At 38.7% G+C, this 57,671-nt stretch carries 48 protein-coding genes and 2 tRNA genes (1 of these 50 only partly in view); 25 read left to right on the top strand and 25 right to left on the bottom strand.

Translation table 11 applies throughout. From position 1 onward, the window contains the following. Positions 1-17, top strand: partial view of a universal stress protein gene (locus PL_RS18280; RefSeq protein WP_041882833.1) — the final stretch only. Its footprint begins 805 nt before the window's first position; only the last 17 of its 822 coding nucleotides appear in the window; its start codon lies off the left edge, out of view; its stop codon occupies positions 15-17. A 55-nt stretch (positions 18-72) separates the two neighbouring features. Here the strand turns inward: PL_RS18280 and PL_RS18275 are convergent, their stop codons facing one another. From PL_RS18275 to PL_RS18265, 3 genes are all read right to left on the bottom strand, one after another. After that, positions 73-471 carry a nuclease A inhibitor family protein gene (locus PL_RS18275; RefSeq protein WP_041882831.1) on the bottom strand — a complete coding sequence of 133 codons (399 nt, stop codon included), beginning with the start codon at positions 469-471 and terminating at the stop codon, positions 73-75. Positions 472-626: 155 nt separating this feature from the next. Next, entirely contained in the window at positions 627-1,523 is an 897-nt protein-coding gene (locus PL_RS18270; RefSeq protein WP_052496354.1) for a M57 family metalloprotease, read from the bottom strand. A 311-nt stretch (positions 1,524-1,834) separates the two neighbouring features. Beyond that, entirely contained in the window at positions 1,835-2,584 is a 750-nt protein-coding gene (locus PL_RS18265; RefSeq protein ID WP_041882830.1) for a hypothetical protein, read from the bottom strand. A 264-nt stretch (positions 2,585-2,848) separates the two neighbouring features. Here PL_RS18265 and PL_RS18260 point away from each other — a divergent pair, with 264 nt between their 5' ends. Next, positions 2,849-3,211 carry a DUF4870 domain-containing protein gene (locus PL_RS18260; protein WP_041882829.1) on the top strand — a complete coding sequence of 121 codons (363 nt, stop codon included), beginning with the start codon at positions 2,849-2,851 and terminating at the stop codon, positions 3,209-3,211. A 276-nt stretch (positions 3,212-3,487) separates the two neighbouring features. Further along, positions 3,488-4,036, top strand: a complete 549-nt coding sequence (locus PL_RS18255; RefSeq protein ID WP_052496353.1) for a CAP domain-containing protein — start codon at positions 3,488-3,490, stop codon at positions 4,034-4,036. Here PL_RS18255 and PL_RS18250 read toward each other — a convergent pair whose 3' ends face one another. From PL_RS18250 to PL_RS18240, 3 genes are read right to left on the bottom strand one after another with little or no spacing between them, the layout of a single operon-like run. Further along, positions 4,037-4,723 carry a type 1 glutamine amidotransferase gene (locus tag PL_RS18250; protein ID WP_041882828.1) on the bottom strand — a complete coding sequence of 229 codons (687 nt, stop codon included), beginning with the start codon at positions 4,721-4,723 and terminating at the stop codon, positions 4,037-4,039. It lies immediately after the preceding gene. Between the two features lie 11 nt (positions 4,724-4,734). Then, positions 4,735-5,460: a YggS family pyridoxal phosphate-dependent enzyme gene (locus PL_RS18245; RefSeq protein ID WP_041882827.1), complete on the bottom strand. Its 726-nt coding sequence runs from the start codon at positions 5,458-5,460 to the stop codon at positions 4,735-4,737. A 12-nt stretch (positions 5,461-5,472) separates the two neighbouring features. Then, positions 5,473-5,739 carry a DUF2024 family protein gene (locus tag PL_RS18240; RefSeq protein WP_041882850.1) on the bottom strand — a complete coding sequence of 89 codons (267 nt, stop codon included), beginning with the start codon at positions 5,737-5,739 and terminating at the stop codon, positions 5,473-5,475. Between the two features lie 186 nt (positions 5,740-5,925). On the opposite strand from PL_RS18240, the gene PL_RS18235 reads away from it, so the two are divergent. Continuing rightward, entirely contained in the window at positions 5,926-6,849 is a 924-nt protein-coding gene (locus PL_RS18235; RefSeq protein ID WP_200890747.1) for a DUF5996 family protein, read from the top strand. Between the two features lie 3 nt (positions 6,850-6,852). On the opposite strand, the gene PL_RS18230 is transcribed toward PL_RS18235, so the two are convergent. The 4 genes from PL_RS18230 to PL_RS18215 form a co-directional block, all read right to left on the bottom strand. Then, positions 6,853-7,200, bottom strand: a complete 348-nt coding sequence (locus PL_RS18230) for a hypothetical protein (protein WP_052496352.1) — start codon at positions 7,198-7,200, stop codon at positions 6,853-6,855. Next, positions 7,178-8,821 (bottom strand): PAS domain-containing protein, encoded by a 1,644-nt coding sequence (locus PL_RS18225; protein WP_041882826.1) that lies wholly within the window; start codon positions 8,819-8,821, stop codon positions 7,178-7,180. The genes PL_RS18230 and PL_RS18225 overlap by 23 nt, the downstream gene beginning before the upstream one ends. 213 nt (positions 8,822-9,034) lie before the next feature. Beyond that, positions 9,035-15,418 (bottom strand): alpha-2-macroglobulin family protein, encoded by a 6,384-nt coding sequence (locus tag PL_RS18220; protein WP_052496351.1) that lies wholly within the window; start codon positions 15,416-15,418, stop codon positions 9,035-9,037. Positions 15,419-15,518: 100 nt separating this feature from the next. Beyond that, positions 15,519-16,079, bottom strand: a complete 561-nt coding sequence (locus PL_RS18215; protein WP_041882825.1) for a GNAT family N-acetyltransferase — start codon at positions 16,077-16,079, stop codon at positions 15,519-15,521. A gap of 102 nt (positions 16,080-16,181) precedes the next feature. Here PL_RS18215 and PL_RS18210 point away from each other — a divergent pair, with 102 nt between their 5' ends. The 6 genes from PL_RS18210 to PL_RS18185 all read left to right on the top strand — a co-directional run bounded on the left by PL_RS18210 (position 16,182) and on the right by PL_RS18185 (position 23,760). Next, entirely contained in the window at positions 16,182-16,790 is a 609-nt protein-coding gene (locus PL_RS18210; RefSeq protein ID WP_348620055.1) for an RNA polymerase sigma factor, read from the top strand. 68 nt (positions 16,791-16,858) lie between these two features. Beyond that, on the top strand, positions 16,859-17,848 hold the full coding sequence (locus tag PL_RS18205) for a FecR family protein (protein WP_041882824.1): 990 nt from the start codon (positions 16,859-16,861) through the stop codon (positions 17,846-17,848). Positions 17,849-17,976: 128 nt separating this feature from the next. Further along, positions 17,977-20,622 carry a TonB-dependent receptor gene (locus tag PL_RS18200; protein ID WP_041882823.1) on the top strand — a complete coding sequence of 882 codons (2,646 nt, stop codon included), beginning with the start codon at positions 17,977-17,979 and terminating at the stop codon, positions 20,620-20,622. Position 20,623: 1 nt separating this feature from the next. Beyond that, on the top strand, positions 20,624-21,418 hold the full coding sequence (locus tag PL_RS18195) for a DUF4249 domain-containing protein (RefSeq protein ID WP_160292112.1): 795 nt from the start codon (positions 20,624-20,626) through the stop codon (positions 21,416-21,418). Positions 21,419-21,517: 99 nt separating this feature from the next. Further along, entirely contained in the window at positions 21,518-22,117 is a 600-nt protein-coding gene (locus tag PL_RS18190) for a hypothetical protein (RefSeq protein ID WP_052496348.1), read from the top strand. Positions 22,118-22,260: 143 nt separating this feature from the next. Next, entirely contained in the window at positions 22,261-23,760 is a 1,500-nt protein-coding gene (locus PL_RS18185; RefSeq protein ID WP_041882821.1) for an acyl-CoA dehydrogenase family protein, read from the top strand. Positions 23,761-23,872: 112 nt separating this feature from the next. On the opposite strand, the gene PL_RS18180 is transcribed toward PL_RS18185, so the two are convergent. Together PL_RS18180 and PL_RS18175 are read right to left on the bottom strand one after the other, a co-directional pair. Further along, positions 23,873-26,332, bottom strand: a complete 2,460-nt coding sequence (locus PL_RS18180; RefSeq protein WP_160292111.1) for a DUF5686 family protein — start codon at positions 26,330-26,332, stop codon at positions 23,873-23,875. Positions 26,333-26,489: 157 nt separating this feature from the next. Further along, positions 26,490-27,053, bottom strand: a complete 564-nt coding sequence (locus tag PL_RS18175) for a porin family protein (RefSeq protein ID WP_041882843.1) — start codon at positions 27,051-27,053, stop codon at positions 26,490-26,492. A gap of 486 nt (positions 27,054-27,539) precedes the next feature. On the opposite strand from PL_RS18175, the gene PL_RS18170 reads away from it, so the two are divergent. The 5 genes from PL_RS18170 to PL_RS18150 all read left to right on the top strand — a co-directional run bounded on the left by PL_RS18170 (position 27,540) and on the right by PL_RS18150 (position 32,444). Beyond that, positions 27,540-28,154 (top strand): DUF6134 family protein, encoded by a 615-nt coding sequence (locus PL_RS18170; protein WP_041882818.1) that lies wholly within the window; start codon positions 27,540-27,542, stop codon positions 28,152-28,154. Between the two features lie 27 nt (positions 28,155-28,181). Then, a complete protein-coding gene (locus PL_RS18165; protein ID WP_052496346.1) occupies positions 28,182-29,126 on the top strand; it encodes a sterol desaturase family protein in 945 nt (314 codons plus the stop codon). A 75-nt stretch (positions 29,127-29,201) separates the two neighbouring features. Continuing rightward, positions 29,202-29,783 carry an RNA polymerase sigma-70 factor gene (locus PL_RS18160; protein WP_041882817.1) on the top strand — a complete coding sequence of 194 codons (582 nt, stop codon included), beginning with the start codon at positions 29,202-29,204 and terminating at the stop codon, positions 29,781-29,783. Beyond that, on the top strand, positions 29,780-30,751 hold the full coding sequence (locus PL_RS18155; RefSeq protein WP_041882816.1) for a FecR family protein: 972 nt from the start codon (positions 29,780-29,782) through the stop codon (positions 30,749-30,751). Before PL_RS18160 ends, PL_RS18155 begins: the two co-directional genes overlap by 4 nt. A 10-nt stretch (positions 30,752-30,761) precedes the next feature. Further along, a complete protein-coding gene (locus PL_RS18150; RefSeq protein ID WP_041882815.1) occupies positions 30,762-32,444 on the top strand; it encodes a hypothetical protein in 1,683 nt (560 codons plus the stop codon). Between the two features lie 40 nt (positions 32,445-32,484). On the opposite strand, the gene PL_RS18145 is transcribed toward PL_RS18150, so the two are convergent. The 4 genes from PL_RS18145 to PL_RS18130 all read right to left on the bottom strand — a co-directional run bounded on the left by PL_RS18145 (position 32,485) and on the right by PL_RS18130 (position 35,202). Continuing rightward, positions 32,485-33,462 carry a hypothetical protein gene (locus PL_RS18145; protein ID WP_052496345.1) on the bottom strand — a complete coding sequence of 326 codons (978 nt, stop codon included), beginning with the start codon at positions 33,460-33,462 and terminating at the stop codon, positions 32,485-32,487. A 117-nt stretch (positions 33,463-33,579) separates the two neighbouring features. Further along, positions 33,580-34,395, bottom strand: coding sequence for a hypothetical protein (locus PL_RS18140; RefSeq protein WP_041882814.1), 816 nt, complete (start codon positions 34,393-34,395; stop codon positions 33,580-33,582). A 540-nt stretch (positions 34,396-34,935) separates the two neighbouring features. Further along, positions 34,936-35,009 (bottom strand) — tRNA-Asn (locus tag PL_RS18135). A gap of 119 nt (positions 35,010-35,128) precedes the next feature. Beyond that, a tRNA-Asn gene (locus PL_RS18130) sits at positions 35,129-35,202 on the bottom strand. Positions 35,203-35,346: 144 nt separating this feature from the next. Here PL_RS18130 and PL_RS18125 point away from each other — a divergent pair. Next, positions 35,347-36,270: a PfkB family carbohydrate kinase gene (locus PL_RS18125; RefSeq protein WP_041882813.1), complete on the top strand. Its 924-nt coding sequence runs from the start codon at positions 35,347-35,349 to the stop codon at positions 36,268-36,270. A 71-nt stretch (positions 36,271-36,341) separates the two neighbouring features. On the opposite strand, the gene PL_RS18120 is transcribed toward PL_RS18125, so the two are convergent. The 4 genes from PL_RS18120 to murB all read right to left on the bottom strand — a co-directional run bounded on the left by PL_RS18120 (position 36,342) and on the right by murB (position 39,130). Next, positions 36,342-36,581 (bottom strand): cytochrome b5 domain-containing protein, encoded by a 240-nt coding sequence (locus PL_RS18120; protein WP_041882812.1) that lies wholly within the window; start codon positions 36,579-36,581, stop codon positions 36,342-36,344. Next, positions 36,581-37,258, bottom strand: coding sequence for a lycopene cyclase domain-containing protein (locus PL_RS18115; RefSeq protein ID WP_041882811.1), 678 nt, complete (start codon positions 37,256-37,258; stop codon positions 36,581-36,583). The genes PL_RS18120 and PL_RS18115 overlap by 1 nt, the downstream gene beginning before the upstream one ends. Positions 37,259-37,391: 133 nt before the next feature. Continuing rightward, positions 37,392-37,922, bottom strand: coding sequence for an RNA polymerase sigma factor (locus PL_RS18110; RefSeq protein WP_041882810.1), 531 nt, complete (start codon positions 37,920-37,922; stop codon positions 37,392-37,394). A 191-nt stretch (positions 37,923-38,113) separates the two neighbouring features. Further along, positions 38,114-39,130: a UDP-N-acetylmuramate dehydrogenase gene (murB, locus tag PL_RS18105; RefSeq protein WP_041882809.1), complete on the bottom strand. Its 1,017-nt coding sequence runs from the start codon at positions 39,128-39,130 to the stop codon at positions 38,114-38,116. Positions 39,131-39,284: 154 nt separating this feature from the next. Between murB and PL_RS18100 the strand changes: the two genes are divergently transcribed. The 6 genes from PL_RS18100 (at position 39,285) to PL_RS18075 (ending at position 47,263) form a co-directional block, all read left to right on the top strand. Further along, a complete protein-coding gene (locus PL_RS18100; RefSeq protein WP_041882807.1) occupies positions 39,285-39,893 on the top strand; it encodes a TetR/AcrR family transcriptional regulator in 609 nt (202 codons plus the stop codon). A 202-nt stretch (positions 39,894-40,095) separates the two neighbouring features. Beyond that, positions 40,096-40,707 carry a TetR/AcrR family transcriptional regulator gene (locus PL_RS18095; RefSeq protein ID WP_041882806.1) on the top strand — a complete coding sequence of 204 codons (612 nt, stop codon included), beginning with the start codon at positions 40,096-40,098 and terminating at the stop codon, positions 40,705-40,707. A gap of 30 nt (positions 40,708-40,737) precedes the next feature. Continuing rightward, on the top strand, positions 40,738-42,060 hold the full coding sequence (locus PL_RS18090; protein WP_348620047.1) for a TolC family protein: 1,323 nt from the start codon (positions 40,738-40,740) through the stop codon (positions 42,058-42,060). Next, on the top strand, positions 42,057-43,121 hold the full coding sequence (locus PL_RS18085) for an efflux RND transporter periplasmic adaptor subunit (RefSeq protein WP_041882804.1): 1,065 nt from the start codon (positions 42,057-42,059) through the stop codon (positions 43,119-43,121). Before PL_RS18090 ends, PL_RS18085 begins: the two co-directional genes overlap by 4 nt. A gap of 29 nt (positions 43,122-43,150) precedes the next feature. Then, positions 43,151-46,342 (top strand): efflux RND transporter permease subunit, encoded by a 3,192-nt coding sequence (locus PL_RS18080; RefSeq protein WP_041882803.1) that lies wholly within the window; start codon positions 43,151-43,153, stop codon positions 46,340-46,342. Between the two features lie 78 nt (positions 46,343-46,420). Further along, a complete protein-coding gene (locus PL_RS18075) occupies positions 46,421-47,263 on the top strand; it encodes a hypothetical protein (RefSeq protein WP_235324543.1) in 843 nt (280 codons plus the stop codon). Positions 47,264-47,278: 15 nt separating this feature from the next. On the opposite strand, the gene lpdA is transcribed toward PL_RS18075, so the two are convergent. The 3 genes from lpdA to PL_RS18060 form a co-directional block, all read right to left on the bottom strand. Then, a complete protein-coding gene (lpdA, locus tag PL_RS18070; protein ID WP_041882801.1) occupies positions 47,279-48,685 on the bottom strand; it encodes a dihydrolipoyl dehydrogenase in 1,407 nt (468 codons plus the stop codon). A gap of 79 nt (positions 48,686-48,764) precedes the next feature. Then, positions 48,765-50,432, bottom strand: coding sequence for an ArnT family glycosyltransferase (locus PL_RS18065; protein WP_348620044.1), 1,668 nt, complete (start codon positions 50,430-50,432; stop codon positions 48,765-48,767). Positions 50,433-50,440: 8 nt separating this feature from the next. Next, complete coding sequence (locus tag PL_RS18060) at positions 50,441-50,887, bottom strand: GtrA family protein (RefSeq protein WP_082035942.1); 447 nt, start codon at positions 50,885-50,887, stop codon at positions 50,441-50,443. 148 nt (positions 50,888-51,035) lie between these two features. Here PL_RS18060 and PL_RS18055 point away from each other — a divergent pair, with 148 nt between their 5' ends. The 3 genes from PL_RS18055 to PL_RS18045 all read left to right on the top strand — a co-directional run bounded on the left by PL_RS18055 (position 51,036) and on the right by PL_RS18045 (position 55,426). Next, positions 51,036-52,916: a CocE/NonD family hydrolase gene (locus tag PL_RS18055; RefSeq protein ID WP_041882799.1), complete on the top strand. Its 1,881-nt coding sequence runs from the start codon at positions 51,036-51,038 to the stop codon at positions 52,914-52,916. Positions 52,917-52,984: 68 nt separating this feature from the next. Continuing rightward, positions 52,985-54,640 carry a M1 family metallopeptidase gene (locus tag PL_RS18050; RefSeq protein ID WP_041882798.1) on the top strand — a complete coding sequence of 552 codons (1,656 nt, stop codon included), beginning with the start codon at positions 52,985-52,987 and terminating at the stop codon, positions 54,638-54,640. A 60-nt stretch (positions 54,641-54,700) separates the two neighbouring features. Then, entirely contained in the window at positions 54,701-55,426 is a 726-nt protein-coding gene (locus tag PL_RS18045; RefSeq protein WP_041882797.1) for a head GIN domain-containing protein, read from the top strand. Positions 55,427-55,531: 105 nt separating this feature from the next. On the opposite strand, the gene PL_RS18040 is transcribed toward PL_RS18045, so the two are convergent. Both PL_RS18040 and PL_RS18035 read right to left on the bottom strand, forming a co-directional pair. Then, complete coding sequence (locus tag PL_RS18040; protein ID WP_152620324.1) at positions 55,532-56,527, bottom strand: hypothetical protein; 996 nt, start codon at positions 56,525-56,527, stop codon at positions 55,532-55,534. A 172-nt stretch (positions 56,528-56,699) separates the two neighbouring features. Further along, on the bottom strand, positions 56,700-57,590 hold the full coding sequence (locus PL_RS18035) for a hypothetical protein (protein WP_041882838.1): 891 nt from the start codon (positions 57,588-57,590) through the stop codon (positions 56,700-56,702). Between the last annotated feature and the right edge of the window lie 81 nt (positions 57,591-57,671).

Here is a 57,671-nt window from a genome sequence, read left to right as displayed (position 1 = left end):
TTTCTATTCCTTTATAATAAAAAAAGGCCATTCTTCCTGGTAAAAGAACGGCCTTTTCAGATTTTATATCGCTTAGGTTTCGATAGCATAAGTAGATAAAGCAACACAACTGCTATCCGGACGATATGCCGTAATGATAATCGGCACTGTAGTCCCTCCTTCAATTCTGCTCACCTGTATAGCTGAAAAGTTATCTTTCAGATAGGTATGGAGCGCTGTAAATTTATTCGCATTATCTACCATATAACTATCTCCGGGATCTGCTCTTTTAACCAGATAATCAAAGAATTCATTATGATCGATTGTTTTCAGCGTACCGGGATTTTCACTGTTTAATTCAATGAGTTTAGCATTCAGCTGATCTTTTGGGAGCTGCCCAAGGTCTGCAACAACCACCGGTGCTTCAGATTCACTGAAATAAAGCAGATCCTTTGTTTTTTCTGATAAATCAGATAAGATTTGGTTTTCCATTCTGGTATGATTATAATTCTAAAATAACGTATTCGCAGCAATTAAAATATATACGCAGCTAAAGGGTAACAATAACTTCATCCCTTATTAACAGCAAAAAGCCGTCTCATAACTCGTTATGAGACGGCTTTCCGGGCCAATTAATCACATTTTAATTATTTTTTAACTACTGGATAAAGTGCTTTTAATGCAATGATATCATTTGCAGTGAACGGACGGCTTGAAGAACCGGCACAAGCCAGCATCCATGAATCCGGATCAGCGCCTTTTGGAGTGCCTGGAATAAGAACAGCGCCATCAAGACCTTTTTTCTCAGCCCACACATCACCATTATCATATGCATCTTTATCACAGCTATAATTTCTGTTTGCATAATCAGTATGTCTGAATCCTATTGCATGCCCGATTTCATGAGCAATTACAGTAGCCAGCAATGCATTTTCTTTATAATCTTTGTTATAATAAGTATTGCTCAATTTAATCGGAGTAGCTGGTTTACCATTTTTAGGGAATCCGGCAGATTGCCCCAGTACATCATATACTTTGCCACCTTGTGTAATAGTACCCAGATCTTCACCGTTGATTACAATATCCGCAGTTGCTGTAGATTGTGCATCCAAAAGCTTAAAGGTAAGCTGTAGTCCAAGATCATTATAACGCTTAACTGCTTCTGTAGTCGCATCAGTAAAGACAGTCTGAGACTCTCCTGCGTCAACTTTCACATTAATAACCTTAGGTAAACCGGTTACAATATTAGTAGAACGGTACTGTTCAGTTTTTAAGCCCGTTTTCAATTCATTAATATAATTCTGCTGTGCAGTAAGATCTTCCTGAGTCAGAAAAATATCACCTTCAATCAGATAACCGCCATTTCTCTTAACGGCTCCTACTGGCGATAAACCAGCTTTAACTATAGCACTCTGCTCTTCCTTAGTTAAATTAGATGATTGCTCAGTTGATGGAGCATCTGACTTGCTATTTTTTTTACAGCTAATAAATACAGTAATCCCTAAAAGTAGGGCTACAAGACTTAGACAAAATTTAGTTTTCATGGGTAAATGGTTTTAGTTTAGGGTTAATTGGCCTCGCTACTTGAATTGGTTAGTAATAAATTTTTATTGCTTTCTGTTTGGTAGAACAGAATTGAGGCGCGTTAAAATCATCAGTCCAAAAATAGAATAACCACATATATGTGTAATACTCCAAAGAATTATTTTACGTGAAAAAATCACATAATCTACCTAAACCATATTTTAAGGAGGATAAAATAAAAAAAACTTACACTAACAGCCTCTGCAAAAGCGCTACTATTGTAAAAAAAGAAGTATCAGGAAGATATTACAGATCTGTCAGTAAGGGTTTATCATCTGATTTTCAGATAGACACCCCGCAGAGTTGCGTTCGCGCCTGTAAATCCGCAGCTGTCAGCATCTTTATTCAATGAAGCAATTTTCAGAAATCCATCATAGAAAGTCACGCTGAACCGGCATGATGGATTAACCTCAATCATCAGCTGATTGTTCTGCAATGCAAGACCGCTTCCGCTGGCATTGGCCAGATCTCTGGTTTTATCTCCGGTAACTGTACCAATAGCATAGGCATAAGTCCCGTTTTTTTCTCTGGTAATTTTAATTACACCATCATATCCGGTCTCGCCATAATGATAAGCATATTCTCCTTCTATATGCTGAGACGCAGGAACCTGTGGCTTAATGCTATGATGAGCTTTGAAAGTCAGGCTCAAAGGATAACTGGCATCCGATTTAGTGGAGCCCCATTCTCCCTCTATAAGCAGATTTTTAAGTGTAGCGCGGATAAGACCACTTATATTTCCGCTTTTTTCATACTCGGCTAAAGTAAAAACACTTTCGCTCTGATTATAGGTGCCAATAATACTGATAGGTAAGGCTGGTTTTGTATTCAGATAGCTGATCTTTCCGGTCACCGTATAATCCCCCAGGATAGTCAGGTCCAGCGTTACCGGGATCTTTTGATTAATGAATCCAGTATAGCTGAACTGATCATTTTCTAAAACACCTGCTGTTTTCTCCTGTCCATAACAAATTCCGGTCAGGAAGAATAACAGGACTAACAAATTCTTTCTGATTGACATCTTTTAGGGTTATATTAAAATATTTTTGATCAGTACCTGCCTGAATTTATTGCTTTTACGAAAACGAAAATAGGTATTTATCATCAATAGAGTCTAAAAATACGGAGAACATTCACAATCAATAATATTAAATGCAATTATGAGGCATAGTTTTTGTCATTAAATTGTCTGAACGCTTACTCAATCAAAAAAATATCTGAAAATTCAATAACAGATAGATTTTCCTTGTATAGGCTATTCTAAATAAAATAACAAATACAACATATGGAAAACAACTTTAACGTAACAAAAACAGATGATGGAAAAACGGTAGCAATTATCAGCTATCTTACAATTATTGGTTGGCTGATTGCCTATTTCGCTATGCATAAAGATAAAAAAACCGAACTGGGCAGTTTCCATTTAAGACAAACACTATTGCTTTATATTGCTGGCTTTGTCCTGCAGGTTGTACAACGTATAATCCTTCAGATAACTCCTTCAGAAATTATTTATACAATATTTAATATTGTATCCTTAGTGCTGTTTATTTTATGGATTATCGGTCTGATTGGTGCAATTCAGGGAACTAAAAAAGAAATCCCTCTGATTGGTGAAAAAGCACAATCAATGTTCCCGAATATCTAATCTGTTTCCCTCTTAAAACAGATAAATTAAGGCTGTATTTACTCCGGACGGATCAGATACAGCCTTCATCTTTTTATCCCTCCCCTATACCGTCTCTGATCACGCATAAAAGATAAACCGGTAAAACCTTCTTGTATAAGAATCAATTGTATACAAAACAAATCACCAAAAAAACCGTTCTGTTAGTTTGGAGAAACGCCGGAAGAAAATCAGCTCCATAACGGTCTCCATTTACCTGTATACCAGTTTTAAACAGGACAGAAAACAAATACCAAAATGAGAAACATCCTTTTTATAATTTTAATTTGCTGCGTTACTTCCGTATCCTGTACAAAATCAAAAGAAACTCCCGGTGATGTTCCAGCGCTGTCACCTGCAGAAAAAAACAACACTGCAACCAATCTGGACAATAATCTTTTATTAAAACTGGTCAATGACGTCAGGACCAAAGGCTGCGACTGCAAAGAACAGGGAGGCGGAATAACCAGCATGCCGCCTGTCCCGCTGGTCAGCTGGAATAATGAACTGGCAATGATCGCTAAAGCACATGCTGATGACATGGAAAGCAAAAACTATTTTGATCATGTGGACAAGGAAGGTAAAAATCCGGGAGACAGAATGACTGCAGCAGGGTATCTCTGGTCGGGCTATGCTGAAAATATTGCCAAAGGTCAGCGTACAGAAACTGATGTATTCAATTCATGGATAAACAGTACACAGGGACATTGCAAAGCTATCATGAGTGCCGGTGTTAAAGAAATGGGCGCAGCACGTACTGCGGGAAACAATTATTACTGGACCCAGTTATTTGGTACAAGGAAATAATTATATAAAATTTCTCAAAATAGCGTACATCAGTTCATTTGCCTGATCCAGGTGTTCAAAACCATCCAGAATTTCTAGTTCAGCCTGCACGAATGGCACAGGTATCAGCTCTTCAGTGCCATGTGTAAGCATAGCGGTTACCGCAGCAGCAGTAACTTCAGCGTGAAACTGTAAAGCCAGGACATGATCCTGATAAGAAAAGGCCTGGTTCTGATTTCCTTCAGACCGGAGTAGATTTAAACCTCCATAGGGTACTTCAAACTGATCACCATGCCAGTGAAAAACGACTGGCCTGTCTGTAAAAAGATCAGCTATCCACGAAATACCTTCTCTGACCGGATAAACCGGGTACCAGCCGATTTCTTTCCGGGGTGCAGTATTAACAAAGGTGCCCATAGCTATAGCAATCAGCTGGGCACCCAGACAAATTCCCAGTACTTTTTTCTTCTCTGTTATTGCATCCTCAATAAAGGCTTTCTCGGTCTGAAGCCAGGGGTATTTATAATCGTCATAAACACACATTGGCCCTCCTAAAATGATCAGGGCATCAATTTGGTTCAGATCAGGCAAAACAGGATCCTCCTGATAGAACCGGGTAACAGTTATTGTATGGCCATGTTCAAGCAACCAGGTTTCTATACAACCCAGTCCTTCAAATGCTACATGTTGAAAATAGTGTACTCTCATATTTTTTGTTTTCAGCTTTCGTTCCAGTAATAACTATCAGGATACATTCTGGCCCCGAAAACAGCTGTTCCTATCCGTACAATGGTCGCACCTTCTTCAATGGCTGTTTCCAGGTCTCCACTCATCCCCATCGAGAGTTCCGGTTTTTCTTCATGCAGGATATTTTCCTGTCTGATCTGTTCCAGCAAGGTACGTAATAACCGGAAAGATGGTCTTACCTTTTCTGCCTCAGCATCAAACAAACCAATGGTCATCAGCCCTTTAATCCGCAGGGTATCATATCTGGCTGTTTCTTTGATAAAAGCCATAGCCTGATCAGGAGATAAGCCAAACTTACTCTCTTCATAAGATGTATTTACCTGTACCAGGATATCCAGTGTCCTGCCTTCTGCGAGTAACCGTTTATCGAGCTGTTGTACCAGCTCTATGCGGTCTACCGACTGTATACAAGAGACATATTTCAGCACGTCTTTAATTTTATTCGTCTGCAGGTGGCCAATAAAATGGGCCTGATGAGGTATATCCTTTAAATCTTCATATTTTTCTTTCAGCTCCTGAACCTTGTTCTCTGCAATCAATATTTCTCCGGCCTGCAAAGCGACTCTGATCCGGTCTGCAGGTACGGTTTTAGTAGCCAGCAGCAGTTTAACTTCTGCAGGATTTCTTCCGGCCTTTAAACAGGCCCTTTCTATTCTGTGATGAATGATTTTAAGATTATTTTCAATGATTTCCTGCATAGCTGTATTTTTTTAAGGGTTGCAGCCTTCCATTTCAATAATGAAAAAGCCATCTCTTTTAATCAGTTCTTCCTGTGCCGGAGCTAAATTTTCTATATGACAGAACTTACATTCTTTTGTTGATAGTTCCTGTCCCCGCTCACCTTTGGTTTCCAGGTAATCTTTTCCATACCGGAAAATTAAGGCTGTATCGTTAATATGGTCTGGTGCAATAATATCAAAGTGCATGATCTCACCATTTTTCTTTTTTACATAGGTATCCCAAACTGCTGCTTTCATCTGTTCTGATTTAATTTTCAATCCCGTCCGGCGGAATTATATCCGGCAAAATTTGTTTATTTCCGGCTGGTTTTAATCCTCCAGTTTTTACGAATATGGATGGTCCAGTCCTCAAACCGGTAATTTGGTTACCACAAATTGCGCAGAGTTGTGTACCTTTAATAAGGTGCTGATTTAAAACTGATCATGATGAATAACTGGCCGGAATTGAAATTTGAACAGATGAAAGCTACTCTTGTAACTGTACAATTGTGGACGCAGATAGTTGGAAAAATCAGATTGGTTAATACTCCCTGGTTAAATCATTCCTGGCATGTGACTTTATATGTTTCGGCTATGGGGCTGACAACAGGAAGTATCCCCTATAAAAATGGTCTTTTCCAGATAGATTTTGACTTTATCTCTCACCGGTTAATCATTACTTCCAGCGCTAACGGACAGCAGGAACTCAAACTGTATCCACGTACAGTAGCCAGTTTTTACGGGGAGCTTTTTCAGAAACTGCATCTTTTAGAGATTGAGGCAGAAATATATGCCAAACCTAATGAAATAGATGTGGCCATTCCATTCAATGAAGATCATGTCCATGCTGATTATGACGAAAGGCAAATGTTCTCCTTCTGGCAGGCACTGATCAGTATTGAAGGTGTTTTTACCAGGTTCAGAGCAAAATTCAGTGGAAAGTGCAGTCCTGTACATTTCTTTTGGGGAGGCTTTGATCTTGCCGTAACCCGTTTTTCGGGTCGCAGTGCGCCTAAACATGCCGGTGGTGTACCCCATATGCCCTTAGATGTGATGCAGGAAGCCTATTCACATGAAGTAAGCAGCTGTGGTTTCTGGCCGGGCAACGATAATTTTCCTCACCCGGTCTTTTATGCCTACTGCTATCCTACTCCTGATGCTTTTAAAGATCAGGCTGTCCGGCCGGAAGCCGCATTTTTCAGTGAGGATCTCGGAGAATTCATTCTTCATTATGACGCAGTCAGAAACGCAACAGATCCCGAAAAATATCTGCTGGAGTTTTTACAGTCTTCTTATGAGGCCGCAGCAATTACCGGAAACTGGGACAGATCTGCGCTGGAGTGTGACTTTTCTGCGCTGGAGCACTAAGTATTAATCTTCCTCTTGCTCATAGTCCAGGCTGTCTGTCAAAAGACGATTTTCATAAAGCTCTCTCCAGTCAGTGTAAAGCTCCGTATAAGGAAAAACACCTGATGAATGATCATTTGATGTCCAGGTCAGATGAACTACGGCATATTCAAAAGCTGTATTCATGACCTGAAACAAAACATCATCATTATCTTCCCGTTTTGCAATTGACCGGACCTCTTTTCCATAAAGTACATGGCTGGAACTTATTTCCAGAGACAGCTGTCTGGTAAAATCAGACTTTGTCCGGAACCAGGGTAATGGCAGCACTGCTGTATTTTCCATATCCCTATTCATTAATGGTTTCTTCATTTCCCTCTTCTTTACCCATCAGCTCATTTACTTTTGCAGAGGTCTGATGTATAATTTCATCCATCTCTTTTACACAACTATCAATCCGGCTATAGAACTCTTCTTTCTCCTGTATATTGTCGGTAATTTTTGCCAGAGCTGTTAAGCCCAGAATAGAGGCAACCGGTTTTCTGATTTCATGTGAATTGATCCAGGCAATCTCTTTTAAAGTCTGATTCTGCTCATTAATCCGTTCTTCACGTTTTTTCCGCTCTGTAATTTCAGTTACGATATCTATATAACCGGAATGTTGTTCCTGCGAATCAAAGATTGAGGTACTGTTAACTTCTACCCAGTAAGGCAGCCCGCTTTTAGCGTAATTTACAATTTCAATATTAAAAAAATCATTGACTTTAAGCGATGCGGCAATGAAATCTTTAGTAGCCTGACTGGTTTCCGGGCCATGTAATATTTCACGGGGCAGCTTTCCTTTCAGCTCCGCTAAAGTGTATCCCGAAAGTTTTTCAAAAGAAGAGTTAACCCAGCTTATTCTGCCATCTGTATCTTTGATCACCACCCCGCTTTTAACTTTGCTCACTACTTCTGCCAGCTGCCGGTTTTCTTCATCTTTCTGTTTGAGTTCATCAATATCCTTAACGGCTCCGATAATCCTTTTGGGTGTCCCGTCATCGTCAGTAAGTAAATAAGCCTGATCGAAAACATACTTATAACTTCCGTCTGCACAAAGAACCCTGTAGGTAGCTTCCCAGCGTTTATTAGCCTGTTTAACAAATGAATTGATACTGTTCATTACCCTTTTCCTGTCGGTAGGATGCATTTTTTCTATCCACCACTCCGGTATAAAACATCCCTGATGATGATCATAGCCAAACAGCTGCTTTAAACCGGAATTCCAGGTCACCTGATTGGCAGACAACTCCCAGTCCCAGATTGCATCATGAGTAGCTTTGTTAACCAGTTCATGTCTTTCCAGCGCATTGTTGAGCAATAATTCGCGGTTGAATGTGTCATTAATATCTTTCATTACCCCGCTTATCTTATAGGGTCTCCCATCCTGATAAACGACTACTCCGGCATGACGCACATAATGCCAGTCATTATCTATTTTCAAACGGTGTATATAATCCATCTCACCTTCAGCTACTACTTTATCATGCTGGGCAAGAAACCCGGCCAGATCGTCCGGATGGATCTGTTCCAGAAAAAAGGCTGCGGGTGTAATTGCAGCATTCGGCTCCAGGCCAAACAGGGCATACAAATTGTCTGACCAGCACACTTCGTCTGTCTGCAAAAAATACTCCCAGCCCGCTATTTTTGCCATCTTCTGGGCATAATACCATTGCTGCTGTTGTTTCTGGCTATTTTCAAGATTCTGCTGAAGATAATCCAGCTCCCTTTTTTTTCCTTTGTTATAAAGATTCACCAGGTAGTGTAACAGCAATGCACTAAAGGCAATAAAAATAAAACCTTTCAGGCTATTGATCAGGGCACGATCTTCTACAGGCATCCCGTCTATCAGGAAAGCAATCACCTGATCGCTTAAAACAACCCATATACAACCTATAGTGATGTACAGCAGTACGATATTATTCTTATTTTTCATCGGATTGTTTTTTTTCATAGTGCCCGTATTTGAAACGGCATTTAAAAGCACTACGCATTTTTCCGGGAATGAAGCAATCAAGTGCTACCTGATTTTCCTGCATTTCGGCATGTACGCTGCTGCACATAATGGTTTCAGTTAAAGAGCCTTAAATAATAAAAGAGCTTGTCCAAATCTGATCATTCAAATCTAAACAAGCTCTTAAAAATAGCTATTAATATTGATTTCCCGCTATAATCCGGGTTTCACTTTAACTCTGATGCCTGCTGAATGTGTCGTAAATTCTGGTGCATACATGCATTGCATAGAGGTAATTCCGTTAGAGAAATCTCCAGCATGGGTTACTCTCAGCGGATATTCAAACACATAAACACCTTTACGCAGATAACCGATAAAGAAATTTGTTGAAGCATCTTTAGTACTTTCATAATAACCCAGCCCATCCTGATATTTATATCCTGAAATCACATTCACGGGTTCAAATCCTGATGACCGCATGTCCTTTAAATGTACATACTCCATATCCCGGTCTGTATAAATCTCAATCCTGACTTTTAACAGATCGCCTGTTTTAAGCACATCGGCTGAATTAACCGGGGTAAGCACATCTCCATTTTTTGTCTGCTTTTGTATAAATAACTGCTTTTTGATTTTAACTCCTGTTTGCGAAGAAGTAATTTGATCAAGCTGTTCAAAATATTGCCAGTATACACCACCCCAGGCAACTGTTTTATTGTTGTTTTTAATTTGAACAACAGCCATCTCAGGTCTAACATCCGCACCTGCAATAGTAATCTTCTGATAACCTGTACCGGCTTCTTTCGCGGTATCGGCAATGCCCAGTTGTGCAAAAGTCTGCTTACCCAGTAAAACTTCAGGTGCTGCAGATTCTTCCAGTAAATTATAGCCTTTCATCAATAAAGCATAGCAGGCTGCTGCAGTAGCTTTAGTCGTTTTCCAGTCGTTGGTTTGTTTATGCTTTAACAACCAGATTTTTATTTCTTCTACCGACCTGGCATCGCCTGCAACTTCATCAAAAGCTTCAATCAGCAAAGACTGTGTCTCTACCGGATTCTCATACCACCACCAGCCATTACGGTTGTTAGTCCAGTACATACCCATTTCATCATTTTGCTGAGCTCTTTCCTTTAACAGGTTAATGATTCTCAAAGCTTCTGCTTTGTTCCCGCTCCTGCTCAAAACCAAAGCCGCCTGTCCCTGCTGATAAGGCTCCATAAGTTTCCAGTTCTCGGTTACTTTTTTCAGATAATAGGCAAAGGCCTTCTGAAACTCCGGATCTGTATTTTTCTGATTAATATAACTTCGTCCGTATAAATAATGTAAAGGTAGATAAGCAACGCCTTTACCGCTTTTTTCTCTTTTAAAATCATCCTTTAATTGCTTATCAAGATAGATAACAGCCTTATTTAGTGTAGAATTAAAAGTAGGGTATGCTTTTTCATCAACCAGCTTCAGATGTTTAAGCTGCCCCATACCTGATACGATATGCTGGGTGATATAACGGTCATCACTCATGCCGGTAAACCAGGCAAAAGAACCATTGGGTTTCTGCATTTTTTCCAGCTTCTCGAAATTGCTTTTCAGCTCATAGGTCATCCTGTTCAGATCAAATAAAACTGCCAGTCTTTTCTTCTGCTCAGTTTCTGATGCTGCTGCTCTGACCCAGGGAGTTTCTTCGAGCAGAATTGACTTGAGTTCAGGATTCTTCTCTAAATTGGAGAGTAAGGCTTCTCCGCTTTTAGTCTGCTGCCACTGATTAAATACCTGCTTTATTTTTGGAGAACTATTGATAATTCCGGTTGCAAAACTATTGGCATAGAAACGGCTGAAAGTTTGTTCAGCACATTCATAGGGATATTCCATCAGATAAGGTAGTGATTGCACTGCATACCAGACCGGATTAGCCGTTAACTCCAGCGTTAATGCCTGATTTTTTAATGTCTTTGAAGAACCTGAATGCAGCAGTTTTTCCAGGGTGAAAGTTTTGGTCGTATTTCCTCTGACATTCATGGACATAGTCTCGGTAACCAGCATTGAATTCGGTAAAACAGGAACTGTATTCTCCTCTCCATCGCTGTATTTTCCAGACTGTGCGATCACTTTATAGGTTATCGCACTGATACCGGATGGAATAACCAATGGCCATTTTAATACTTCATTACCCTTATCTGTAACTTCAAATTTTTGTTGAGCTTTCCCTTCTTTTGACAGCAACTGGATAATTTTACCAGTTAAAGCATCTCTCAATTCCAGTGATGCTTCTCCGTTAAGGTTTTTCCCAGACAGGTTATTCAGCTTTGCACTCAGCAGGATCGTATCTCCTTCACGGAAGAAACGAGGCGCATTAGCAGCAATAGCGAGTTGTTTCTGGGTAATCAGTTCACGTTCAACAATACCGGTTTTAAGATCTTTGGTATGGGCGAAACCCATCATTCTATAGCGGGTTAAAGACTCAGGAATCGTAAACTCTATATTAATTTCGCCAGCTTCATTGGTTTTCAGTTGCGGATAAAAGAAAGCTGTTTCATTAAAATTTGTTCTTGGGATCACTTTAGGAGAATCACCTGCTGATTTTTCATTATTCAGCTTATTTTCCGGAGCCTCGGCCGCAGCAGGCTGCACGGCTTCCATAGCTATTAAATTGTCCTCAGATACTTTCACCCCCGCTACCCGGCCATTGAGCGCTGGAGTTGCATTCCCCCTCAGCACTACAGATGCTTCTGACTTATAAGCTTTTTTCTGGACACCAAGACCCGTTACCACAACTTCACTTAACCTGCTTCCATCTTCTTCCAATATAATATCCAGTCTTTTTGCCTGAGTAGCCTTCAGCTGGGTTGTCTTATAACCAATGGCAAGAATGCTTAACTGATCTCCTGGTTTAACGTTAATAACATAGATACCATTATCGTCAGCAGAGACTTTAACCTTACCAGAGGTCACTATCGCACCCGGAACAATATAACCCTGGCTGTCTGTGATCAGCCCGTAATGTGCTGTACCTTTCTGCAGCTGCGCCAGTCTTTTAACTGCCATGGCTGAAACATCTCGTCTGTTCTTTTCTTCCAGTCGCTGCAAATATTGATTAAATGCATATCTGGAGCCTATCTGGAGTGGAAAACCTACTGCATTCAGTGTTTCATAATTACGTTCCGCAGTCTGGAAATAGAAATTGCTATTGCCTAAAAACCAAAGTCCGTTTCCGTTATTCATATTATTTAAATGAGATGTCCACTGATAAACGTAATAGCCATAATAAGGTGAAGCAACCTGATCCCATTCCAGTTTCTTCAGTCCATCCAATGAAGCATCATACAATGTGGCAACCATTTCGGCCATCTGTTTTTCACCCTTTTTGCTGGTGATCTTTAACTTCCAGCTTTCTTTTTCTCCTGGTTGTAATTTATTACGGAAGGTTAAGAAATTAATATCCAGCTCTTTGGACAGATCAACAATATTTACAGTCTGCATCACATTATTAATCACCCCGTTTTGTATCATGGTAAACTGAACTGCAAATGCTTGTTCATATCCGGGTTGTACTGGGATTTTCAGGATGGTTTGCTCCAGAGAAATTTTCACCCATACCTTTTCTGCAATTTTCCCCTTATAATAGACTTCGTAATAGGCTTTTGCATCAGGCAAAGCACCTGCAATCCTGAAAACAGCACTCTCTGATGGAGTAACTGCAGTTTTCTCAGCAACCAGCCATTCTTTTGTACTTTGTATAACAGCCGGACTGCTATGATAAATGCGGATTATTCTGGTTGTGGAAACGGTATCACCAGCATTATTTTTTGCTGTCAGTTTAACCCTGTAATAGCCAGGGGACAGATTCTTTTCATTTAAGGTCAGGGCTCCTATTCCATTGCTGAAAGTTAGATCCTGATGGAACGCGGTTGTTAAAGCAGTCCAGTTTGCGGGATCATAATCGCCCTTATATTCTTCAAAAGGAAATGCTTTGATAAATTCTTCTTTGCTTAAAGTATAGTTTTCAGCTATAACAGGAAATATATTTTTATTCACCAGTCTGCCCGGATATTGAAGAGCAGTCCATTCCGCATTTAATTTAGCCGGAATAGGTTCTCCATTCAGATTCTGCACACTCAAAGACAGGCTATCTGTTTTAGGGGTTAAAAACAATTGCTCAGGCAAAGCGGCATTTAAGACCATATCTGTTTTACCGGCATTGATACTTTTTGAAGCGGTTCTGGTTTCGCCATTAAGATCTGTAATATCAGCCGTAATTTTGAAAGTATAGTTCTCATTGGTATTCAGATCGGCAGCTGCAAAAAAAGTGAGGTTAAAACTGCCACCTTCTTTAGTCTGGGTTGTCCCGATTGCAATTTGCTGAAGCGATTCGCGCTGATAAGGCCGGCGACCGTAACCATAGAAGACCGGGATTACACTTCTGTAAACCTTATAGCTTACTTTAGCCCCGGTTACTGAATAACCGGAAAAAGCTATGGCCTTTCCCTGTACTTTGATACTGTCATTCAGTTTGTATTTTTGAGTAGATGCATCAAAATTCACCTCGAAAGTTGGTCTTTTATATTCTTCTACCTGTACTTCAACAGTACCGTATATAGTAGCCAGCTGCATCGTTCCGTTTAATTTACCGGTTGGAATAGTAAAGGACCCCTGAAAAGTTCCGTAATCATTAGTCTTTACAGTTACTTTTTCTATGTCTTTATAATTGGCATCTTTGAAGGAAAGTTCAAGACTCTCCTCTGGAATAATACTATTTTTATCATTCTTATTTTCCATCAGCAACCCTTTATAATACAGGGTCTGTCCCGGCCGGTAAATGGCCCGGTCTGTAAAAAGAACTACCTGTTTACGATCTGTCTCCTGATGATTATTTCCATAGCTGTTAACCGGTATATAAAGGCTATCGGTACCGTTTATAATCCGCGCTGTTCTGACATTTAAACTTTCCTGAGAGGCTAATATGGCATAACCTGTCCCATCTGTTTTAAACAAAGGGCTTTTTTCATTAATCTGCTGATTTTCTTTAAAATCAGATAGAATTTCCTGAATAGCTACCCCTTTTAAAGGTGCACCAGTCAGGCTGTTTGCTACAAAATATTCTTTTTTATCATTGAAGTGCCGCTGTGTCACAGCCATGGAGGTCACCCTGAAATTACTGTGCTGAACTATACGCTGCGCCTGATTGGTATCTATAGTATTTTGCGCAATGATAATATAGTTGCCGTAAGGAAGAGCATCCATTTTTGCGATCAGAGTATGCGACTGATAATCAACAGCCTTAGGTAAAACTTCGTTCCAGCTTCTTACTGGTTTATGTTTTTTAAGGAACTGCACATATTTTTCCTTACTATCAAAATTGAAGTAAAAATCACTAAAGCCGGCTGGTACTTTATAGAGCTGCAGGTTGATCGTATCCAGATTTCTATAGGTAAAGTAAAGCTGAGATGGCAACCCCGGCTGGCTGAACTGTTTTAATTGGATAGCCAGTGTTTTACTTTTAAGTTCCTGAATCAGGTTAGCTGCATTTTTAGCACCATTACTTTTAGGAAAGGCCCTGATAGCTTTACCGGCAAGTTCTGCTGCTTTAATGAGATCCTGCTTTTTACCAGCGGATAATGTTTCCCCATTTTTAATAAGCAACGCCTGCTCGTATAATATATCGGCATATATTTCTGTAGAACTGACCTGTGTTGCCAATAGCTCAAGAGCTTTGAAATACTGCTCTCCCTTGTTCAGTACTGTACTTTTCTGATAAACAAATTTCAGCCTCCGGAGATCTGCATCGGCCAATGCCGCTGTCTGATGATATTTATCATGATACTGAAGCAACTGCTGAAAAATCTTAAGTTGTTCTGCTGCCAGAGAAGTGCTGTCATTCTCTGCTATTTTCAGTCCTGCAAATGTTTTGTATTCGCTAAAAAAACGGGGATCATTAAAATCTGCCTGATCATCCCTGATATCTGCCAGACCAAGCTGTGAATTGGAAAGGATTTTCAGTGCACGATGGGCTAATAAGTCATAAAGTGCAGGTCTTAAATATCTCGTAGTAGTATCTCCCAGAAGGATCTCATTTAAAACACCAACTTTTGTGTTCTGCAATAGTTCTTTCTCTGCCATTGAAAACAGCAGCTGTCTGACCACTTCACCGGTTATTTTTTTGATTGACCAGGTTTGAATATCATCGCCTATATTACCTTCTACCTGTGTACGCTGATATATTTTATAGCGGTTTTGCTGAAAGTATTCCCAATAAGTCTCTGCCAGCAGAGATTGCAGTACGCTCTTTTCAGGTTGTCTGGCTAAACGGATATCTTCTTTTAAATCTTTCAGTATGCTGGTAAAGGCAGCTTCTTCCAGATAACCCTGAAACATAATCCGGTACATTGCAGATTTAATAAGCAGAGTGGTGTTTCCATCTTTCCTGGCCCGTTCATTAATACTGTTAATCAGGGATAATGCTTCTCTGGGTTTTTCCTTACCGGCCAGGGAATCAACTTTAAAAAAGGATGGATCGCTGGTTTTAAGATGCTTCTGAGAGAAGGTTTTTGCCGTAAAGAATAAAATGCAGGTAACGCATAAGGCAAGTCGTATAACAATTTTCATATGCAGTGATATTTAAAGGAAGATGAGTTCAGGTCACAAATTCCATAATCAATTGGTGAACTAAACAAATGTCTAAATATTACGGCACAATTAATTTGTTTTATTTTAAGACATGATCTTTTTTTAAAAGCTCATATAACACACATTCCCGCAGTCTTTCATCATCTGCCAGCAAGGGATGGTTGAAAGCAAGCACTTCTTTCATTCCAAGCTTTTTCATCACATTGACAGAGGGTAAATTCACCTGAGGAGCCATTGCATTTATCTTTTCCAGCTTTAATTCATCAAAGGCGTAATCCAGACATCTTTTTGCTCCTTCTGTAGCAAAGCCTTTTTGCCATGCTGATTTTTTCAATCGCCAGCCAATATCTGTACATGGGTTAAAATCAGCTTCAAAAGTTTGTACGGATAATCCGATAAAACCAATAAAATCTCCGGTCTCCAAATGGTCGGCAGCAAAATAACAAAAGTGTTTTTCTTTGAATTGTGCCGACATTCTTTCTATAAATTCCTGAGTCTGTTGTGCAGACTGAGTTGCCGGAAAGAATCTCATAACCTCCGGATCAGCATTGATCTCAGCCATTTTTTCTATATCCGCACGTATCCAGTCTCTGAAACCCAGCCTTGCTGATCTGAAAATATAGTGTTTATCTGCTTCCATTTTTATACCTTTTAAAAACAAAGATATAGAACGCTTTTTTTTCTCCGGAGGATAAATATCCTGAGTTTCAAAAATTAATATCTATCATTGTTCCCTATATTTATGAACACACCCCAATCAGAGAAACCGGATAACGTGGACCTGCTGATCAAATTCAGGGAGGGGGATGAACCTGCGTTTATACAAATTTACAATCAGTACAGAGGTAAGGTTTATAGTTATGCTTATCAGCTATGCAAGTCGGCCGACACTGCAGAAGAAATTGTACAGGAGGTATTTATCAAAATATGGCAAAAAAGAGAGCAGATCAATGTGGCTTTATCTTTCAATGCCTATCTGAAAAAAATCACATTGAATCATGTCCTGAATTATCTTAAAAAAGTGGCCCGCGAAAAGGCTTTACAGGAACAAATCTATCATACTATTGAGCAAAGTTCCAACCGCACGGAAGATCATGTGCTGGAAAAAGAACTACGTAAAATCTATGATGAGGCCATCAGCCGCTTACCTCAGCAAAAAAAACTGATCTACCACCTAAGCCGTGTAGAGGAGCTGAGTCATGATGAAATCGCACTGAAACTGAATATCTCTAAAAACACGGTCAAGAATCATATGGTTGAAGCCAGCCGCTTTATCCGTGAATATGTAAGTAAAAATGGCAGCATCATCTGTTTTATTATTGCTTCTTCAAATTATTTTCATTCTAACTAGTCCTTAGGGCTCCGGCAGTTGTATAGTATGTAGAAATGGATAGCATATTGATCCATTCATGGAATACTATGAACGAAAAAGAGGAATTAAAACTGCTATATCATCTGTATCTGACCAATCAGTGTTCGCCAGCCGAAATGGAACGTTTCTTTCAGCTGATCAAAGACAATGAACATGATGAGGAAATGACCAGTCTGATGTCAGTAACCTGGGATCAGACGGAAGCAAAACCTGAAACCGGGCTGATTCCTCCTTTCTTCTCTCAAGACACAATACAGGTGAGGCCAATGCTGACTCGCAGGATTAGTTACGGTTTCAGGCACTTTGCCGCAGCCGCAGCTATCCTGCTTGTTCTTGGTGGAACTTATTTATATCGTAACCGCATATCCCAGGTCTTTAATCCTGTTCATCAGACTGAGGTATTCAGTAAAACTGCTGAACGCAAACAATTACTGCTTGCGGACGGAACTAAAGTATGGCTCAGCCCGGAGAGTAAACTGAGCTATCCTGACCGGTTTAACGGAAGTAAACGGATCGTCAGTCTGGATGGGGAAGCTTTTTTTGAGGTTACCCATGATGCAGATCACCCATTTATTATTCAAAGTGGATTGGTTAATACGACCGTACTGGGAACCAGTTTTAATGTGAGTGCTTATAAAAACCAACCTGATATCAACGTCACACTGGTGACCGGAAAGGTTGCAGTAACACTGAAAAACACCAATCATGAGCAACCTGTTATGATTACTGCCAATCAAAGAATTACGGTCAGCAGGTCTACAGAAAAAATTACAAAGACCGATTTCCCGGACGCAGCAGATTTTCTGAACAGACGTCTGGGTTTATTTGATTATAAGGGAAGTATTTTCAGCGATGTGGTTACCGACCTGGAATTACAGTATCATCTGCAGATTACCCTGGCCCCGGATCTTGCTCAAAGCAGGTTCTATGGCCAGCTGGATATGACTTTACCTGTTGAACAATGTCTTGATAAATTAAGTATGGTAATGGAGGTAAACTGGAAGAAAGAGAGGGGGCGGTATGTTATTGTAAGATAGCTTCTGTAATCATAAGATAAATGCCCGGCTTCTGTTTCAGAAAACCGGACATCATCCTGATCAATTAAAAAATGCCCGGGCCTTGAGAACTTTAGGGCAGATTAAAATCAATATTTAAATATAAAGTTATGAAAAAATACGAACCGATAAGGTTCCTGGCATTTATTGCCTTACTGTTATTGCTTTTGATGTTCATTCAGGTAAGAGCTTATGCCCAAAGTCCATTGGAAAAAAAGTTAAGTATCAGTCTGAAAGATGAATTATTAAAATCAGCACTGGATAAAATCAGCCTGGCAAGTGGTATTAAATTCACTTATAATGAGCAGATCGCCAACAGTAAAATCAAAATCAGCGTTGTGGCAAAGGACAAAAATTTAAATGAGGTATTAACCCTTGCATTTGCCGAACAGCCCGTTAAATTCACCGCGCTTGGCAAAGAGGTTTACATCAGATTTGATCCTGCAAAAGAAAAAAAGGTTCCGGCCGACCCGGCGGCAAATCCGGCAGAAAGCCAGGGAAGATACACGATAAGTGGTACAGTTTCTTCGGCTAAAACAGGAGAAACACTGATTGCTGCAACAGTCAGGGTTGCAGGTACAAGACAAGCTACTTCAAGTAATGAATATGGTTTTTACTCGCTTTCACTTCCTAAAGGAAAATACAATCTGGAAATCAGTGCAGTAGGCAGCAGAACAAATCTGCAGACAGTTCAGCTGGATAAAAATTTAAAACTGAATATTGGGTTGGATGACAGTGCAAATGAACTGGAAACGGTAAACATTACCTCATCGTCTGCTAAAAGAAGTATTGATAATCCACAGATGGGAATGGAGCGTTTAAGTGTATCGGAAACCAAAACTATTCCGGTTATACTGGGCGAAAGAGACATCATCAAAACGCTGCAGCTTTTACCGGGTGTAAAATCTTCCCTGGAAGGAACAAGCGGCTTTTTTGTAAGAGGTGGAAGTGCAGATCAGAATATGATATTACTGGATGAAGCCCCTGTTTATAATGCCACTCACCTGCTCGGTTTTTTTTCTACATTTAATTCGGATGCCATTAAAAATGTCACCTTGTATAAAAGTGGGATGCCTGCTCAGTATGGTGGCAGATTGTCTTCTGTAATGGATATCAAGATGAATGACGGGAACAACCAGAAACTGAGTGTAAGCGGCGGAATTGGTATGATTGCAGCCAGAGTGAATGTGGAAGGTCCGATACAGAAAGGAAAATCCTCTTTTCTGATTTCTGCACGCAGAACATACCTGGACCCATTTATCAAGCTTTCTTCAGATACGTCGGTTAAAAAGGTTAAGCTTTATTTTTATGATGTCAATGCCAAAGCAAACTATATCCTCGGAGAAAAGGACAAGTTGTTTATTTCCGGTTACCTGGGCAGGGATGTATTAAAATCAGACAGGTTAACCGGACTGGACTGGGGAAACGTAACTTCTACCCTGCGCTGGAATCACGTGTTTAACAGCAGGTTGTTCTCGAACACCTCCTTAATCTTCAGTAATTACGATTATACCATTGACAGTAAAGAAGATCAGAATTCTTTCTCCTTGTTTTCACAAATCAGAGACTGGAATTTCAAGGAAGATATGCAATGGTATGTCAACGATAAAAACACACTGAGTTTCGGCGTAAATGCAATTTATCATACCATCAAACCTGGTGAAGTCCGGGCTGAAGGGAACACGGGGTTTATCTCCCAGGATCTGCAAAAAAGATTTTCACTGGAAAATGCGGCTTATGTAAGTAATACCTGGAAAGCGAGTGACATGTTTAGTCTGACTTACGGATTACGGCTTTCTGCTTTTTCCATCTTAGGAAGTGGTGAGTATTTTGACGTAAACAGTGCTGGTGAAGTGACAGGAAGCAGAACTTATAAAAGAGGAGAAATTGTAAAGACCTACCTTAACCTGGAACCCCGGATTGCTGCTGCAATACAATTCAGCGAATCTGCATCGGTTAAAGCTTCTTATGTCCGCAATGCGCAGAACCTGCATTTAATTTCCAATTCCAATTCTATGTCGCCTACAGACAGATGGCTGGCCAGTACTAATATCATCAAACCTGAAATCAGTGATCAGGTATCTTTGGGCTATTATAAAAATCTGGGAGATAATGCTTATGAATTTACTTCAGAGATTTATTATAAAGGTCTTAAAAATCAGGTCGACTATCGCGATGGTGCCGATATTTATACCAACAGACCAATTGAGACACAGTTACTGTATGGCAGAGGAAGAGCCTACGGAATAGAAATGCTGATCAGAAAGAAGACAGGCAAACTAACGGGATGGGTTGGTTATACCTTATCTAAATCTGAAAGACAGGTAGATGGGATCAATAATGACCGCTGGTATAATACCCGTCAGGACCGGACGCATGATATTTCAATTGTAGCGATGTATGCATTGAATGAAAAGTGGTCTTTATCTGCTAACTGGGTATTTTCCACCGGAAACGCAGTGACTTTCCCTAATGCAAAATACAGATTACTTGGAGAAAGTTATTTCTATTTTTCTGAGCGTAATGCAGAAAGAATGCCGGCTTACCACAGATTAGATCTTGGTGCAACGCGTACATTAAAGAAAACTAAAAAATATTCTTCTGAGCTAAGTATGAGTTTATATAATGCTTATGGCAGATCAAATGCCTATGGTATTGAGTTCAGGGACAATCCATACGATCCTAACAGAACTGAGGCTGTAAAAACAAGTTTGTTCCGGTTTATACCTTCTATTTCTTATGATTTTAAATTTTAATATGAAAGCTATATATATGCTGGCAGCACTCTCAGTGCTCCTTGTATCCTGCGAAAAAGTGATACAACTAAAACCTGCCACTAAACAGGACAAATATGTAATTGAAGGCACCATAACCAACGAACCTGGTAATTGCAGTGTTTTAATCAGCAGAACCAAAAACTTTGATGATGATAATACGTTTAACGGGGTCAACGGAGCTATTGTAAAAATAGAAAACAATGGTACAGTTGTAACGCTTCCTGAAACCAGTTCAGGTGTATATACAACCACTGCAATCAATGGAACTCCTGGTCAGACTTACCGCTTAACAGCGACGGTGAATGGGGAAACTTTTACTGCTGTCAGTACGATGCAGCAACCTGTACCATTACTGGACTTCTATCTTAAGCCAGCAGATTATGATAGTCTGAGAACTGTGGCTTATGTCAAGTATAAGGACTCTGCTGAAGTCAAAAACTTCTACTGGTTTGAGCTGTTCATCAATGATAAGAGGCAACAAAATTATGCTGTGGCAAATGACGAGTTTACTACCGGGCAGCTGATCAATTCAGGACTTATATTTCAGAACAAAACTAAAAACAGAGAAAAGGATATCAAAAGAGGCGACAAGCTGAGTGTGGAAATGCATAGTGTTGACCCTTCTGTTTTTCTTTATCTTTTTAGTTTATCCGGGGCAAAAGGAAGCGGAGACAGTGCTGCACCGGCCAACCCTATCAGTAATATAACGGGAGGAGCCCTGGGCTTTTTCAGCGCGCATACGACGCAGCGCAAGAGCCTGATTATCCCTAAATAATTTCATTTAACAGGATCAGCAATTAATGTGGTATCCTTATTGAGGAGATATTCCGATCAGATTTACAGCTAATCAGAATATTTCCTCAATCTTGAACAAATGAAGCAATTTATCCCATTGACCTGCGCTGCCATCCTGCTGATTTCCTGTAATGGACAACAGAAAAACAATCAGAAAGTTACTGGCTTAAAAGACACTCAAGCCCAGGATTCTATTCAGAAACCCATTCCGGCAACAGCAAAAACTACTCAGGAAAATCTGCCGGAAATTTCCAAAGCAAAAAGCTGGTTGACTGCAGCCATCGAAAATTCGCTTAATAAAGCGAATGGCAACATGGAAAACACCAATGAGGAAGCCGAAGAAAATATCAAAAGTATTTATACAAAACAGTACGATGAGTATAAAGATGATGCGATCAATGTAGATTTGGACAACGGCCTGACCTCTGAAGAATTTTTCACCAAATGGAAGGACAAGTATAATCCCAAATTAGCAGGAATCGGAACTGGTTTATTTATCCCGGAACAGGATTACGGACTAATCAAAGTAACCCATTGTGAATTGAAAAATAAAATAGGTGACAACTTCATTTTCAGCGTAGTAATAGAAGATACTGAGTCTAAAATCAAGCATAACCGGGACATCAGACTGATCCCCTCAGGCAGTACATTTCTGATAGATGACATCATGGAATACTAAATTTCAGGACAAAAAAAGACGTTATTTTCTGAAGGAATAAAAAAGAGAATTCTGTTTAGAACTATTCTAAATTACTTTGGTATATTTGGTGATTATCTTGAAAAAAGATTTTCCCAGAATATTATAGTAAATTACCCCTAATAATGATAGAATTAAAAATAGAATTTTCAGAATACATCAAAAATTTCGAAGAGAAATTAAAGCTTCTGTTCCGGGGGAAAGACAATACTGATCAATTTGACCTTGCAGCAAAACTACCTCCTTTAATCATGCACGAAATTCTTGCTGAACAGCCTCTGGCAGCAGCAATTCCGGAAGAGTATGGTGGAAATGGAAGTGTGGTAAAAGAATGCCTGAGCGTCCTGGCTGCGGCTTCATATGAGTCTTTACCACTGTCTCTGACCTTTGGAATTAACATCGCTCTTTTTCTGGAGCCGCTTTCCAAGTATGCGGATGATTCAGTTAAAAAAGAAGTATTTGACCGTTTTCTTTTTCACCAGAATATGGGTGGCCTGATGATCACTGAACCTGATTATGGTAGTGATGCACTGAACATGAAAACCAGAAATACAGAGCTGGCTGATACTTACAGCATCAAAGGAACTAAACACTGGCAGGGACTTACCGGTCTGGCTGATTACTGGCTGATTGCGTCCAGAGCCGAACTGGCTGATGGCGGATTAAGCAGAGATATTGATTTCTTTTTATGTGATAATACACAAAAGAAACAGCAAATCGTCGTAGAGGAATACTTTGATACGATGGGGCTTCATATGATCCCTTACGGACGCAATATTTTAAATATTGAAGTTCCTAAAACGTTTAAATTAAATCCTGAAACTACAGGTATTAAAATGATGCTGGATATCCTGCACCGCAGCAGAATGCAGTTTCCCGGTATGGGAATGGGGTTCATCAGGCGTATGCTTGACGAAGCTATTCTTCAATGTAAAAACCGGATTGTAGGAACAGCAAATTTATTATCGATGGATCAGATCCAGTTCCAGATTTCTAAAATACAGTCAGCTTATACGATCTGTTCGGCAATGTGTGTCAGAAGCAGCAGCATTAGCGGAATTGAACATAATTTAGCAGCTGAAGGCCTGGAGGCCAATAGTATGAAAGCCGTAGTCACTGATCTGATGCAGGAATCAGCACAGATTTTAACACAGGTTTCTGGTGCCAAAGGGTATAAAACATCTCATATTGGCGGACGTGGTATTATGGACAGCAGACCTTTTCAGATTTTCGAAGGTTCGAATGAAATGCTTTATGCACAGATTTCAGAGATCATTGTACGTCAGATGAAGAAACAGAAAGAATCTAATCTTTTTGACTTCCTGACCACACTTCAACAAACTGCTCAGGCTTGCCATTATTTTAAAAAGGAACTGAGTTTTAACTTAAGCACCTCTCTTTCTCAACGCAAACTATTTGACCTGGGAAAGGTAATCGGCAGAATTGTTTCTTTAGGCTATGTTCTGGATCTGGAAATTAAGGGATTCAGAAAAGAGCTGATCGAAAATTGTATTGTGAATGTAAAACAGGATATACGCACATTAATCTGTGCTTTCAATTTTGATAACAGCACACAGGTAATTGAAGATTATACTGCTGAAAGCTCATGGTTTAATTTCGCTTAACCAGACAGGTTTAAGCTAAAATCCTAAAAGGCGGGATAAAAGAGCAGGTGTACCAGCTCTTTTATCCCGCCTTTTTATGGAGCCTCATACGCCGGCGAGAGCTGATAAGGTATTAAAAATCCACCTTAATCTTAGCTCTTATCCCCCACCTGGATATATGCGGATTATCTAAATAGCTCAGCCTTTTAACCAGATCGATCCTTAATATTTTAAAGATGTTGGAGATTCCTATACTTCCTTCCATATAGGGTGTGGAACCCAACGCTGAAGACATAATCCGCCCATGTTTGTCTTGTGGGAACTGATATAAATCTGAATTCTGCGTTGGATCATTCTTACTGGAAATTGATCCGGTCAGGGCCTTAAAAGTGATGATCTCTCTTAACTGAAGTCTTTTTACCAATGGAATCTTATTCAGGAAAAACCCATTGAAATTATGTTCCAGATTAACGCTTGCATATTTATCACTCAGGAACTCCATGAAATTCATCAGATTATAAGATGGCAGTTCATAAGCATAACTCTGGTTAGCCCGGTGTATAGTCAGCAAAGGAAATGGAACTTTACCAAATACTTTTCCTGCTTCAAGAATAATATCAGAATAGCCAAACTGCGACAGATAAGTTCTTTTAAAGACATTGAAAGTCAGGTTCTGATAGTTATAGTCTCCATGCAAAAATCCTTTAATACCAACCGATCCGCGTAAGGTGAAAATAGGGTATCCATTTCTGATTGGTCTTCTGAAGCGTTTCCCCTGATAAAATTGTTCGTGTGGTGCCCACCTTACTTCTGCCGTAAATTCTGAATTGGTAATGTCCTGCACATCTACTGGTCCGGCAGTACTTAATGCTATAAATCTGAGTCCTCCTGCGGGATCCAGAATCTGATTTTTATAGGCTACTTTAAATGAAAAATGATCTTTTGTTTCATGAAGGTATTCAAAAAGCCACTTTCTGTTGTATAACCATTTATCATTAATTCCTCTTTTGAATGATAACAGAAAGTTATCATCTTCCAGAAAGTTAAGATCCTGCCCGGGTATCTGTGTTTCATAGCTATGTCTCAGTGTTAACGACTTGACAGGAAATTCATAGATGGAGCCGGGCGAAAGTGATAAGATAGCTCCCAGTGAATACTTCCATTTATGATCACGTGTACCGTAAGCCATATGGCCATCAAAGAAAATCCTTCTGCTAAATGCATCAGTAGTCCGCCCGCCAATTTTAAGTCTCAGACCTTCTACGGGATTAAAGCTATAAAATGAATTAAACGGCCCGACTTCTACTTTCCCCTGCCCTATATAACCCGAGAGTAAAAATGAAGCCACTCCCATCGCACGTTTGAACTTCTTTGAATTTTTAAGACTGTCTATATTTTTATAGGCCATCTGCTCAATCGAAGTCAGTTTTTCCGGTCTTAATTCTTCCATAGGGATCGGCCGCGCCAGATTATCCAGCGGTTTAAGCTTTAAAGTCTGATTCAAAGCTGTTGGACTGCTGACAAAATCATTGATAAACAGGGTTCGTTCTCCAAACACACTTGCACCCTCTTTGAAAAGCCCCAGATCCATAGCCATTACACTTTTACCTAAATAATAATGACCGGTTTTATCCTGATGATAATCCAGGGATATACTCATATCCTTTACCCAGTTAATATTTATTTTGGAGTTGACAGATAGTGTAGCCTTTTGTACTGCGTATTTACCATCCAGGGAGATATATAAATGACCAAGGAAAAGCACATCTTCTTTATTACGTGGTGCGATCATCAGCTTAATCTGCATCGGTGAAACATCTTTTAAAGTATCAATGATAAAATACTTATAAAACTGAGGGGCCAGCTCTGCGATAGGACTCATAAAACTCTGGTTGCCGATACCGATGTCATTCTGATAAATATCAGCCCGCTGATAGATTTTATCCAGGTACTCATTGATTCCATCTTCATCAATGAACTGATCTATACGTGACTGGTTTTCTGCAAGAACAGCTGATTCCTGTTTAAAGGGGTTCTGATACACCAGGTTATGGGTAAGCTTCTCCTTCATAAATATAGGGGTCAGCAATCTGCCCGGCCGGGTCAGTGAATCTGAATTGTCTTTTAAAAATGATAACTTTTTAAGTAGCCTGGATGTCTTCGCTTTCTCAGTGGTCATACTTAAGGAAATATTCAATTTCTCATACTCCTTGTAAGAAAGATAATTCTGAAGATTTGAAGCATTGGTCTTTTTATGTTCAATAACCCTCCTGATTAATTCCACAGCTGGGTTGTTCTTATTCTTATATCTTGGTTTATGAGCAACAGAAATACTAACCTCAGATAAATCCTGAGTCTGTGGCTCCAGTTGAATATTCAGCTGGTGGGTATGGCCTGAAGGTACCTCCATCCGTACTCTGTGATAACCTATACCGTAGAAATTAATGTGTTTAACTTTATCTTTTGAAGCGATACTAAACGTTCCTTTAGCATCACTTGAAGTCTTGATTGCGGTATGTTCAAACCCAATAGTAACTCCATGGACCGGTTGTCCTGTTGATTTGTCTGTAATCAGACCTTTCACTTGTATCATCTGGGCTTCTGCCCTGAAAAAGAAGAAAAAAATAAAAATTATTGAAATGGAAAACTTCATAAAGCCTGCAGGCCGTCATTGAATGGGATAACAGAATAACTCAGGTTACAAGCTGCCCATTACCCAAATCACGGGCAGCTTGTATAATTTTAACAGACTAAAATGGTATTGCGTAACCAATTGTAGCCATGAAACCTCGGTTCTTAGCTGTTGCCGGACCTTTATTGACATCTGTCAGGCCCAGTGAGTATCTTGCATCAACCAAAACACTCCCTTTACCGACAGGGATGGCAACGCCACCACCCATCTGGATACCGAAATTGAATTTTTGAACTTTAGCGCCATACAGGGACTCTATCTTTTTCACGTCTCCCACAGCCAGACCAATTGCTGGTCCTGCATTAATATAAACAGGGCCGAAAGAATATTTCGCTAAAACAGGAAGCTCAAGATAATTCAGGTTATACTTGGTTTTATCATTTTTAATCTTTGTTCCTGCACTTACATAATTAAGCTCAGGCTGAACTGAAAATGCGGAGTTCTTCACTTTGAAGTTAACACCCAAACCTGCGGTAAAGCCCGTTTTTGACTGCTCACCTTCTATATTACTTATCGCCTGCTTAGAAAAATTCAATCCAACTTTTGGAATTAGCTGAACATTCTGCGCTTTTACCAAATGTACAGAGGCCAGAAGCCCTGCAACTAACAATAACTTTTTCATACTCAAATAATTGATTTTTAACATTCTTTATTATGCAAGTTTAATCTGATCTGAAGATCTTGTGAAGCACAAAGTAACTGAGACGGAAATTTCCAATACTGAAACGACATTTCCATATGTCCAGCAGCATTTCAAATTACCTGCTTTCACGCGGACCTGCTGTTAAGCTAAATTCTTAAAACTGAAAAAAGCTCTCCTGAATAATAAATACATTCTCTTATAATAGTTCATTTGTGATTATTTGTCAGATAAACGCAGTATTTATGAAGACCCCTATTAATTGCAGAATTATTTATATATCAAGTATATATTTTTCTTAAAAGATCCTAAATGCCCGCTACTTATGATCTGGACCTGATTACAGTTATCTTTTCACAACATATCAAAATATAAAAATCAAAATGACGTAGGGGTAAAGTTAAGATGGGACGTACTATGAGTATAAGGGTAAGATAGACCATTAACTCATGCTAAAAAAACAGTCTTATGATAACTCCCATTGTAGATCACGCAAAAAAAATAGTTATTCTTTATTCGTTGCTCCTGTTTTGCTTTTCAGCCAGCATTTACGCACAGGAAAAAACAATAAAATATAACATACTGAGAAATGGCAGCATCATCGGACAGATGCAGTTTTCACAAAAGAATGACGGCGAAGATCTGTATCTCAGAATGACATCCAGAGTCAAAACCCAATTCATCATGAATATCAATGTGGATACGGAAGAGAATGCTCATTTTAAAAACGGGAAGCTGATCAGCTCAAGGGTTATACGTCATGTAAATGGTAAACAGAAAGCGTATAACCAGACCAGGTTTATCAATAACGCTTATCAGACACAATCAGATAAAAAAACAAGCCAGATTAAAGAAGTTATCAATTATAATCTGATGCTTCTGTATACCAGTGAACCAACCAATTTATCACAGGTGTATTCCGATAACTACCTGCAATTCCTGGAAATCAAACAGATTAAACCTCATCTCTACCGTATTACTCTGCCAGATGGCAATTACAATGAGTATTATTTCGATAAAGGTATCTGCCGGGAAGTAATGGTTTATCATTCATTATATACCATTAAAATTCAGCTGGCCTGAGTTATTCAGCATATTAAATCAGAACTTATGTTAATTATCAACAGTATAACAGATCAGCTTTCCGCTTTATCCGGCGCCCCCAGGATAGCAATGGCTGATATCAGCAGCCTGGAAAAAAGTGCACCAAATCTGGTTGTATATGCATTGCCAGCAGTACTTTCAATTACAATTATTGAATTTATTGCATCCTGGTTATCAGAAAGGAAAAACTATGAAAAAAAAGAAATGCTGGGATCGGTATTTGTCGGAGCAGGAAATCTGTTGATTAATCTGGTCATGAAGACAGTGATGCTGTATGGAGTGGTATGGTTATATAATGTGCTTCCCTACCGGATGGCTTTTAACTGGTGGACGCTTATACCTGCTTTCCTGATCTATGATTTCTGTACTTACTGGACACACAGGGTATCACATTTCTGCCGTTTTTTCTGGGCATCGCATGTGGTACATCACTCTGCTGAACATTATAACCTCACGGTTAATTTCCGTCAGAGCTGGTTTCAGTATACCAAAGTCATTTTTTTCATCCCTCTTTTGCTTACCGGGGTTCATCCTGTTATATTTTTTGTAGCCAATCAGCTGAGTATACTTTATCAGTTTTGGGTCCATACTGAAGCTATTGGCAAGCTTCATCCTTTTATAGAAAAACATTTCGGCACTCCATCTAATCACAGGGTACATCATGGCAGTCAGGAAAAGTATCTGGACAAAAACTTTGGTGCGATGTTTATGATCTGGGATCATCTGCTGGGAACATTTCAATATGAAGAGGAGAAACCACGTTATGGCATTACCAGCCCTTTAAAAAGCAGGATTGACCCTTTATATCTTAATTTACATGAATTCCAGGATATCATAACTGATGTCAGACATACACATACCCTGCGTAAAAAACTTTATTATGTTTTTGCCAGCCCGGGTAGTATAGCAAAAAGTAAATTAAAAGCTAAAAATAGCAGCCAGCCCTATTGACTACCGGGTAAATAATTTATTTTTAACATAAATACTCATAAAATGTATCGAAAAAACAGTACACCTTCTTAGTAAATGGAATATAGCGACAATACGATTATTGATTTAATAAAAAAAGGAAATAAGAGTGCATTTGAAGAAATGTTCAGGACGTTCTACAAAACGCTGCGCGCTTATGCTTATACTTTTATAAAAGATAACGAAGGTGCTGAAGAAATTATACAAAACGTGTTTTGCAGAATATGGGAAAAGAGAGACCAGCTAAAGACAGATGGCTCTTTAAAGTCTTATCTGTACCGTGCAGTTCATAACGAAAGTCTGAGTTATCTCAGACACCAGAAAGTAAAAGATTCATTCCAGGATTATTATACAAATCATATGGAAGAAACAAGCGCGGATGCAGCGAACAAGGTACTGGTTTCAGAACTGGACAGGCATATTCAGCTTGCTATAGCTGAACTGCCGCAACAGTGCCGCACTATTTTTCAGATGAGTCGTTTTGAGCAGCTTAAATATCAGCAAATTGCCGATATCCTTAAGATTTCTATCAAGACTGTTGAAAACCAGATGGGAAAGGCTTTGAAAGTGTTGCGGATTAAATTAGTAGAATTTCTGCCTGTTATTATAGTTTTACTTTATTTAATGAAGAAGAAATGAGCACGAATATAAATATGAATGATGATGTGCTGGTGAAATACCTGCTCAGCGAAGCCGATCCTGGTGAAATAGCAGCGGTAGAGGCCTGGCTTAATACGAATACCGGCAATAAAAAATATTATAACGAGATGAAACTCATCTGGGAAGACAGCCTGAGGCTTGCCGGCAAAAGTGAGGGTGATGAATCTGGCACCTGGAGCAAGATTGAAGACCGTTTGAATTTCAATGCAGCTCCTGTAGCTTCATCAAAACCATTAATGAACAGTTACTGGCTACGCCTGGCAGCTTCCATTGTCCTGGTTTGCGGTATCGGGTGGTTTGCCATTAATTATTTCAAAAGCCCGGCTGTAATGAATGTGGAAACTAAAGAGCAGGTTTTAACACAGTTATTGCCGGATGGATCTCAGGTTACGCTAAATAAAAATTCGCTGATCTCTTATGCCAGCCGGTTTACCGGAACTACCAGACCTGTAAAACTACAGGGGGAGGCTTTTTTCAAAGTCACTCCTAATGCGGACAAACCGTTTATAATCAGTGTTAATGATATAACGGTCAGAGTTATCGGCACATCATTCAATGTCAAAAGCAGAAATGGCAAAACAGTTATTGTAGTAGAAACCGGGTTAGTCAGGATTAGTAAGTACCAAAGCAGTATAGAATTACATCCTGGTGAAAGGGTCACTATAGATCAGAATCAAAAAACTCTGGTAAAAGAAAATAATCAGAGTAAACTTTATAATTATTACCGCAGCAAGCAGCTGGAATGTGAAAACACAACATTACAGGAACTCGTTGATGCCCTGAATGAAATCTATCAGGCAAATATCGTGATCAGTAATCCGGCTTTACGCAGCAAACAGATTAATGCTAATTTCAAAAATCAGTCTCTGGATGAAATACTGCATGTCATTTCCTTAACGGTTAATGTACAGGTTCAACGTAAAAATGAGCAGATACTACTAAATTGATTATGTTTCTATGAGGTCATCCACCTATAAAATTCTGGTTATTCTTCTTTTTTCGTGTCTGGCAAATAGTATTTATGCACAGTCCATTCTGGCAAGAAAGATTTCTCTCCATGTGGTTAATCAGCGCCTGGGGAAAGTAATGAATATTATGGAAGAAAAGGGTGCCTTCGGTTTCTCCTATGCCAGTAAAATAGTCCCAAAAGATAGTATAGTTAACTTGCAGGCGGATGGTATAACAATCAAAGAAGCGCTGGATTTACTCTTAAATGAACATTATGAGTATAAAGAAACAAGGAATTTTATTGTGCTGCGTTATGCACCTCTTCAGCTTTCACTGATTACGGATAAAGCTTCAGGTGATCAGCATCTTTATACAATAAGTGGCTATATAGTCGATGAACGCAGTGGCAGGAAAATACATAATGCAAGTGTTTATGAAAAGTCTCTTGCCCAGGCGACTCTTACCCGTGAAGACGGCTATTTCGAAATCGCATTACGCAATATTTATCAGCCGATCGCATTAACGGCAAGTAAAGAAAATTATAAAGAGGTAACGACTTTCTATTTATCAGAAGTTAATATTCAGCAGAAAAACAAACATGTAGATACAGCATACACAGCCGGCGACTTTGAAGATATAGCTAATATAGGAATAGCCAGGTTTCTTACTTCTGCAAAACAACAGATCCATTCATTGAATCTTGGGGGAATCATCTCGCAGGCACCGTATCAGTTATCCTTAACGCCGGCAATAAATACACATGGTACTTTTAGCGGTCAGATTGTCAATGATATTTCTCTCAATTTGTTTGGTGGATATAATGCCGGTGTGGATGGTGTAGAAGTCGGAGGCATCTTTAATATCAATAAAATGAATGTTAATGGTTTTCAGCTCGCAGGATTATTTAACATATCCGGAGGTTCTGTAAGTGGGGTTCAGTTATCGGGTATTTACAACGATGTCTGGGGAAATGTAAGCGGGACACAGCTTACCGGAATTAAAAACAATATTAAAGGCAGCAGAAGCGGGGTTCAGTTAGCCGGGCTTTTTAATAACGTTCAAAAGAATTCTTCCGGTTTCCAGCTGGCAGGGCTTTTCAATAGTGTACACGGAAAGGTCAGTGGAGTTCAGATAGCAGGGCTTTTCAACCAGGCTGACCGGTCGGATGGTTTACAAATCGGACTGATCAACATTGCCCGGTCATCTTCTGGTTACAGTCTTGGTTTGTTAAATTTTATCGGGGATGGTTATAATAAGGTGAGTTTGGGTTATAATGAAACAATTGACCTGAATATCGCTTTAAAAACAGGAACTAAAAAACTTTATACGCTTTGGCTAGGTGGTATGAATACGGAAAAAGATAACAGGTTGTATGCTTTTGGTCTGGGGCTGGGAACCGCTATAGATATTACAAAGTGGCTGACACTAAATCCGGAATTAAGCTGCCGATATCTGTATCAGGGAAACTGGAAAGACCGGAATCTGCTGAATCGCTTCGATCTGGCTTTTAATTTCAAATTGAGTAAAGGCATTAGTATCACTACAGGGCCATCTGCCAATATTTATTATACTGATCAGGATAATCCGGTAGAAAACTATGCGTATTTACTAAACCGAACTGACAGATTTAATCTTGGTAACCGTAAATTAAGGGGCTGGATTGGCTGGGGGGCAGCGATAACTATCTTTTAAGTGAGAAATTCTTTCTCACTTAAAAGAATCAGATAGTTTGTTAATTCAGCTTATCTTCTATGATCTTCAGCATACGTTGCTGATCTTTTTTGATCTGTTCATTCTCAGATTTAAGATCAATCAGATATAAGGTTAGTTCTTCTATTTTTTTGACCAGTAATTTGTTCATTTCGCCAAGCTGAACACCTTGTTTTGCTACCTCGTGTTCTGATGGCATGTCTGGCAGTCGCTGATTTTTATCAATATATGTCTTTACATCAGCCAATGATGGCAATTGATAATCCGGTTTGAATACATAGTCCGGCCAGTTCTCTGCCTCTACTTTTATTTCTTTACTTCTTATGTTTCCATTAACAGAAAGTGCCTCTGTAGGATTATTGGTGCCAATACCAACATTTCCTGTAGCACCGGATATAACCAGAGCATGCTCATTAATCAATCCTCCAGAGCCATTGAATACTACAAAATGCATGTTTTTATCAGGGCCTCCATTATTAATCTGAAAGGCGTTGCCGGCAGGATCGAAAATCTCACCTGTTGCAGATTCTCTGTTAAAAGCCAGCGTGCCGAAATAAGGAGCATTGCCTGGGTGAATACTTACACCTGTTTTTGCATTCCTAATGCTTAACAATGAATTTGGGCTATCAGTCCCGATACCAACATTTCCTGTAGCGCCTGCTATAACCAGTGCATTATTGGTAACCATAGCCCCTGAACCCTGATAAATCTGAAAATGTAAATTCTTATCCCCTCCTCCGTTATTAATCTGAAACGCATTTCCTGAAGGATCAAAAATTTCACCCGTCCCCGATTCTCTGTTAAAAGCCATCGTGCCGAAATAAGCAGGATTATTGCCAGGATGAATACTGACACCGGTATTACCACTTCTAATGGACAAGGACGAGTTAGGATTTGATGTTCCTATTCCAACATTTCCACCTTGCAGAGGGAATGTATTCTGGGCATAAGAAGAATAACCGCATAATAATGTTGCTATCAGGGTATAGCTTTTTATCATTTTGAGTAAAATTTAGGAAACAAATATATACACAAAACAAGCTTTTAAATACTTAAGAGGATTGTTATTGAACTCCAGGCAAAAACAAACACTCTTAAGTACATTAACATAGAAGATTTAAAATTTAATCAATAGTTTTTCACCCATAAGTTTACCGTCTTTATAGTATTCAAAGAACCATTCACCGTTCTTTTTCAATACGATTCCATTAGCGTTTCCGTTATCGGCTATAAAATAATCCTGAACTGAAGTCCTGGATAAGGTTAATACTTTCTTTGGTGTTGTATCGATCAATTGATAACCATTAGCTGTTGGCTGGGCATATAATGTTCCGGCTGGCTGACTTGTTTCTGCTGCTACGACTTTTACCACAGGAGCAGTTACAGGGGCAACAACGGCTGCTTTGGCAGTAACAACCTCAGTTGCTGGTACAATAACGGCAGCGCTTACAGGGGCAGCTACAGTTGCAGCCGCAGCAGTTTCCTGATTCTGTACAGCCGCAGTTCCTGTATAAGCATATGGAACATCATTTAAAGAAGTAAATGCATCTCTCAAAGCCATGTTATAAGAAGTCTTGAATTCTTTTTCTCTGCTTTTCCCCTCTTTACTTTTGAAAATGATATTACCTTTACAGTCTTTCAATAACATTGTAAGATTAGTTGTAAACATGCTGTTTTTTGATAATACTTCAACATGAAGCGCATTGCACTTATTGTTGGCAATTTCATTAGGCAAGTCCCCGTTATCAAAATAGGCCGTAAAACCTTTATCCTGCAACAGAAATTTAGCCAGTGTATTTAATCTGTACTGGTCATCTTCTTTAAGAAAACTGAATCTTTCCGGTACGATTACATATTTATAGTTATTAATCGTATTCTGGGCATAGCCTGAAACGGAGATAAATAAAAGAAAGAATAAGATGTATCTTTTCATAATGAATATTTTACGAATAATTGATATTGCTTTTCTCAAATATGCTGTCAATAAATCGCATTGTTTAAGAATGACTAAGATATAAATATAGTTTCTATTGTTTCAAACTAAAGAGATTCAGTTAACACCATAAAAAAAACAAAAAGATGATTACTTAATTTATGTTCTGTTTTGACTGTTATCAAAAACAAGGATAGAAATAATGAGATTAATATGGTTATTACAGCAATTGTATCTAATAAATTAATCTTATCCATTAATCACTATGCATTGTTTATTTTCAGGAATTTGTTTTTTTGGAGGTAACGGTTCGCAGCTTTATGATATGCCTTCTTTATCCGTTTATCTTAGGTAGCGAATCTAGCTAATTTTTATGATTATTACTTAACTGGCTAAATTCCCTGAGGATATAATGAAAAAAAGGAAACCAGTGATAAAAAAATTGTCAGGAGTCAGGAGAATCCTGATTTGAAATGAAAAACCCCCATTCTATCACTAGAAATGGGGGTTTTATGCGATTTTCGGTCTTGAAAATCTTTGCTCCCTCTGCTGGGCTCGAACCAGCGACCCTCTGATTAACAGTCAGATGCTCTAACCAGCTGAGCTAAGAAGGAGTGCTGGTTTTTAAAAAAAATAACGCTCTTTTTAAAAAGGTAAAGCGTAAATAAAAGGCAATGCCCTCTACTTTAACAGAAAAAGTCTTTCAACGTGATGTCGAAAGACTTTTAATCTGCTCCCTCTGCTGGGCTCGAACCAGCGACCCTCTGATTAACAGTCAGATGCTCTAACCAGCTGAGCTAAGAAGGAGTACTCTGGTTATCCGAAAACGACTTTCTGCTTTAATAAACAACATAAAGCTTCGTTCGTTTTGGGAATGCAATATTAGGGCTTTTAAATTATTTATGCAATATTTGTAGACAATATTTTTCAAAAAAAATTAAAATAAAACATATGAGCCTGATAATCATAGGATCTGTAGCATTTGATGCAATTGAAACTCCCTTCGGAAAGACCGATAAAATAGTGGGTGGAGCTGCAACTTATGCAAGTTTAGCTGCATCTTACTTCTATAAGAAGGTGAAAATAGTCGGAGTTGTGGGTGATGACTTCCATAAAAAAGACATTGATACTTTTACAAATCATGGTATTGATACTGAAGGACTGCAGATAAAAGCAGGTGAAAAGTCATTCTTCTGGTCTGGAAAATATCACAATGATATGAACAGCAGAGATACTTTAGTTACTGAATTGAATGTACTGGGAGATTTCGATCCGATTATTCCTGAAAGCTACCAGGACTGCGAATACCTGATGTTAGGTAATCTCTCACCACAGGTACAGCAAACAGTCATCAAACGTCTTAAAAACAGGCCTAAACTAATTGTTCTGGACACCATGAACTTCTGGATGGACATCGCTCTGGATGATTTACTGGAAACACTGAAAATGATAGACGTGTTAACTATCAATGATGAAGAAGCACGTCAGCTTTCTGGTGAATACTCACTGGTTAAAGCTGCTAAAAAGATATTGGCTATGGGCCCTAAATACCTGATCATTAAAAAAGGCGAACATGGTGCATTACTTTTCCATGAGGATAAAGTATTCTCTACTCCTGCTCTGCCATTGGCAGATGTATTTGATCCTACAGGTGCGGGAGATACTTTTGCAGGTGGTTTTATTGGTTATCTGGCAAAAGTTGGCACAATCAACTTTGATAATATGAAAAATGCAATTGTCTATGGTTCTGCTTTAGCATCTTTCTGTGTTGAAAAATTTGGTACAGAAAAAATTGTTAATCTGACTGAAACAGAGGTTGCCGATCGTATCCAGCAGTTTGTAAACCTTAGTGCATTCACACTTACTGAAGCATAAGTACCTGTTGTTTACTCAAACAGGTTGCTATCAATCAAAAAAGCATCAGCCTTAAGGCTGATGCTTTTTTTTTAACTTTTTAATCTGCCTATTGCAGTAAATTTTTCAAATACAGTTTCAGAATGTGGCGCATCTGCCAGCTCATCGGTCAGATCCTGCCCTGCCCAATGTTCATAATGTTTTCCGTTTTTCCATAACCGGCTTTCTCCCACATCATAAATCAATCCGAGATAAGCAACCCAGATCTGTGGTTTATCCTGTCCGTTTCTTAAGGCCAGCTGCTGCCTGGTGAATTCTGGTAATTCGTTCATCAGCGTTGCGATCTTAATTTAAAAAACTCAAAAAGATAAACACTCAGCAATAACATTCCCATAAAATAAAAAGGTGCTTCAAAAGGAATATTAAACTGACTAAAGTTTAATGTTTCACTACTGGTATACTGCAACACAGGAAGATTGGTCAGTAAACCATAAACCACATAAAATGGAATTAAAGTAACCAGAAATGCTCTGTAAAACCGATACATAAATCTGATCTTATTGACATACTCTATGTACAGGATAAACAACAGTAATATCGAAAACGTATACAGTGTATATAATTTCTTATGACCAAAATAGAGCATAGCGATACATATACCCAGCATAATATTACTAAATGCCAGACTATATTTATCAGGATTATTATCAGGATAACGGTAATTAAGAAAAAGATAAACCGCCAGTCCGCACAGTGGCAAAATAAAGGACAGCAGCAATTCTTCGATCGGCAGTTGCCACAACGTCATTCCGCTTAAAAAAGGCGGATTAAATACAATCACTTTAAACTGCGTCAAAAACTCCGTAGGAATAGAAAAGGCAAAAACAGTGATTAAAAGAGCAAGAACAATGAATTTACTATTATTGGTAAAATTCAACTGCCTGATAGAAAATAATAGAACCGGCAATAATAAAAGTACCAGGTTGATGAGTAAGTAGGTATAGTTCATTGAGCAGAATAAGTCAGAAGGTCAAAAATATACTTTTGATCCCATTAAACCATTTTCTTTTTCCATGAGCTATTTAAATAAAAAAGCTGCTATTTTTCAAACAGCAGCTTTTCTTCAAAAGGGAAAAGGATTTTTAGACGATCTCTGTTCCCAAAATTTCTTTAGAATACGTTTTAAGATATTTCTTTAATATCTGACGGGCCACGTGAATTCTGGTTTTTACTGTTCCAATTGGAATATCAAGCATATCCGCAATTTCATGATACTTATAACCTTCAAAATATTTAATGAAGGGCACATAATATTCTGGCTGCAGAGTCGCCAGGGCCTTATTGATATCCCCAATAATAAATTTACTGTCAATTGTATTTTTAGTGGCGCTGTAATGCAGATTGGCAGAAGAGATATCCTCAGATTTAGTAATTAAAGCATTTGTTTTAACCAAACGTCTGTAATTATTGATAAAGGTGTTTTTCATGATGGTAAACAACCACCCTTTCAGATTTGTACCTTCTTTAAATTTGCCATAATAGGTCACTGCTTTCAGCATCGTGTCCTGAACCAGATCGTTTGCATCTTCTATATCTTTAGTAAAATTTAAAGCGAATGACTGCAAGGAAACCGAATGGTTGTGTAGCTGAAGGTTGAATTCATTTTTTGTCATAGTGTTTAAGTTTTAAGGTTAAAAAAGCAAGCAAACAAGACCTTTTAAAAGTGGCGTCATCAAGTTTGTTTAATCTTGTATATTAACACTTATACAACATATGTACCAAAAAACTATTTCATGGTTAAACACATTATTTTAGCTATTCAACCATGAAAAAATAAGCTATAGCCATGAAAATCACACAATTGTTACAGAATATTCACTTCGCGTTCCAGCTTTACATCAAATTTAGAGAACACAGTGTCTATAATTTTTTCTGAAAAACTATACACTTCCTTACCGGTAGCTCCACCATGGTTAACCAATACCAGGGCTTGATTTTTCCAGGTGCCGGTATGCCCTTCCGTTATCCCTTTAAAACCACATTGTTCAATAAGCCATCCTGCAGCAAGTTTAACTTTATCATCTCCCGCCGGATAACTGATCACTTCTGGAAAATTATGTTTTAACTTCTCAAATCTGGAACGGTCGATGATTGGATTCTTAAAGAAACTTCCGGCGTTACCGATAGTTGAAGGATCAGGCAGTTTACTTACCCTGATCTCTGAAACAATATTTGAAATATCCGTAATAGTTGGATGAGTTATTCTTCTTTCTGCCAGCAGGGATTGGATAGCACCATACTGGGAATTGATTCTTATGCGGGTGAATAATTTGAAAACAACACCAGTAATAATATATTGCCCTTTGAATTCATTTTTAAAAATACTGTCTCTGTAAGCAAAATGACAATCTGCATGATTGAACTGTTTAAACTCGCCTGTAGCAAGCTCAAATGCATCACAAGACTCAAAAACATCTTTTAACTCAACACCATAGGCACCAATATTCTGTATAGGGGATGCACCTACAGTACCTGGAATAAGACTTAAATTTTCCATTCCTGCGTAACCATTTTCCACGCAATAATTAACCAGATCATTCCAGACTACACCTGCTCCTGCCCGGACAATAACCTGACCATCTGCAACTTCTGCAGTTAGACCTGGAATACTGATCTTAAGCACAAGACCATCATAATCTTCCGTAAAAAGCATATTACTTCCGCCACCAAGTACCAGTACCTTATTCTGTTTGAATACCACATGATTTCTCAATTCAACCAGATCTTCTTTAGTAAGAATATCAATAAAAAAACGGGCTTTGACGTCAATGCCAAAAGTATTGTAAGCTTTAAGGGAGATATTTTCTTGTATTACAAGCATAAGAATTATTGGAATTATTTACCGCAAATGTAATTGTTAGGCCGTGTAATAAACATGTTAATTATAATATTTAATAAATTTGCATAATTTACATCCGATTCTAACCTATATTCAAGCCGACACCCCAATAGAAAAAAAGCATTGCTCATTCACAATGGAAAATCAAGATAGAAAAAGACTTTTAATTATAGATGCTGCGTTAAAGAGATTCGCACACTACGGACTCGCAAAAACAACTATGACTGAAATTGCAAAAGACATTGCTTTTTCAAAAGCCCTGCTTTATTATTATTTTCCTGACAAACTAAGTCTGTATGTAAGTGTAATTGAAAATATGATGCACACCATCAGCAGAGATCTGGTAAAGTCTGTAGAAAAAACCTCTACTGCCACAGAGGGAATACTGATGTTACTTCAAAAAAGACAAGCCTTTACTCAGAAATACTATAACCTCCTTGAATATACGCAAATGATTGGCCCTGATCTGCCTGAAGCTCTTTACGAGAAATTTCAGCGCGCCAGAGCATTTGAATTAAAGATTATTACCGGCCTGCTCACTAAAGGTGACTCATCGGGAGAATTCGCAATAAAGGATATCCCCTTCACTACAGAAATATTCGTTGAAGCTGTTTCCGGAATACATTTCAATATTCTTAACCGGGCCAAAAATATATTCCCCGGCAAAGAACAGTTTAAATTAATCTTCCTGAAAGAAAAACGTTTCGCTGAAATCTTTCTGGCCGGATTAAAACCATCTAAATAAGTCATAGAATTACCATTTATTCTTAACAGCGCTTAACAAACCCTTAAAAGATGGTTAAAGTGACATAAAATCTAACACAAAAGTCACAATAATGTCATTTTTACACTAGATAACCTTGTTTTATCCGAAAAATTTCTTCAATAGAAATGCTTGCCATACTTTTGACTTTACAAATAATAAAGTCAGAAGGTAAAAAAGTAAAATGGCAGAAACGGATAAAAAAAGGGAGCTAATTATAGAGGGTGCAATAAAGCGTTTTATACATTTCGGCATCAACAAAACTACAATGAATGAGATTGCAGAAGATCTATCTGTCTCTAAACCTTCATTGTATTATTATTTCCCGGACAAAACCAGTTTAATTCTTGGCGTTGTTGAACGCATTTTTAAAGATTATTTCGACGTATTATATGCCGATTTAAAACAGGAAGCCAACATTGAGACTACGTTGTTAAATATTGTCGAAATCAAACATCGCTTTTTCCTGCGCTATTATATGCTGCATTTATCCAACGGAAATCCGGATTCTTCTTTAAACTCAGTAGAATTAAAATCATATTTAGAAAAAATGCTTGAAAAAAATGTCCAGTTCCACGAAAAGATATTCGAGATGGCTGTGGCAAACAAAGAAATTGCGCCTCAGGAGGATATTCCTAAACTAGCTGAATTGTACTTATCATGCCAGTCCGGTCTAACTTCATTATGCATCATGCATGGAAACAAAGAACTTTTTCCAGGCAAAAAAGAACTGAAGCTGATGAAGGAAAAACAAATAAGTCTTTCCAAAATATTCATTAAAGGACTAAAAAATTAAAACCAGCCCTATTACAAGAAAACCACAATCATGATTAAAAGAGTAAAATCAATCCCCATCTTAATATTATGCCTGCTATTTGCAAATCTCGTGAGTGCACAAGAGCAGTTAACATTAAAAGATGCACTCCATTTTGCTATACAAAATAACGCTAACGCACGTAAAGCAAAACTGGATATAGACGGCGGAAAATACAAAACACAGGAAATAAGAGCAAGAGCTCTTCCTCAAATCACGGGAAGTGGTAATCTGACCTACAACCCTATTATTGGTCAGCTTGTAGTAGGAAGTCTGTCTTTTCCTATGGGCAGAAGCTGGAATGTGAATGGTGGAGTTCAATTGAGTCAGCAGCTCTTTAATCAACAGGTTTTTACAGGCCTGCAGGCAGCAAAAAAAAGCGAAGCCTATTACAACCTTAATTCAGATTACACAGAAGAACAGGTAATTGAGATGGTAGCCAATAATTACTACCAGGTTTTGGTAAGCAGACAACAATTAAATGTCATTGACACCAATATCAAAAACGTTAAAGTCGTTGAAAAGATCCTTGCCAATCAGTATAAGAATGGTCTGGCTAAAAAAATTGATGTAGACAGAATCAAAGTAAACCTGACTAACCTGGAAACTCAGCGTGAGCAGACTATTAATGCTGTTATACAGTTAGAAAACCAGTTAAAATATTCTATGGGTATGCCGGTTGCAACAACAATCACCTTACCAGCAGACGAATTCAGCAAAGTAGAAACACTACCTGCAATGGCAGACAGTATTAATGTAGAAGGAAGAACGGAAATCAGGTTATTAAACATTCAGAATGAATTGCTTGGTTTACAACGTAAGGCCTATGTTTCTGAATATTATCCTCAGCTTTCTTTAACAGGTAATATATCCAGAACAGGACTAAGTGATAAATTCGATTTACTTTCCCGTCATGGTCTGGCTACCTACTATAACTCTTCTGCAATTGGATTGACATTGAATATCCCTATATTCAATGGTTTTGCGACCCGTTCCAGAATACGTCAGGCGGATGTGGATATCAAAAAGAATAATGAGGATATCAGACAAACAAAAAACACACTGAACCTTGCTTATGAAAATGCAAAAATCCAGTTGAAGAATAATATCAATACGATCAAGTCACAACGTCAGAATGTTTTACTGGCTCAGGAAATCTATAATAGCACACAGAACAACTACAATAATGGGCTTGCGGCATTAACAGACCTTTTAGACACTGAAAATGCATTAACATCAGCACAAAACAGCTATACTCAGGCATTACTGAACTACAAAATTGCCGAAATACAACTAATCAAATCTAACGGAAATATAAAATCACTATTAAAATGAAAAGAGGAATTATAACAGTCATTCTAATTATAGTTGTTATCGGAGCGATCGCTTTCGTGCTTAAAAACAATAAGAAGAAAAATGACGCGCAAACGGCTTTGGTAGCTCAGGGAAGCGGTGCTATCAGTGTACGCGTGGCTCCCGTGAAAAAAGTGGCCGTTGATTTGGATTTTAGTGCGAATGGTAATTTTATACCTAAAAAGGAATTAAACTTTTTATCAGAAAATGCCGGCCGTATTACAAAGATATACGTAGAAGAAGGCGACCGCGTACATAAGGGACAGGTTCTAGCCCATATCGACGCTGAAATCATCAATACAGATAAAGAAACTGCACAGGCAGCATTGGATAATGCAATCAGAGATGAAGCCAGATATGTAAGTTCTTTCCAGACAGGTGGTGTAACACAACAGCAGCTTGACCAGGCAAAACTGGCTACAAGAAATGCAAAACTAAGATTACAGAGTTCTGCCAGAAGAGTTAGTGATGCAAATATCAAATCTCCGATTGATGGTATAGTGAACAAGAAATATATTGAAACCGGTGCTTTTGTTACAGCACAGGGTACACAATTGTTTGAGCTGGTTGATGTTTCCAAATTAAAGTTGAAAGTTAATGTAAACGAAGGTCAGGTAGCCAACCTGAAAGTTGGTGAAGCAGTACAGATTAAATCGAATGTTTTCCCTGCCGATAATTTCTCTGGTAAAATTACTTTCATTGCCCCTAAAGCTGATGAAACCTTAAATTTCCCAATCGAAATTGAAGTAGATAATAACCACGCCAATACCATCAAAGCAGGTATGTACGGAACTGCAATCTTTAAGTTTCCTGCACAGGCAGCTACGATTACTATTCCCCGCGGTTCATTTGTGGGTAGTGTAAGCAGTAACGAAGTTTTTGTACTGGGCGAAGGAAATACAGCAAAACTGCGCAAAGTAGTTGCAGGCAGAATTATCAGTGATCAGGTAGAAATCCTTGAAGGATTGAAAGAAGGAGAAACAGTTATCACCAGCGGACAGATCAACCTGGTTGACGGCAGCCCTGTGGCAATTATCAAATAATTTTAGATCAGCATATAATCTATATATAGATGAAATTAACAGAAATATCAATAAAAAGACCTTCGCTTGTCATTGTAGTATTCAGCGTACTGACATTACTGGGTTTATTGAGCTACTTCTCTTTAAGTTATGAGTTGCTGCCCAAGTTCTCACAGAATGTGGTCTCTATCTCTACAGTATATCCTGGTGCTTCACCAAGTGAGGTAGAAAATACAGTCACCAAGAAGATTGAGGATGCGGTATCCTCTATGGAGAACATTAAAAAACTGAATGCGGTTTCTTACGAAAGTTTATCCGTTGTAACTATTACCCTGAATGACAAGGCTAATGTAGATTTATCATTAAATGAGGCTCAGCGTAAAGTAAACTCTATTCTTAAGGATTTACCTACCGATGTAAAACCACCTTCATTAAATAAATTCTCTTTAGATGATTTACCGGTTATCACGATGTCGGCATCTGCTAAAATGGATGATGCATCGTTTTATGACCTCATTGATAAACGTATTGCCCCAATTATATCAAGGGTAAATGGTGTTGCACAGGTTAACCTTGTAGGTGGCCAGGAAAGAGAAATTGAAGTAGGCCTGGATGCAGATAAAATTCAGGGTTACGGCTTATCAGTTTTACAGGTACAACAGTCTATTTTGACTTCAAACCTTGACTTCCCTACCGGTAGTGTAAAAACACATGCACAAGACATTCTGATTCGTTTATCTGGAAAATACAAAAACGTGGATGAACTGCGTAAATTAGTTGTAGGTACCGGAAAGGATGGCGCTCAGATACGCCTGCAGGATATCGCAGATGTCAGAGATGCTCAAAAAGAAGTAGAAAAATTAGCTCGTATTGATCGTAAAGGAGCTATCGCTATACAAATCATTAAACAATCTGATGCAAATGCTGTAGAAGTAAGTAAAAGTGTTCATAAGGTAATTGAAACACTTCAAAAAGACTATTCAAAAAATGAACTGAAAATAGTTATTGCCAACGATAGTTCAATTTTCACACTGGAATCAGCAGACGCAGTTATCCACGATTTATTACTGGCAATTGTTCTGGTAGCCTTTGTGATGCTTTTCTTCTTACACAGTATCAGAAATGCATTGATTGTTATGGTTTCTATTCCAGCTTCACTGATTGCAACATTTATCGGAATAAGCGTACTGGGATATACATTAAACCTGATGTCGCTACTTGGATTATCCCTGGTGGTAGGTATCCTGGTTGATGATGCGATTGTAGTATTAGAAAATATTTACCGTCACATGGAGATGGGCAAAAACAAGGTTCGTGCTGCTTATGATGCAACCAGTGAAATTGGCTTTACCGTTGTATCCATTACATTGGTAATTGTTGTGGTATTCTTCCCGATTGCGGTTAGCACGGGTCTCGTATCCAATATCCTGCGCCAATTCTGTGTTGTGGTAATTATTGCTACAATGCTCTCTCTGCTTGCTTCCTTTTCTATCGTACCTCTTTTATCATCCCGTTTTGGTAAATTAGAAAAAATAGAAGGTAAAAACATATTCGGACGCTTTATTTTATGGTTTGAAGGACAGTTACGTAAATTCACTATCTGGATTACAAGTATCTTAACCTGGTCACTGGCCAATAAAGGAAAAACGATTCTCATTGTACTGGTTATGTTTTTTGGCTCATGCGGATTAATACCTGCAGGATATATCGGAACTGAGTTTTTCCCTAAAAGTGATAAAGGAGAATTCCTTGTACAGATAGAACTTCCTAAGGATGCCTCGATAGAACAAACGAATCTGGTAACTCAAAAAGCAGAAGCATTTTTAGTTAAAAAACCGGAAATTCTTCAATTGATTACTACTGTAGGACAATCAAGCGGTGACTTTGGAGGAACACAGGCTACTGCTTATAAATCTGAGATTAACGTAAAACTGGTTGAACGTGATAAACGTGAAGACGTTTCAAGTATCTATGCAACAAAAGTAAGTCGTGAACTTTCCAAAGTACTGGTCGGTGCCAAAGTAAAAACTGTTCCTATCAGTATCCTGGGTATCGCAGAGAATGCACCTATCGAACTGGTTGTAATGGGTTCTGATTTAGACAGTGCGATGAAATATGCCGAAGGTGCCAAAGCTGTTCTGGCTAAAATCAAAGGTTCTGCAGAGCTTAAGTTGTCAGTTGAGAATGGTAGTCCTGAGATTAATGTACAGGTAGACCGTGATAAGATGGCTTCTCTGGGGCTTACTTTACAAACCGTAGGTGCAACCATGCAGACTGCTTTCAGTGGCAATACAGATGGTAAATTCCGTAGAGGAGAATATGAATATGACATTAATATCCGTTATCAGACCTTTAACCGTAAAAATATTGATGATGTAAGGAACCTGATCTTTGTAAATACTGCTGGTAAACAGATTAAATTATCACAGTTTGCAGCTATCACCAACGGTTCTGGTCCAAGTCAGTTAGAAAGACGCGATAAAAGTACTTCTGTTTCAGTTAGAGCACAGTCTATTGGCCGTCCAACCGGTACAATCGTAGAAGAGTTTAGAAAACAACTGGAAGAACTGGAGAAATCCGGCAAACTAAAAAAACCTGTAGGTGTAAGTTATGTATGGGCAGGTGATGCCGAAAATCAGGGAGATGGTTTTGGGACTTTAGGAATTGCCTTATTAGCCTCAATCATCCTTGTTTATCTGATTATGGTAGCGCTTTACGATAGCTTTGTTTATCCTTTCGTAGTTATGTTCTCCATTCCTTTATCAGTTATCGGAGCCTTGCTTGCACTGGCATTAACCAATAATGCATTAAATATATTCACAATCTTAGGACTGATCATGCTGATCGGTCTGGTAGCAAAGAATGCGATTATCCTGGTCGATTTCACCAATCAGATGAAAGCAGAGGGTAAAACTACTCATGAGGCGCTGGTACTGGCCAACCATGCTCGTTTACGCCCTATTCTGATGACTACTATTGCGATGGTAATTGGTATGATGCCTATTGCACTCGCAGCCGGAGCCGGTGCAGAATGGAAAAATGGTCTGGCCTGGGTAATTATCGGAGGACTTTTAAGTTCACTATTCCTGACGCTGATTGTAGTACCAGTAATGTACCAGATCTTTGACAGTATCCTTGATCGTCTTGGATTTAATAAAAAAGGAGTCACTATTGAAGAATTAATGGTAGAACCTTATGATCATAAAGAAGTACACGAATACGATTTAGACCATCAGCATTAAGCTAATTTGATATAAATTCAAAAAAGGAACCCATTGTGGTTCCTTTTTTGCGTTATAGAAAATTATAAATCAATGCATATGACGATTAAAAAATATACAATGATATTTATCCTGCTTATAACCAATATATTTATGGTTAAGGCACAGCATCCTCCGGTATTCGATGGAATGACTACCGATAGTACTAAAATTATGCTTGGAGACCTTGAGCTTGACCTGGTCAGATACAGTTATCAGACACCCGGTATCAATTTCCTTGCTATCCATGATAATGAAGACACCGGTGTAAAAGCCGCCTTTGATTATATCGCCATGAATGGTGGAAGCATATTAGATTGTCAATATGGAGGAGCCAGAAATTTCAAATTCACAGAAGATGAAATAACCTATCAGACGGATCCAAACAGCATTTATACAGATGAAGGTCTGCCGCTTGGTCTGGCAAAATATGGTGCATCCAGCGAACCGGTAATAGCTGAACTTAAAAACACCGGCAAGATTATTATGAAAACCTACAACCAGAACAGACCCGGTTATATATTCACACTCCATAATAACGCAGACGGCGGATTTGGTATCCAGAGTTATTTACCCGAAAATGAACTCGGAAGCACTGCCGATTCAGTCCATGTAAATTATGAAATGGATGAAGATGATATGATACTCGTTACCGAACTCAAACTCTTTAACCTGCTGAAAAAAGAAGACGTCAATGTAGTTTTACAATCACAGGAAGCAGTAGATGACGGGTCACTTTCCATTTATGCTATGCAGAATAAGATCCCTTATATCAATGTTGAAGTGCAGCATGGTCATCAGGACGAGAACCTCAGGCTGATACAAATGGGTGTAAAAGCAATGGCAGAAGCCCATCCTGAAAAAGGCATAAAAAAACCCGCAGAAAGCACTGCAGGTTTTTAATAATTTGTATTCCGCTTACATATGAATTGCTCTGTTCGCAGTTGCCGCCATAGCAGCTTCTTTAATAGCTTCAGTATATGTTGGGTGAGCATGACAGATTCTTGCGATATCTTCTGCAGAAGCACGGAATTCCATAGCTACAACAGCTTCAGCAATCATATCAGCAGCACGTGGGCCAATCATATGAACACCTAATATCTCATCTGTAGACTCATCTGCCAGCACCTTTACAAAACCGTCAGTATCCATGCTTGCCTTAGCACGTCCACTCGCTTTGAAAGGGAAAGAACCTGCTTTATATTTTACACCTTTTTCTTTCAGCTGCTCTTCAGTATAACCTACTGATGCAACCTCAGGCCAGGTATAAACAACTCCCGGGATCAGGTTATAATTAATATGTGGTTTCTGACCAGCAATAGTCTCAGCTACAAAAACACCTTCATCTTCCGCTTTATGCGCAAGCATTGCTCCTGTAATTACGTCACCGATAGCATATACACCTGGTACAGCAGTCTCTAAATGTGCGTTAACCGGAATCTTATTACCACGTTCTTCAGTTTTGATCCCAATGTTTTCCAGACCTAATCCTGTAGTATAAGCAGTACGGCCAACAGCAACGATACAGTAATCAGCCTCTAAACTCACTTCTTCGCCTTTAGCGTTCAATGCAGAAACAGTTACTTTTTTACCCTTTGCAGTTGCACCGGTTACTTTATGTCCCATAAAGAACTCCATACCCAGTGATTTCTTTAAAACACGTTGTAATTCTTTACCCAGACCGCCATCCATAGTAGCAATAATTGTTGGCAGGTATTCAACTACAGAAACTTTAGTTCCCAGACGGGCGTAAACAGAACCTAATTCCAGTCCGATTACACCACCACCAATAACGATCATCGTTTTTGGAACTTCTTTGATATTCAATGCTTCTGTTGAAGTAATAATTCTTTTCTTATCAACTGGTAAAAATGGTAATGCAGTAGGCTTAGATCCTGATGCAATCACTACATTTTTAGCTGTGATCGTTTCTGATGTTCCGTCAGTTTTAGTAATCTTAATTGTGTTTTTATCTACAAAAGATCCTAATCCTTCAAAACTGTCAATTTTATTCTTTTTGAACAGGTAAGTAATACCTGCTGTATTTTGCGCTACCACATCGTCCTTACGGGCGATCATTTGTGACATATTCACACTCAGATCTTTCAGGTCAATACCATGAGTAGTGAAGGTATGAGCAGCATTATGATAATGCTCTGAAGAGTCTAACAATGCTTTAGATGGAATACAACCTACATTTAAGCAAGTTCCACCAAAAGTTTTATATTTTTCTATAACTGCTGTTTTCAACCCTAATTGTGCACATCTTATTGCGCTAACATAACCACCAGGACCAGAACCAATAATAACGACGTCGTATTGCATAATGATAAAATTTTGTTGTACAAAGTTAATAATCCCCAATAGAAATAAAGCATCAGAAAGGGGGTTTCTTGTTAATCTTTCAATTAATCAACACTACTTCAGTAGCAGACAATACGCCCTGACGTGCAGTGTGATTCAAAAACTTGCCGTTTACCTTCGTAATCCGGTAACTTTCAAAGGTTTTCAGCCTTTTCATCTTAACTCCCTGTTTGATATACTGATCAATAAGTTCCGTATCTGCATACAGTAAATAAGGTTTTGGAGGTAAAAAAGACTGTTCTCCGTCTGTTAAAAAATAAAGCGGGGCATTGAGATAAAAATCCAGGGCAAAAGCATAGCCGATACGGCTCCGTACTACCGGCAGATCCTGCTTATTATGCGTATTAATCCAGAATGCAGCTTCACTGTCAGCCTGATATTTGACTAACCGCGGATAATAAGCCAGGTTAAAATACAAATTCACAAAAAAAGCGATGGTACAAACCTGGAAAAAAACCTTATAACGGTCATTATCAAAATAAAACGTAACTACAAAAAATAAAGCGACAGCTCCTGCCAACAGGAAAGCAGAAAATACAGTAATATTATCCGGCTGGAAAAAATAATGCAGGGCGATAATCAGAAACATCATGATCCCCCCTACGATAAGCTGCATTATCCGGATTGCTATTACAGAACTTTCCAGTTTAAGATTGCACAGGTACTGCGCGCAAATGATCGTAAAAAACGGAAATACAATAGTGATATAAAACGGAAGCTGGAATTTTGATAAAGAGAATATCAGTAAGGTTAGTAAAGATCCCGAAATACAATACCATTCTGCCTGTACCGGCTTTCTGAAATGCTGACGGAAAAACTGAAATACTGCTGTGTAAAAAAGCAGACTCCAGGGTAAAAATGCCCATAAAATGGTGTGCAAAAAGAAAGTAGGGTCACCACTTGATTTCTTAATCGGACCATTGTTAAAAAATCTTCCAAACTGACTGTCCCAGAAAAAGAACCGGATCCCGGAAACACCCTGACGACCAAAAATAACCTTATCAGGATGCAGATCAAACTGATTATACAAAGTGTAAAGTTCAGGAAGAATAAAGATAAAGATCAGGACTGCCGCGAGCAGCCATCTGAAATTAAACACCATTTTCCAGTTCTTTTTAATCAGCAGATGTCCGCCAATTGCCCCACCGATTGGAATCAAGGCAAAAATACCTTTGGTCATGACCGCACAGGCTGCAAATACAGAAGCGATAACCAGATGCCAGAACCATTTTTTGCCCAAAGACTTATAAAAATGATAAACACTGGCAATAATGAGACCTGTCAGAAAAGGTTCTGCACGCACATCCATTGTACAAATGAGTATATGCTGTGCTGTCAGCAGTAATAAAGCAGCCCATAAGCCAACCCTTTCAGTATAGAGTTCTCTGGCAAATTTATAAGTATAGACAGCAGCCATCAGGACAAACAATACCCCTGGCAATTTATAAGCCCAGGTATTAATCCCAAATATTTTGAAGAAAACAGCCGTTATCCAAAATGGAAAATGCGGTTTGTCCAGCCAGTCTTTTCCTTCTACCAGCAGGTCATTGAAATTATTATGCTGTGCCATACCCTTAGCTATGGTTGCATATAACGCTCCATCAGGTCCGATCACTGTCACAAATAACCCCGTAAAATTTAGCAATACAGCAAAACCTATAAAAAGATAAAGCCATTTTGTAGTCTGATCTGCAAGTATTTTCTGCATATTAATTTTTAGATTGATTTTTCTTTGTCAGGAGATTTAAAAACAAAGAAATAGTTGGCACTGAAATTCCAGAAAAAAACAATGAATATCGCTGCTGCTTTACTGATATAAAAGTTCACAAACAGCATATTATTTAATAGAAATATGATAGCCGAATTTAAAAACAGGCCAATTAATGAAACCGTAAAAAAGGCAGTAAACTGCATTCCTGTTTTTGATTTATTATCCTTAAATGTCCAGTTACGGTGAATAATATAATTACTGACAACAGCCGCAGTAAACCCTATCCCGTTAGCAACGAATTTATTAAAATTCATTTCATCCTTAAAAAACCAGGTCAATGAAAAATCTATGATCAGTCCGGATACTCCTGTGATTCCAAATTTAATAAACGCCAGAAATTTTGGCGTTAATAAAGAAGAAAGAGAAGATATACTGAATTTGTTTTGCGGCATGATTGATCATTCGGTGAACCAAAGGTACAATCATTTTATAATTGAGGGTCAAAATGAGTAACATTTTAGATTATAAAGCCTGCTGCGCCATAAAAAAGGACTCATATCTTTCAGAAAAGATTAAATTTAGGCCATCTAAACTTTTCTTATGAAGCCTTTATACAAAATGTTCTGGGTAGCCTTCTGCTGCCTGTTAACCAGCTATTCTTCAAATGCTCAGGTTACGGATTCGGCCTATATCCGTGAAAACTACACTAAAATTGAAAGACAAATACCTATGCGGGATGGGGTCAAACTTTTCACAGCTATTTACATCCCGAAAAACAAGAACCAGCAATATCCGTTTCTGATTAACCGGACGCCCTATACCATTTCCCCTTATGGCGAAAACAAATTCAAAACCAGTTTAGGACCCGATCCGCTGTTCCTCAGAGAAGGGTTTATTTTTGTCTATCAGGATGTTCGTGGCAGATGGATGAGTGAAGGTGAATTTGTAGACGTTCGTCCTCAGATTGCCAATAAAAAGACTAAAAAAGATATTGACGAAAGTTCTGACACTTATGATACCATTGACTGGTTAATTAAAAATATCCCGAACAACAATGGTAAAGCCGGTATATACGGAATCTCTTATCCAGGATTTTACTCAACTGCATCTTTACCCGGCGCACATCCAGGTCTGAAAGCCGTATCTCCACAGGCACCTGTAACAGACTGGTTTCATGGAGATGACTTTCACCATAACGGAGCTTTTATGCTGGCTGATGCTTTTAACTTTTATTCGGTATTTGGTGTTCCAAGACCACATCCTATTACTCCGGATAAAGGCCCTAAAAGCTTTCAATTTCCTATAAAAGATAATTATCGTTTTTTCTTAAGTGTTGGTGCACTTAAGAATGTTAAACTTAAATATTTCGGTGATACAATTAAATTCTGGAATGACATGATGACTCATGGCACCTATGATGCTTTCTGGAAAGCAATGGATATCCGTCAGCACCTTACAGACGTTAAACCTGCAGTTATGGTTGTAGGTGGTTTCTTTGATGCAGAAGATGCTTATGGCGCCCTGCACACTTATAAAGCAATCGAAAAACAAAATCCTAAAACTAAAAACAACTTAGTGATGGGTCCATGGTTTCATGGAGGATGGGTACGCGGAACAGGGAGTAGTTTTGGTGATATCCAATTTGGTCAGTCAACCAGTACCTGGTTTCAGCAAAATTTAGAATTCCCTTTCTTTATGCAATATCTGAAGGGTAAAAAAGATGCAGATTTAGCAGAAGCTACTATTTTCCTTACCGGTAGTAATCAGTGGAAAAAATTCAGCAGCTGGCCGCCGCAGAATACAGAAGAACAAACCCTGTATTTCCAGGCAGATGGCAAACTAAGTTTTAAAGCTCCTGAAACCGACACCAGCTTTGATGAATATGTGAGTGATCCGAATAATCCGGTTCCTTATCAGCAGGGTATCCAGGAAAGAAGAACAAGAGAATATATGATCGACGATCAGCGTTTTGCTGCCCGCAGACCAGATGTTAAAGTTTTCCAGACAGATATTCTGACTGAAGATATTACGCTGACCGGTCCGTTATTTGCAAAACTATCAGTATCTACTACCGGCACTGATGCAGATTATATTGTTAAATTAATTGATGCTTATCCTGAAGATGAAGCAGCACCTGCCGACAATCCAAAAGGTATTATCATGGGCGGTTACCAGATGCTTGTCCGCGGTGAGGTAATGCGTGGTAAGTTCCGTAACAGCTTTGAAAAACCGGAAGCTTTTGTTCCCGGTCAGGTAACCAAAGTAAACTACAGTCTTCCTGATGTTGGACATACTTTCAAAAAAGGTCACAGGATAATGATTCAGGTACAAAATTCATGGTTCCCGCTGGTGGATAGAAATCCTCAGAAATTTCTTGATATTTATCATGCAGAAGATTCTGATTTCCAGAAAGCTACACACCGTATTTACCATGACAAAGCCAACGTTTCATCTTTAACAGTGACCGTATTAAAACCATAATTATTCCATCAGTCCAATGCTTAAAATAATTATCGGGCTGATGGGACAAAAAAACAATATTATAATAGATGAAAAGATTATTTCTAAGTACAATTATTGTGCTCTCAGCATTCCTGCATGCGGATGCACAGCTTTTAAAAGGGAAACATAATTTTTCCCGTGCTGACACATTGAGAGGAATGCTGACTCCGCTGCGTACCTGCTATGACATCAATTACTACCACCTTGATGTAAAAGTAGATATTGACCATAAGTCAGTAACCGGAAGTAATGAATTCAATTTTACTGCGACTACAGATTTCAAACAACTGCAATTTGACCTGTTCAGTAATCTTAAAATTGAGAAAGTAGTTTACAAAAATGAAGAACTGCCATTCAAAAGAGAGTTCAATGCTGTTTTCATCACTTTTCCTTCCACTATTAAAAAGGGCGTAAAAGATAAATTCGAAGTCTTTTATTCGGGTAGTCCGGTTATAGCAAGAAATCCACCATGGGATGGCGGTTTTATTTTCAGTAAAGACAAATCTGGTGCCCCCTGGGTTTCCGTAGCCTGTCAGGGTTTTGGTGCAAGCTCATGGTGGCCAACCAAAGACCATCAGAGTGATGAAGTAGATAGTGTCCTGATCAGTATCAGTGTTCCAAAAGATTTGCAGGAAGTATCCAATGGGCGCCTACGCAGTGTAACTGACCTGCCAGATAATTACAAAAAGTACAACTGGTTTGTAAGTAATCCGATCAACAATTATAACATTACCTTTTATATTGGAAAATACGCACACTGGACGGACCTCTATAAGGGAGAAAACGGAGATCTTACTTTAGATTACTGGGCATTAAAGGCAGATAGTGCAGTAGCAAGACCACACTGGGATGCCGATGTAAAGCCGATGCTCAAAGCATTTGAACATTGGTTTGGCCCCTATCCCTTCTATAAAGACGGTTATAAACTTGTTCAGTCCCCGCATTTAGGAATGGAGCACCAAAGTGCTGTAGCCTATGGGAACGAATTTAAAATGGGATACCGGGGCAACGATCTTTCAGGTTCGGGTTGGGGATTAAAATTCGACTTCATTACTGTCCATGAAAGCGGGCATGAATGGTTTGGTAATAATATCACCTCAAAAGACATTGCCGATATGTGGATTCATGAGAGTTTCACCAATTACTCAGAGGCATTGATGACCGAGTACTTGTACGGAAAAAAAGCTTCAACCGAGTATGTGGTTGGTATCAGAGCCAAAATTCAGAATGATGTACCTATAATAGGCAATTACAATGTAAACAGTGAAGGTTCAGGGGACATGTATTATAAAGGAGCAAATATGCTGCATACCATCCGTCAGCTGATGCAGAACGATGAAAAATTCCGCCAGCTATTAAGAGGCCTGAATAAAACTTTCTATCACCAGACGGTAACCACTGCACAAATTGAAAATTACATGATTAAAGAGAGTGGCTTAAAGCTGTCAAAGATATTTGATCAGTACCTGAGGACAACAAAAGTTCCGGTACTGGATTATTATATCAAAAATGATCAGTTGAATTACCGCTGGACAAATGTTGTTAATGGATTCAGTATGCCTGTTAAAGTATCATTGACTCCCGGTAATTTCAGTTTTATTTATCCAGCTGAACAATGGAAAACAGTGAACGTAAAAGATATTACTGAAGGTAATTTTATAGCAGACCCGAATTTCTACATTTTAGTAAAAAAGAGTAAATAATATTCCGATTTTTATGCAACTAATTAATTTTATTAGTGTCCTGTAAAAAACCTAAATGAAATGAAGAAATTAAATAGTTTACTCTTACTGGCTCTTATAGTGTTTGGTTATAACGCTAAAGCCAGCGGTCCGATTAAGATCACCAGATCATTCAACGAAGAAGAAAGACCGATCGGAACCTTTAAAGGTGTGGCCACAGGCGGTGCTCTGGCTGTGAAAATTACCATGGGTAATAAAGAATCCCTTCGTCTTGAAGGCGATCAGGAAGCTATTGCCAATCTGGTTACAGAAGTCAGTGGCGGAATTTTGACCATTAAACCAAAAACCAAATGGAGTGAGTGGTCAAGGAGATACAACCGTTCACAGGTAACAGTATATATTACAGCTAAAAAGATCACCTCTTTAACCATGAGCGGATCAGGTAATATGGATGTTGAAAACACCATTAATTCACCAGAACTCGTGGCTACCCTGAGCGGCTCAGGAGGGATTACTGCCAATATAAATGTCAAATCATTTACAGGCACAATCAGCGGCTCAGGTTCCATGAAATTAAGTGGCAAAGCCGATGACTCAAATCTCACCTTAAGTGGCTCAGGAGGCTTTAAAGGAAAGGAATTTGCTGTTAATGACCTATCTGCACAAATCAGTGGTTCAGCTGGTATTTATATTACAGCAAACAAAACCATTGAAGCAGTAATCAGTGGTTCGGGCAATATCAGATATGCAGGTAATGCAACCGTTAAAAAGACAGTAATCGGATCAGGCAGTATTAGAAAAGACTAACCAAAACACTTCAATTTTTCAATCATAAACATGGCCGGTATTTTATTCAAATACCGGCCATGCTATTTCAGGAATATCATTTTTATTCCGTTTCAGTACTGCGTTCTATAAAGGCAGATTAAAAATATGAATTGACTGATCTTTAAACTTCTGATAAGAAGGCTGATCTGATTTTGCTTTATCAGAAACCACGACTACCTGAGTATCACTGATAAAGGAAACCCCTTCAATATTACCGTATAATACATTATTTCCAGCACCAACCACACCACTGCTGTTACCTCTCGGGAATTCATAGGTTTTACCTCCTGAAATAGTCCAGTCTGTATTACTTAACGTACCTATCCACAGTTTAGAGTCTTCCTGCGATGTAATGGCTATTTTGTTCCCATAGACAGTCAGATCAGAATAATCGCCGAAAGCAGCTGACGAAGGAATTGCAATCTCAGTAACCTTCTGCCATTGACTGCTTGTCTTTTTCAGTACTACAATCTTTCCTGGCGCTTCTATCAGTCCCAGCATATACTCTACCCCATCCCGGGATATCCAGGCAATACCTTCAAATCCTTTGTTACTATTCGCTTCCGAAAAATAATAATCTGCCCAAAGGCTGCTCTGGTATTCCATTGAAGAGTTATATTCACGAATACGTGGCTGATACTGGCTACCATTTTTAACAGTTTCCTGAACAACAAAAAAAGCAGATGTACTCTTCGGTGCATAAGTGATTCCTTCAAACTGTGAGTCACCCGAACCTGAGCCCAGCAGACTGTTTTCACTACTATTCTCAGGAAGGCTTTTCTTAAGCTTCGCTATTTCATAGAGATTATCAGAAACCACATAAAAATAACCATTCTGATAATAGACACCGCTCGCCTCAAATTTATCGCTCTTGTCATAGCCTTTAAGAAGCTTATAGATCTTTGCTTCAGCTACCGGGGCACCTAATACGGTAACCCCTGCAGCATTTACAGCAGCAGAAGAAGAAGAATTGAGCTGACCAGAAGAATTTTCAGGTACCAGACTGTCATTTGCCTTCTTGCAGGCAAAAAAAGATACTGCCATTAAAGCAGCGCACATAGATAGTTTAATGTTTTTCATAGGTATATGATTTTCTGCAATATCCACTATAACTATCATAATAACACCCTGATTGTGTTACATTTTCGTTAAAAAACAAAATAAAGCTCTTTAGGCATTACCAGTGCTGATATCAAACAAAAAAAGAGCATGATAAAAATCATACTCTTTTTAAAAGCATCTAAATATAGTCTTAGAACTGATAGCCTACAGCGAAGAAATTCTGCACATAATTAATCTTCTGACTTGCCTTATCCAGATCATCCCTTCCTGTAGTATGTACATTTTTCAGATTGGTAGCTCCAACCTTCGTTGTATTCTGGAAATACAGTCCCCTGGTTACATAAAATTTCAAACCAATTTTTGCCGAGAAACCGTAACCAGATACATTCCAGTGATTATTTCTGCCCTGTTCAAATAAACGAACATCAGATCTTGGTACCAGCATACCACCACCGATACCTGTTTCAAGAGTTAAAGAAGTCTGTTTTGAAGGTGCTACCCAGATATCATCATAACGCTCAATCTCAATATTTGCATAATTAAATCCGTCAGTATGCTCATAAGTAAGCATCTGTGGCGTGACATTAATCATTTCGCCATTATATGTCCCTGCGAGAGCTCCTGTTGGTACACCCGGATCAGAAATGGTTTCACCAATATGACCGGTAATTGCTACCTTCTGAGGTATATCCATCACATATTTCATATGATCCCACCCTATCGAGATGCTGTAATTATCTTTAATAAAATATCCCACACGAAGATTATACTGTGGTTCAGAAATTTTTGCCGGATTCAGATAGTTCCATTTTAACGGAGACTGACGATCGTGCGCAACTACATCCTTTAGCGTAAAGTCATAGTTAGGCCCTTTAAAATTAATATCACTCTTCCCATACCATGAGTGATTATAGCCCCAATGCACAAAAATCTCACCCTTTCTCGAGAAATTCCTTTTGGTTTCATTAGAGAATATACTCTTTCCAATCTTAACCGGATTATCAGTTGTATTTGTGTTTTCCTGTGCTCTGGTTTTCTTTCCAAAAACGAGGAACAGTAATAATAAGTAGCTTTTTTTCACAATGTAAAAATACTTAAATCCTGTCAAAAATAAATTCAGGTGAAATATATGACATGAACAAAACAAAAAAAACCTGCTATA

Source organism: Pedobacter lusitanus (assembly GCF_040026395.1).
GTDB classification, from domain to species: Bacteria; Bacteroidota; Bacteroidia; order Sphingobacteriales; family Sphingobacteriaceae; genus Pedobacter; species Pedobacter lusitanus.
Note: the sequence above shows the minus strand (reverse complement) of the source record. Positions and strands in the feature narration are given on the sequence as shown.

Bases quoted from the DNA above. Each gene is read 5' to 3' on its own strand.
- PL_RS18220 (WP_052496351.1), bottom strand. From the start codon at position 15,418: ATGAAAATTGTTATACGACTTGCCTTATGCGTTACCTGCATTTTATTC.
- PL_RS18210 (WP_348620055.1), top strand. From the start codon at position 16,182: ATGAACACACCCCAATCAGAGAAACCGGATAACGTGGACCTGCTGATC.
- PL_RS18235 (WP_200890747.1), top strand. From the start codon at position 5,926: ATGATGAATAACTGGCCGGAATTGAAATTTGAACAGATGAAAGCTACT.
- PL_RS18260 (WP_041882829.1), top strand. From the start codon at position 2,849: ATGGAAAACAACTTTAACGTAACAAAAACAGATGATGGAAAAACGGTA.
- PL_RS18180 (WP_160292111.1), bottom strand. From the start codon at position 26,332: ATGATACAAGTGAAAGGTCTGATTACAGACAAATCAACAGGACAACCG.
- PL_RS18160 (WP_041882817.1), top strand. From the start codon at position 29,202: ATGGAATATAGCGACAATACGATTATTGATTTAATAAAAAAAGGAAAT.
- PL_RS18230 (WP_052496352.1), bottom strand. From the start codon at position 7,200: ATGAAGAAACCATTAATGAATAGGGATATGGAAAATACAGCAGTGCTG.
- PL_RS18255 (WP_052496353.1), top strand. From the start codon at position 3,488: ATGAGAAACATCCTTTTTATAATTTTAATTTGCTGCGTTACTTCCGTA.
- PL_RS18110 (WP_041882810.1), bottom strand. From the start codon at position 37,922: ATGACAAAAAATGAATTCAACCTTCAGCTACACAACCATTCGGTTTCC.
- PL_RS18120 (WP_041882812.1), bottom strand. From the start codon at position 36,581: ATGAACGAATTACCAGAATTCACCAGGCAGCAGCTGGCCTTAAGAAAC.
- PL_RS18125 (WP_041882813.1), top strand. From the start codon at position 35,347: ATGAGCCTGATAATCATAGGATCTGTAGCATTTGATGCAATTGAAACT.
- PL_RS18080 (WP_041882803.1), top strand. From the start codon at position 43,151: ATGAAATTAACAGAAATATCAATAAAAAGACCTTCGCTTGTCATTGTA.
- PL_RS18270 (WP_052496354.1), bottom strand. From the start codon at position 1,523: ATGAAAACTAAATTTTGTCTAAGTCTTGTAGCCCTACTTTTAGGGATT.
- PL_RS18040 (WP_152620324.1), bottom strand. From the start codon at position 56,527: ATGAAAAACATTAAACTATCTATGTGCGCTGCTTTAATGGCAGTATCT.
- PL_RS18065 (WP_348620044.1), bottom strand. From the start codon at position 50,432: ATGCAGAAAATACTTGCAGATCAGACTACAAAATGGCTTTATCTTTTT.
- PL_RS18050 (WP_041882798.1), top strand. From the start codon at position 52,985: ATGAAAAGATTATTTCTAAGTACAATTATTGTGCTCTCAGCATTCCTG.
- PL_RS18140 (WP_041882814.1), bottom strand. From the start codon at position 34,395: ATGAAAAGATACATCTTATTCTTTCTTTTATTTATCTCCGTTTCAGGC.
- PL_RS18200 (WP_041882823.1), top strand. From the start codon at position 17,977: ATGAAAAAATACGAACCGATAAGGTTCCTGGCATTTATTGCCTTACTG.
- PL_RS18240 (WP_041882850.1), bottom strand. From the start codon at position 5,739: ATGAAAGCAGCAGTTTGGGATACCTATGTAAAAAAGAAAAATGGTGAG.
- PL_RS18115 (WP_041882811.1), bottom strand. From the start codon at position 37,258: ATGAACTATACCTACTTACTCATCAACCTGGTACTTTTATTATTGCCG.
- PL_RS18095 (WP_041882806.1), top strand. From the start codon at position 40,096: ATGGCAGAAACGGATAAAAAAAGGGAGCTAATTATAGAGGGTGCAATA.
- PL_RS18275 (WP_041882831.1), bottom strand. From the start codon at position 471: ATGGAAAACCAAATCTTATCTGATTTATCAGAAAAAACAAAGGATCTG.
- PL_RS18045 (WP_041882797.1), top strand. From the start codon at position 54,701: ATGAAGAAATTAAATAGTTTACTCTTACTGGCTCTTATAGTGTTTGGT.
- PL_RS18265 (WP_041882830.1), bottom strand. From the start codon at position 2,584: ATGTCAATCAGAAAGAATTTGTTAGTCCTGTTATTCTTCCTGACCGGA.
- PL_RS18190 (WP_052496348.1), top strand. From the start codon at position 21,518: ATGAAGCAATTTATCCCATTGACCTGCGCTGCCATCCTGCTGATTTCC.
- PL_RS18245 (WP_041882827.1), bottom strand. From the start codon at position 5,460: ATGCAGGAAATCATTGAAAATAATCTTAAAATCATTCATCACAGAATA.
- PL_RS18090 (WP_348620047.1), top strand. From the start codon at position 40,738: ATGATTAAAAGAGTAAAATCAATCCCCATCTTAATATTATGCCTGCTA.
- PL_RS18215 (WP_041882825.1), bottom strand. From the start codon at position 16,079: ATGGAAGCAGATAAACACTATATTTTCAGATCAGCAAGGCTGGGTTTC.
- PL_RS18150 (WP_041882815.1), top strand. From the start codon at position 30,762: ATGAGGTCATCCACCTATAAAATTCTGGTTATTCTTCTTTTTTCGTGT.
- PL_RS18165 (WP_052496346.1), top strand. From the start codon at position 28,182: ATGTTAATTATCAACAGTATAACAGATCAGCTTTCCGCTTTATCCGGC.
- PL_RS18145 (WP_052496345.1), bottom strand. From the start codon at position 33,462: ATGATAAAAAGCTATACCCTGATAGCAACATTATTATGCGGTTATTCT.
- PL_RS18175 (WP_041882843.1), bottom strand. From the start codon at position 27,053: ATGAAAAAGTTATTGTTAGTTGCAGGGCTTCTGGCCTCTGTACATTTG.
- lpdA (WP_041882801.1), bottom strand. From the start codon at position 48,685: ATGCAATACGACGTCGTTATTATTGGTTCTGGTCCTGGTGGTTATGTT.
- PL_RS18195 (WP_160292112.1), top strand. From the start codon at position 20,624: ATGAAAGCTATATATATGCTGGCAGCACTCTCAGTGCTCCTTGTATCC.
- murB (WP_041882809.1), bottom strand. From the start codon at position 39,130: ATGCTTGTAATACAAGAAAATATCTCCCTTAAAGCTTACAATACTTTT.
- PL_RS18055 (WP_041882799.1), top strand. From the start codon at position 51,036: ATGAAGCCTTTATACAAAATGTTCTGGGTAGCCTTCTGCTGCCTGTTA.
- PL_RS18155 (WP_041882816.1), top strand. From the start codon at position 29,780: ATGAGCACGAATATAAATATGAATGATGATGTGCTGGTGAAATACCTG.
- PL_RS18205 (WP_041882824.1), top strand. From the start codon at position 16,859: ATGAACGAAAAAGAGGAATTAAAACTGCTATATCATCTGTATCTGACC.
- PL_RS18250 (WP_041882828.1), bottom strand. From the start codon at position 4,723: ATGAGAGTACACTATTTTCAACATGTAGCATTTGAAGGACTGGGTTGT.
- PL_RS18100 (WP_041882807.1), top strand. From the start codon at position 39,285: ATGGAAAATCAAGATAGAAAAAGACTTTTAATTATAGATGCTGCGTTA.
- PL_RS18075 (WP_235324543.1), top strand. From the start codon at position 46,421: ATGACGATTAAAAAATATACAATGATATTTATCCTGCTTATAACCAAT.
- PL_RS18225 (WP_041882826.1), bottom strand. From the start codon at position 8,821: ATGAAAAAAAACAATCCGATGAAAAATAAGAATAATATCGTACTGCTG.
- PL_RS18170 (WP_041882818.1), top strand. From the start codon at position 27,540: ATGATAACTCCCATTGTAGATCACGCAAAAAAAATAGTTATTCTTTAT.
- PL_RS18060 (WP_082035942.1), bottom strand. From the start codon at position 50,887: ATGCCGCAAAACAAATTCAGTATATCTTCTCTTTCTTCTTTATTAACG.
- PL_RS18185 (WP_041882821.1), top strand. From the start codon at position 22,261: ATGATAGAATTAAAAATAGAATTTTCAGAATACATCAAAAATTTCGAA.
- PL_RS18085 (WP_041882804.1), top strand. From the start codon at position 42,057: ATGAAAAGAGGAATTATAACAGTCATTCTAATTATAGTTGTTATCGGA.